Raw genomic sequence first — 57671 nt, forward strand, 5'->3', positions numbered from 1 at the left:
GATGGAACAGTTGGGACGCTGCGACCTGATCGCCCCACAGTCGTTGGGCCGCCGTTTTGACCTGCGGCTGAAGCAGGCGCATGGCGACCCGCTGATCCTGCGCGTGGCGCCAAGATTGCAGTCGGGCGATTACCCGTTCCTGCGGGATGCGGTGCTGGCGGGATTGGGCGTCGCGTTGCTTCCCAGATACGCGGTGTGGGCGCAATTGCGCGACCAGGAGCTGTGCGAGGTGATGCCGGCGTTCGAACCCGAGGGCGTCGGCGACGCCATCTATCTGCTGACCGCGCCCAACCGCTTTCCGTCCATGGCCACACGCGTGCTGGCCGACTTCATCCGCGAGCACATCGAGCGGCATGTGCAGGACTGGGAAAGGGCGGCTGCGGCCGCGTCGTGACGGGAGGGCTCGCCGCCTACGGCGCCCGCTCCATGCCTTGGATGGCGGCCATCAGGTCGTCGGCGTGGACCATCAGGCTGCGCACGCGGCGCAGCAAGGGATACTGGTTCAGCACGGCGCTCCAGCGCGGCGATTCCAGAAGCTCGCGCCACACGGGCTCCAGCAGTTGGGGGGCCGGCGATTGGCCGTCGGTCATGCGCCCGGCGAAGTCCAGGCTGGCCGGCGCCGACAATAATTGCATGCGACCCGCGGCGCCCAGCAGGCGCGGCCGGGCGTCCGCGGGCGCATCCGAAAAGTACAGGACGCTGCGGTCAAGAGCAGCCTCGTCCGTGTCCAGCGCGCGCAGCGATGCGCCTCGCAGCCGCAACGGCCCCTGCCGGCTCTTGAACGTATGGACGGTGTGAGGGTCGGCGTTTGCAAGAAGGCGCAGGCCGCGGATCAGGCGCGGCAGGTCGGTGTTGGCGGCATCGGTGGACGCCTTGGCCTCCACCAGAAGGCGAACGTCCCAGTCGTTCCCGGTGTCCGCGTCGTGCGGCCGATGCAGCAGGGCCACGTCCCATTCGGTCTTGGCGCGTTCCGTCTCGCCCGGTATGGACGCGGGCACGCGCAATGAGGCTGCCACGCGCCAGGAATCGCCGGTGGCATGGGCAAGGCGTTGGGCCAGCGCCGTCATGGCCTGTTCGGCCAGGGCTTCGACCGCGACGCCGCGGCGATGCGAGCGCAGGCCCTGCGCGGCGGCTTCGGGCGTGCCGGGCCGCGGACCTTGCTTGTCCCATAGCGTCTGATAACGCTGCACCAGCGGATCAGCGGCCAGCTCGTCCAGACGGCGCAAGTGCGCAAGGGCCTGCTCGTCCAGCAGCTTGGCGAGGCCCGCGGCAATAGCGGGATCCTGCGCCTGTTCCGGCGTGGCGAGGATGCGCGCGGCGTCGTCCGCCAGTGTGGTCCATGCGCCGGACGCCGCAGCTCCATACAGTTGCGCCAGCGCTTCGCGCAGTGCGCCCACAGGCATGTTGCGGAGCTTGCCGGGATGGGCCATCGCGTCGACGGCGGTGCGAACCGCGCGTCTATCCCTGTCTGCGTGCGCATAAAGCGATGCGTGTTCGCGCACGCGGGGCGCGCGGTGCCGAAGCACCATGGCTTGAAACACCGGATCGCCGCGCGAGTCGCGCATCGCTTCGCGGATCAGTTGCGCGAGCGCCTTGCAAAAGCGCCATTGCAAGGCGGGTTCAGGCGGCGTGCCGCCCGCAAGAGCCTGCCGGGCTTCTTCGATGATGATCGCGAGCGCGGTGGAAGGATCGGATTCCTCCAGCCCCAGCGTCCACGCCGGCAACGGCGGCACGCGAAAACGCCGTGCAACAGCGTGCAGGATTTGGTCCAGCAGGGCGGGCGTCGGCGAAGGTGGCATGAAGGATCCGCGGCATGATGGGCCTCGCTACCAGGGGACGACCGACAGGGCGACCGAGACGACGACGACCAGGACAACGAGCGTGAGGATGTGATTCGTACGCATATTTTCTCCTTAAAGCCACGCTTCGACAGTACATGCTGATGTGGCCGCAGTCTGAAACTGAAGTTTTAAATGCTCATCGGATGGTTTCGGCGCAGCGCGCGCGTTGCAAAAGCACGCCAATCGCTTTGCAGGCCGCGCCGGGCTTCGCGGTATAACAAAAACAGGCGGCGCGAAGCCCTTGCGCCGCGCCGTTTCGGGAGCTGACATGCGCGACATCGTCCAATTGCGTCCGGAAGGCCTGTTCTGTCCGGCAGGCGGCTTTCACATCGATCCCTGGCGGCCGGTGGACGTCGCCGTGCTTACCCATGGCCATGGCGACCACGCGCGCGCGGGCATGGGCCGCTACCACACCAGCGCGGAAGGGCTGCCCATCCTGCAATGGCGCCTGGGACACCAGGACTACCGCGTCCACGATTACGGACAGACCTTCACGCTAGGCGATGCGCGCGTGTCCCTGCATCCCGCCGGGCACGTGCTGGGTTCCGCCCAGGTCCGCATCGAGGCCGAGGGCCAGGTCTGGGTCGTATCCGGCGACTACAAGCGCCAGCCGGATCCCACGTGCAGCCCGTTCGAGGTCGTGCCGTGCGACACGTTCATCACCGAGGCCACCTTCGGCCTGCCGATCTACCGCTGGCCCAGCGCCGCGGACGTCGCGCGCGACATCGTGGCGTGGCGCGACCATTGCGCCGCGCGCGGCGAGGCCGCCATTCTCTATTGCTACGCGCTGGGCAAGGCGCAGCGCGTATTGGCGGAATTGATGCCATTCGCGGACTGCCCCGTCTATCTGCATGGCGCCATCGCCGCGGGCGTGGACGTGTACCGCAAGGCCGGCGTTCCGATGGCGGACACCCGCCTGGTGATCGACGCGGACGGTGCGCCGGCGGCCTCGGGCACGGGGTTTGCTGGGGAGCTTGTTCTGGCTCCGCCGTCCGCGGCCGGCAGCCCGTGGCTGCGGCGGTTCCGCAAGGCGCAGCACGGCTTCGCCTCCGGCTGGATGCGGCTGCGCGGCAACCGGCGGCGGCGCAACATGGACCGTGGTTTCGTGGTGTCGGACCACGCGGACTGGCCCGATCTGCTGCGCACCATCCAGGAGACCGGGGCGCGCCGCGTGATCGCAACGCACGGCGATACCGACGCGCTGGTGCGGACGCTGAATGAATCCGGCATTGCCGCCGAAACGCTGGTGACGCAGTACGGAGAAGACGACTAGGCGTGTTCGCGGCGCCTTTCAGTTAATGGGTCGAAGGGAGACGGACGCAGGCATGAAGCGATTCGCGGCGTTGTATCAGGAACTGGACCGCAGCACCGCCACCTTGGACAAGCGCGCGGCGCTGGTGGCGTACTTCCGCGATGCGCCGCCGCGGGATGCGGCCTGGGCGCTGTACCTGCTGGCAGGTGGCAAGATCACCAGCGCGCGTCGCAAGATCGCAGGCGTGGGCGAACTGCGCGCGTGGGCGGCCGTCGCCTCGGATACCGCGCCCTGGTTGCTGGACGCCTGCTACGACCAGGTGGGCGACCTGGCCGAGACCCTTGCCCTGCTGGTCCCCGATCCCGCCATGGCCGCACCCGAGCGCGGACTGGCGGACTGGATCGAAGAAGTCCTGGTGCCCGTCGCCAACCGCGACGAAGCCGAGCGTCGTGAAGTCATCGTGTCGGCATGGCTGGGCCTGCCTTACGCAGAACGCCTGGTCTTCAACAAGTTGCTGACGGGCGCCCTGCGAGTCGGTGTATCGCAGCGCATGGTGCAGCAGGCCCTGGCGGAGATGTCGGGCGTTCCCATTGCGCGCATCGCGCAGCGCATGCTGGGTGCGTGGGCGCCCAGTCCGGCGTTCCTGCGCGATCTGCTCAGCGCCGAGGAACTGCCCGGAGACCGCCAGCAGCCCTATCCCTTTTTCCTCGCGTCGCCGCTGGAGGGCGATCCGGCCTTGCTGGGCCCCATCGACGATTGGCTGGTCGAATGGAAGTGGGACGGCATCCGGGCCCAGCTGATACGGCGGCACGGAGACGTCGCGTTGTGGTCGCGTGGGGAAGAGCGCCTGGACGGACGGTTTCCGGAAGTGGAGGCTGCGGCGGCTGCGTTGAACGTGGATTGCGTGCTGGACGGCGAGCTGCTGGCGTGGCAGGACGACAACGACGATCCGATGCCGTTCGCCGCGTTGCAGACCCGTATCCAGCGGCTCAAGCCGGGGCCCAAGTGGCTGGCCGAAGCGCCGGTGCGGATGTTGGCGTACGACTTGCTGGAACTCGACGGCGCCGATTTGCGGGATTTGCCGCAGTCCGAGCGCCGCGCGCGGCTGGAAGCCTTGCTGCGCGCGCATCCGGACCCGCGGCTGCGGCTGTCGCCCACCGTCGCTCCGGGTAGTTGGGAAGCAGCCCATGCGCTGCGCGCGGAATCGCGCGAACGCGGGGTCGAGGGCTTCATGCTCAAACGCGGCAGCGCGCCCTACCAAAGCGGCCGAAGACGCGGCGATTGGTGGAAGTGGAAGATCGATCCGCTGACCATCGACGCCGTGTTGCTGTATGCGCAGTCCGGACACGGCCGTCGCAGCACGCTCTACACCGACTACACGTTCGGCCTGTGGGAAGGCGAAGCGCTGGTGCCCATCGCCAAAGCCTATTCGGGCCTGGACGACAAGGAAATCCTGGAGCTTGACCGCTGGCTGCGCGCGCACACGCGAGAGCGCTTCGGGCCGGTGCGCTCGGTCGAGCCGGTGCAGGTCTTCGAATTGGGCTTTGAAGGCGTCAACCTGTCCAAGCGCCACAAGTCGGGAGTCGCGGTGCGCTTTCCGCGCATTCTGCGTTGGCGGCACGACAAGCCCGCCGACCAGGCCGACCAGCTGGACACGCTGAAGGCGCTGGCCCGATGAGCGCCGCGGCGCGCGGATGGGACGCGCCGCTTGCGGCGTGGTTTGCGGCCCGCGGCTGGAAGCCCGCGCCGTTCCAGCGCGAGACGTGGCGGCGCTACCTGGATGGCGATTCAGGCTTGCTGCACACGCCGACGGGCAGCGGCAAGACGCTGGCCGCGTTCGGCGGCCCGCTGCTGGAAGCGCTGGCGGACGACACGTCTGCACGGCCCGTGACCGGCGAAGGCCCGCGCGTGCTGTGGGTGACGCCGCTGAGGGCGCTGGCCGCCGACACCGCGCGGGCGCTGGGCCAGACGGCGAGCGACCTGGAGTTGCCGTGGACGGTCGCGCTGCGCACGGGCGATGCCAGCGCACGAGACAAGCGGCTGGCCCGTCAGGGCAAGGCGCATGTGCTGGTGATCACGCCGGAGTCCCTGGCCCTCTTGCTGTCGTATGCCGACGCGTCACTGCGTTTTTGCGCGCTGCGCTGCGTCGTGGTGGACGAGTGGCACGAACTGCTGGGCAACAAGCGCGGGGTGCTGCTGCAGCTTTGCCTTGCCCGATTGCGGCGCTTGTCGCCCGACGCGCGAACGTGGGGCCTGTCCGCCACGTTGGGAAACCTGGAGGAGGCGCGCGCCGTGCTGCTACCCCACGCGCCCGGCAGTCCGATGGTTGCGGGCGCGAAACCGCGCAAGATCCAGATCTCCACATTGCTGCCGGAACGCAGCCGATCCTTGCCATGGGCCGGTCACCTGGGCCTGTCGCAACTGGAGCGCGTCTTCAAGCGGCTCTTCGACGTGCGCGCCACGCTGCTGTTCACGAACACGCGTGCGCAGGCGGAGCTGTGGCATCGCGCGCTGGAATCGATCTGGCCCGAGGACCCCGGCACGCTGGGGCTGCATCATGGATCGCTAGACCCCAGGCTGCGCGCCACGGTCGAGCAGGGTCTGCGCGATGGGACCGTGCGCTGCGTGGTGGCCACGTCCAGCCTGGACCTTGGCGTGGATTTCCCCGCCGTGGACCAGGTCCTGCAGATTGGCAGCCCCAAGGGCGTGGCGCGCCTGTTGCAGCGCGCAGGCCGCGCCAGGCATCGGCCGGGAGAGTCCGGCAACGTCATCTGCGTGCCGGCGCAAGCGCTGGAGCTGATCGAGTATGCCGCGGCCCGACAGGCCATCGCACGGGGCGAGATCGAGTCCCGGCAGCCACCGATCGGCAGCCTGGACGTGCTGGCCCAGCACGCGGTGACGCTGGCGCTGGGTGGCGGCTTCGACGCCGGCGAGCTGTTCCGCGAGGTGCAGGGCACGCACGCCTATGCCGCGCTGGATGCCGCGACGTGGCAGGCCGTGCTGGATTTCATCGTGCAAGGCGGACGCGCGCTGGCCAAGTACCCCGATTATCACCGCGTGGTGCGCGACGATGACGGCTGCTACCGCGTGCATGATCGCCGCATTGCGTTCCGTCATCGCCTGTCCATCGGCACCATTACCGCCGACGGCGCCGTGGCCGTGAAGTATCTGCGGGGCGGCAGCCTGGGTTCGGTGGAAGAGGGGTTTCTTGCGCGGCTGCGGCGGGGCGACCGCTTCCAGTTCGCCGGTCGCACGCTTGAACTTGTGCGACTGGAAGGCATGGTCGCCTACGTGCGTCGGGCCAAGGGGGGCGACGGCCCCGTCGCGACCTGGCTGGGCGGGCGCATGCCCTTGTCCACGCAGCTGGCGAGCGAGGTCGAGAGCCTGTATGCGCATCCGGGCGCCCATCCCGAAATGCGCGCGGTCGAGCCGTTGCTGCGCATCCAGGAGCAGGCCAGCGCGCTGCCTGACCGAGGGCGCCTGCTGGCCGAGCGCATCGGCACGCGACGCGGAATGCATCTGTTCCTGTTTCCCTTTGCGGGGCGCGCCGTCCACGAGGGCATCGCCGCGATGGTCGCGCTGCGCTGGGGGCGGCTGCATGCCAACACCTTTTCCTTCACCGTCAACGACTACGGCCTGATGCTCACGCTGGCGGAACCGGCGGCGCTGGACGAGGCGCTGCTGCGCCAGCTTCTCAGCCCGGACAACATGGCCGAGGACCTGCGAGACGGTGTCAATCTGGGTGAAATGGCGCGCCGGCAGTTCCGTGAAATCGCGCGCGTCGCCGGCCTGCTGACGCCGTCGCTGCCGGGCCAGGCGGCGCGTTCATTGCGTCAGGTGCAGGCATCCAGCGGACTGCTCTACGACGTGCTGCGCCGCTACGATCCTGACCATCTGCTGCTGGCGCAAGCCGAACGCGAGGTCTTCGAATTGCAGCTTGAGGCGCCGCGCCTGATGGCGGCGCTGCAGGATTGCCAGGGCCGTGAGCTTGCGTTGCGCGAACCGCGGGCGCTGACGCCGCTGTCGTTTCCGCTGTGGACGGAAAGCCTGCGCGGTCAGCTCAGCACCGAGACCTGGCAGGCGCGCGTGAGGCGAGCCGCCGAACAACTGGAGAAGCGCTATGCCCGTGTCGCCTGATCAAGGGCTGGCCATGGAGCTGGCGGGCGAGCAAGTGGTCCTGCTGGGCGGGCGCGCGCTGCATTGGCCTGCGCGCGCCCGGCTGATCATTGCGGATCTGCACCTGGGGAAAAGCCACGTCTTCCGTCAGGCGGGCATCGCGGTGCCGCGCGGCGCCACGCTGGATGACCTGCGCCGGCTGTCGGATCTGCTGGTGGCGACAGATGCGCGGGAGCTTGTGGTGGTGGGCGACGTGCTCCACGGCCCCTCAACGCAGGCAGCATGGCGCGATGCCTGGATCGCGTGGCGTAGCGACCATGCAGCATTGGACGTTGCCGTGCTGGCCGGCAATCACGATCGGGCCCTGGACGGCGCGGCGCTGGGCGTGCGTCAGTTGGGAGAGGCTTGGGGAGACGGCCCGTTTCTGTTCCGCCATCTGCCTCATGCGGACCCGGACGGCCGCCATGTCATCGCCGGCCACGTGCATCCGAAGACGCGCGTGCCCGGCGTGCCGCGCAGCTGGCCGGCGTTCTGGCTCAGGCCGGAGATCACCGTACTGCCTGCGTTCTCGGACTTCACGGGCGGACACGCCGTTCGGGTGGAGCAGGGCGCAGTGCTGGTGGCGTGCGTCGAAGGTGATGCGATACCGCTGGGGGCTGCAGTCATCCGATGAACACGCGCATGGATTGACGGTCCGTCGCGCGACGTGGTGTCGCACGTCCGTCAAGACGACCTGTTCGTTGAGGGACGGTCGCCTTTCCGCCATTGCGCGTGATAGGCCACGAGCCGGCTCAGCGCGTGTTCGGCGCTGGCTCGGCGGATCGAATTGCGGTCACCGGTGAAGCGCATCGTTTCCGAATACACCGTGGGCGATGCATCGGCCGGCCCCGATTTGAATACCCACGCATAGCATTGCGTCCCGGCGGGGATCTCGTCGTCGGTGTCATCGGTGACGCCGGTGTTCGAGATCGAGACGTTGGCCGCGCTATTGCGCGCGGCGCCCAGCGCCATTTCCCGGGCGACTGCCTCGCTGGTGAGATTGTGGCGCTGCAGCGTGCGCGACGTGACGCCCAGGCACTGCTGCTTTGAACGCGGCGAATAGGTGACGAACGCACAATCCAGCAGCGCGCCCGCGCCCGGAATGTCGGCCAGCGTGGCGGCGATCAGCCCGGCGGTGCACGACTCGGCCGTGACGAGCACGAGCGTGTGTTCGTGCATGTACGCCGCGACCCTTTCGATGGCATTCATTCCCGCCCCTCCCGGCTGAATCTCGGGGTGCGACAGCAAGTCGCGTGCCGGTCGCGTGCCCCTATTTCTCCGGGGGGCGATGCGCGACAGCCACGCCGACGGACCCGCAAGGCAGCCGGTACTTGCCGCCGCCCAGCCAGGTGACGGGTTCGCCGTTAGGCAATGTGCATACGTAGATGGGAACCGAGGAAGTCGGGCTGCGTTTGGCGATCAAACGCCGTTCTACGCGGCATGTTGAACGATCGGGGAGTTTCACGATTACATCTGACAGCCTGGATCCCGAAGCCATGTTGATCTCCTGAATGTCGTGTGTCGTTGTGCCGGATGCGGCGCATAACGCCTGTGGCGCGTTTGTGACCGCACAGGGTTCCATTCTTATCACCCGCACGCGTGCAGGCCTATCCGCCATTCAGCGAGTGGGCCTTCGGGACTAGACACTCGCGAAACAGCCCGGCACAGCACTTGCTGCCCGTACAAAGCGGGCCGCGACGGGCGCGAACGAACATTCCGTCGCCGGACTCGCAAGATCCACAATTCGCAACGGGAGATATGAGATGAACAGAGATCCGAGGAACACGTCTGGAAATCGCGGCGATCGGGAACCTTGGCACGACCCCGCGCCCTCCTTCGGATACCAGGGCGAAGGCACCCGCCAGGGCGGCACGCGCGAAAGCCGTGAACCGGTTCGCAGCCGCAGCGCGGACCCCGGCCAGAGCAGTTACGGGGGCTTTTCGAACGAAGATCCTTCGTACCAGCGGCAGCAGGTGTACGGCGACCAGGATCGCCGATACGGCGATCAGGACCGGGGCTACGGCAACCGCGATCGCGAATACGGCCGCCAGGAACGCGGACAAGGTGGCAACCAGGACAGGGGCTACGGCAATCAGGCCCGCGGATACGGCAGCAGGGAACAGGGCTACGACGGTCCCACGTCATTCGGCGACGACGAGGGCGGCTATTACGGCGACCGTCCCGCGTGGCGCGAAGAGTCGATGTCCTTCGAGACCGCTGAGCGGGGCGGCTACAACCGCGGCTTGACCGCATGGCGCGATCGCGGATCGCGTCGCACCGATCCCAAGGGCTACATCCGTTCGGACGACCGGGTGCGTGAGAACGTTTGCGAATCGCTGGCGCACAGCGGCCTGGACGTCAGCGATGTGTCGGTGGCGGTGGTCGACGGACGGGTAGTGCTGGAAGGCACTGTCCCCAATCGCCGTATCAAGCATTACGTGGAGGACTGCACCGTGGAATGCGCTGGCGTCCAGGACGTCGATAACCGAATCCGCGTTGCAGGGTTCCAGGGAACGGATGCCACGACCACGGGCCCCGCAGGCGGCGTCAAGGAATAAGCCTTTTCGCGAACGCATTTGCCGTATACGGCCCTGAATTCAAGGAGCAAGACCATGACCAAGCAAAAGGACAACAAGGACCAGGACGCGCAAGACCGCAGCCAGGACGATACGCCTCGTGAAACCCAGGCCAGCCACGGCGATACCCAGAACCGGACGAAGAAAGAGGGCCACGTCACGCAGATCGGCACGGGCCAGGACCAGCAAAGCCAGCGCAACCGCGGGCAGGGCGCGCGTTCCAAGCCTTGATGTCATCTCCCTTTCTCGCCGGGGGCTGATCCATGACGCTGGACACGTTGTGGGACCTGCTGCAGTGGCCGGCCATGGTGGCGTCGCTGGGCGCGGCCTGGCTGGTCGCGTCCCGCAGCGCCCGCCGCCGCAACGCGGGATTCTGGGTATTCCTGTCAAGCAATGTGCTGTGGGTAGGATGGGGCCTGCATGATGACGCCTGGGCGCTTATTGCACTGCAACTTGGCCTGGCCGCCATGAACGTGCGCGGCGTCCTGAAAAATGATGCCTAGGGGCTGCTTGCGCGGGTCCAAAGGCCTATACTTTTTTGATCCCGCACGCTCCGGCGCACGAAGCAGGGCGTCTGCCGCCTTCTCCCCGCGCGGCGTACACCGGACAAGCACGCGCCCCGGGTCATGGCCCCTACGCCAGGAGGCAAATTTCTTCCATGTCGCGCCCAACCAGATAGACGGCTTGCTTTAGACGCTGTTTGTGGATGCATCGCCTACAGGGAGATGTGTGATGAACAAACTGTCCAGCAGCATTTTGGAAAATCTGCGGGCATCGGCAAGAGGCCAGGTGCTGACGTCCGGCGATGCGGGCTACGACGATGCCCGGAAAATATGGAACGCGATGGTCGACCGTCGACCCGAAGTCATCGTCAGATGCGCGGGCGCCGCCGACGTGCGCAAGGCCGTGGATATCGCTCGCGAAAACCACATGATGGTGTCGGTGCGTGGTGGGGGCCACAACATTGCGGGCACGGCCGTCTGCGATGGCGGCATGATGATCGACGTGTCGCCGATGAAGTCGGTGCGCATCGATCCCGGGCGCGCCCGCGCCTATGTCGAACCCGGCGCGACCCTGGCCGACTTCGACCACGAAGCCCAGGCTTTCGGCCTGGCGGTTCCGCTGGGTATCAATTCCACGACCGGCGTGGCCGGCCTGACATTGGGAGGAGGCTTCGGGTGGCTCAGCCGCAGGTTTGGCCTGACCGTGGACAATCTCGTGTCGGCGGATGTGGTCACGGCCGACGGCCAATTGCTGCGCGCCAGCGATGCCGAAAACTCTGACCTTTTCTGGGCCATTCGGGGCGGGGGCGGAAACTTCGGCGTGGTGACGATGTTCGAGTTCCAGTTGCATCCGGTGGGACCCGAAGTCTATGGAGGACTGGTGGTGGTGCCGCTTGAGCAGGGCAAGGAGGCGCTGGCGAACTACCGCGCCGCGTTGCGCACCATGCCTGAGGAACTGACCGTATGGGCGGTGCTGCGGCAGGCGCCTCCGCTGCCGTTCCTGCCGGAATCCACGCACGGCAAACCGATAGTCGCCTTTGCCGCCTGCTATACCGGCGACGTCAAGAAAGGGCCCGAGGCGGTTGAGGTGGTGCGCAAGTTCGGCGAGCCTTACGGCGAGCACCTTGGGCCCATGCCTTATGCGGCCTGGCAGCAGGCTTTCGATCCTTTGCTGACACCCGGCGCGCGCAACTACTGGAAATCGCACAATCTGGGCGAGCTTCAGGACGGGCTGATCGATGCCGTCGTCGCGGCCGTGCAGGGCGTACCGTCGCCGCAGTGCGAGATCTTCTTCGGCCATATTGCCGGCGCGGCCATGCGCGTTCCGGTTTCCTCAATGGCCTATCCACATCGGTCCGCGCAGTTCGCCATGAACGTGCATGGTCGCTGGGACAGCCCGCAAGACGATGAGCGCTGCATCGCCTGGACGCGCGACATCTTCAAGGCCACCGAGCCGTATTCGCAGGGCGGCGTCTACGTGAACTTTCTGACCCAGGAGGAAACCGAGCGGGTGGGCGCGGCCTACGGAGAAAACTTCGACCGGCTGGTGCAGGTGAAGACCCGGTACGACCCGAAGAACCTGTTCCGGCATAACCAGAACATCCGGCCGGCAGGGCCTTGAAGACGGCGACGCGTCAGTCAGTCGGGCTGGCGCGGCGTCGCGCCCGGCCCGATTGCTTGCACCGCCGGGATCGGGGAATGCGGCGTGTCGCCGGCGGGCGGCGCGACTCGGGCGCCCGCCTTGCACTCACCCTGAAAAATCACTCCAGCTTGATATTCGCCTTGCGCGCCACGTCTCGCCACCGTTGCAGGTCTTCCTTCAGCTCCGCAGTGAATTGCGCCGGCGTGTCCAGCACCGGCTCGACGCCGCGCGTGACCAGGGCCTGGCGGGCCTCTGGCGCGCCCATGCCGCGTTTCAGCGCTTCGTAAAGGCGATTGGCCAGTGCCGGGTCCAGCTTGGGCGGCGCCAGTACGCCGAACCACGTGGTGGTCTGGAAGCCCGGCACGCCGGCTTCCTGCACGGCGGGGATGTCGCGCGCCATGTCCGAGCGCGCCGGGCCCGTGACGGCAAGCGCGTGCAGCTGGCCGCTCTGGATCAGTGGCAGGGACGACGGCAGCGTGTCGAAATAGGCGTCGACGCGGCCGCCGATCAGGTCGGTGATGACCTGGCTGCTGCCCTTGTAGGGGATGTGCTGGAAGTTCGTCACGCCTGACGACTGCACGAAGAGTTCGGCGGCCATGTGCGTGATGTTGCCGGTTCCGGCCGAGCCATATGGCACGGGCGTGCGGCTGGCCTTGGCGTATTTCAGGAAATCGTCCAGCGTCCTGGTGGGCAGTTTGGGATTGACCACCAGCACCAGCGGCGTGTAGCCCACCTGCGTGATCGGCGTGAAGTCGCGCAGCGGGTCATAGGGCAGTTTGGGCGACAGGGCGGGGCTGATGGATTGCGAGGCCGTGACGCCCAGCAGCAGGGTATAGCCGTCGGCGGGGGCGCGGGCGACTTCGGCGGCGGCGATGGTGCCATTGGCGCCCGCCTTGTTGTCCACGACGACACTGGTCTTCAGCGCCTCGCCCAGGCGCTGCGCAACCTGGCGGGCCACGAAATCGGCGCCGCCGCCCGGCGGGAAGCCGACGATCAGCCGGATGGGCCGATCGGGATAATCCGCGGCGGAGGCGGTGGCGGCGGCGAACAGCAAGCCGGCGAAGGCGGCCTTCAACAGGCCCGGCACAATATTGAGCTTCAGCATCTGCAGTCTCCTCGTTTCTTGTGGGGCGGTCTGTCGCGCCCGCTTTCTTTCCGGCGTGCAACGCGCTTTATACGCGTCTCAAGCCTGCTTGCGCACGGGCGCCCAGGCAAAATCTCCTGGCCGGTCGGCGGATACGGCGCCGCTGTCGATCAGCGCGTCGCATTCGGCGGGCGTCAGTCCCGCCGCCAGCAGCACGTCCCGCGTGTGTTCGCCCAGGTCCGGCGGCGGCAGCGTCGCGACGCCGTCGTCCGCGGCGTTCAAGCGCGGAAACTCCGGCACGTCGAAGGCAATATCGCGGTAGCGGACGCTGCGCAGCTTGCCCGGCTGGCGCGCCTGTTCCGCGTCCAGCACGCGCTCCAGCGGCAGCACTTCAGTGCTTCCCACGCCGGCCATGCGCAGCCGCGCCGTGGCGTCGTCGAACGTATGGGCGCCGATGGCGGCCTTGACGATGTCCTCCACGCGCTCCCGGGCCTTTTTCCGGTCTTTCAGCGCGTAGAGCGACGCGTCGGCGGTTTCCGGCAGGTCCAGCGCCTGGCAGAACTTCAGCCAGTGTGCGTCGGTCAGCATCAGCAGGTACATCCAGCGTTCGTCGGAGGTCAGGTAGGCGCCATAGCCCGGCATGCTGAATTCGCCATGCGGTTCGCGCTCCGGACGACCCAGCAGCTGGGTCTTGAGCTGCACGCCGACCAGGTCGCGCGAGGCGACGTGCAGCCCGGTCTCGTACAGGCCGATCTCGATATGGCCGCCGTCATCCTTGGAGTCGGGCTGCAGCATGCGGGCAAGGATGCCGATCACCGCATACGCGCCCGCGAACTGGTCGTGGTACGACGGCCCCAGCCGGCTGGGACGGCCATTGATGCGGTTGGCTTCCATGACGCCGGTGGAGGCTTCAGCCACGGGATTGGAAGCCAGGTCGTCGGCCTGCGGTCCCTCGGCGTAGCCTCGGATGTGGCAGTAGATCAGCCGGGGATTGATGGCCTGGCATTCGGCCTTGGTCAGCTTGAGCTTGCGCGCCGCTTTGGGCGCCAGGTTGTGCACGAATGCATCGGCCGTCTCCAGCATCTTGAGGAACGCGGCGTGGCCGTCCGGGTGGGCGAGGTCGATGCACGCGCTCTTCTTGCCATGGCTGTACGCGATGAAGGTGCCGCTGGGCCCGCCCCGGACCAGGCTGCGGGTGGGGTCGCCGCGAGGCGGTTCCACCTTGATCACCTCGGCGCCCAGTTGCGCAAGGATATGAGAGGCAAACGGCGCGGCAAGCATGGTGCCCAATTCAATGACGCGGCGGCCCGCGAGGGGTGGGGAGTGCATGGTGTCTCCTGGCGTTGGTCTTGAAAGAATGCATTATATATGCGTAGACTTTGCGCAATTCAACCTTTTTTGCTAGGGAAAGCCCGTATTTTGCGGCGGCGTCAAAAATATAGAATGCATTCTTAGTCGCTCAGCAGACGGCGGCGATCGAAGAGAACAACCAGGAGACATCTCGTGCACAGAAGGACATTTCTTTCCGGTTGTGCGGCGGCAGCCTCGATTTCGCTTCCAGGCTGGGCGCGCGCGCAGTCCGTTTCCCCGGGCATCGATACGGCCAGCAAGACGGTCACGGTCGGCGCCTTCACGCCCATCACGGGGCCGGTGCCGTTCTATGCGATTCTTTCCCGCGCCGCCGACGCCTGCTTCAAATGGATCAACGAGACCGACGCGCTGAACGGCTGGAAGGTCAAGCTCGTCACCTATGACGACGGCTACGAGCCGGCCCGCAGCGTGGCCGTGACGCGCCGCCTGGTGGAGGAAAACAAGATCTTTGCGCTGGCTGCGCCGGTGGGCACCGCGCAGTCGGTGGCGGTGATTCCCTACGCCAAGGAAGTGGGCCTGCCGATGATCGGCCCGATCGGCGGCGCGACGGCCCTGTTTGCCGAACGGCTGGTATTTCCGCTGCTGCCGGACTACGGCTGGTCCGCGGCGTCCAACCTGGAATACGCCTTCACGGGCCTGAACGCGAGCCGGGTCGCGCTGCTGTGGGAAAACGACGAGCTGGGACGTTCGGCCAAGCGCGGCTTCGACATGCTGATGGCGGCCAACCAGAAACAGGCGGCCGAGTCGATCCCGTTCGAGGTGCGCAGCACCGACTTCACGCCCCACGTGCGCCGGATTGCAAACGCAAAAGCGGACGTGGTGATCCTGTTCGGGTCCAACGCCAACCTGGCCGCGGCGCTCAAGACCGCCGATCGGCTGGGTTACCAGGGCAAATGGATGGCGCCGTTCTTCACCGCCGATCCCACCACCTACAAGCTGGCCGGCCCGCTGCTGGACGGCGCTTATTTTTCCTCGTGGCTGATGCCTGTCGACGCGGACGACGCGAACATCAAGGCGTATCGGGAAACCGTGGCCAAGCTGTATCCCAACGATCCGATCGGCGTCTTCGGTTTGAACGGCTGGAGCAATGCGGCGCTGTTCGCCAAGGGCTTCCAGATGCTGCTGGCCAGTGGCAAGCCGCTGACGCGCGCAAACCTGGTGGACGTGATGGAGACCATGACCAACCAGACCGTGGGCGGCGCGCGGCAGGTCACATTCAAGCCCGGCGACCACCGTGGCGCGCGCCAGGAAGGGATCATCCAGGCGGTGTCCGGCGGCAGCTTCAAGCTGGTGCGGGACTTCAAGCCCTATCCGGCCGACGTGTTCGACGCAAAACTGGCCTAGGGCCTGTACCTACTGAAGGAGTTCTCGCGTGAGCAATGCATACGATGATTGGGTCGGCCGCGAAGAGGCGCATACGCAGCGCATCGATGCGGCGGTCGTCCAGGCCATGGCGGCGACGCTGGACCTGGAGCGCGCGCCCGTTGCGGGCGACCCACTGCCGCCCGGGTGGCAATGGCTGTTCTTCAACCCGGCCGCGCGCCGCAGCGGGCTGGGCGACGATGGCCATCCGCGGCGCGGCGGCTTCCTGCCGCCCATCGAACTGCCGCGCCGCATGTGGGCGGGCAGCCGGATCAGCTACCTGGCGGACCTGCCGATCGGCGCCGAGGCCACGCGTCGCAGCCGCATCGTGAAGGTCGAAAACAAGATGGGCAAGCGCGGGTCGCTGTGGTTCGTGACGGTGGAGCACACCACGGCCTGCGAGGGCGAGCCCTGCATCGTCGAGGAGCAGGACATCGTCTACCGCGAGGCCCCGCCGCCGGGCGCGGCCGCCGCGGCGCCGGAGCAATACGAAGGCCAGGCCCGCTGGAGCCGTGCCGTCCAGCCCGACACGACCCTGCTGTTCCGCTATTCGGCGCTGACGTTCAACGGCCACCGGATCCACTACGACCAGGCGTATGCACGCAACGAAGAGGGGTATCCGGACCTGGTCGTGCACGGCCCGCTGACCGCGACGCTGTTGCAGCAGCTTGCGCTGGAATACGGCGAAGGGCGGCCGCTTGCGTCCTTCGCGTTCCGCGGCGTCAGCCCGCTGTTCGTGACGCGCGCCTTCCGCATCGAAGGCCACACGCAGGAAGACGGAACGCTCGCCCTGTGGGCGCGCGGCCCCGACGGAGAACTGGCGATGTCCGCCACCGCGGCGCTGCGCTGAACGCGACGCCGCCCCTAGAAAAACTATCAGGAGACAAGAAAAGATGGCACAGCATTTGAGCGGTCCCGCGAATCTTGAGGGCCAGGTTGCGTTGATCACGGGGGGCGCGGGCGCCATGGGCCAGGCCATTGCCAAAGCCTTCCGCCAGGCGGGCGCGCGCGTGATCGCGACGGACCGTGTCGAGTCGCAGGACCTGGGCGGCGGCATCGATTACCGCCGCTACGACGTGACCTCGCGCGCCGAGACCGACCAGGTCATCGACGCGGTGCTGGCCGAATACGGCAAGGTGGACATCCTGGTGCTGTGCGCGGGCATCATCGCTCGCACCCCGCTGGGCGACAGCACGGACGACGAGTGGGACGCGGTGATGTCGGTGAACGTGCGCGGCGTGGTCAACCCGGCGCGCAAGCTGTTTCCGCTGATGTGCAAGCAGGGCTTCGGCAAGATCCTGGCTGCCGGATCGATCGCGGCGAAGAACGGCGGCGTGGCTTCGGGCCCGGCCTACGTGGCGTCCAAGGCCGCCGTGCACGGCATGATGCGCTGGATCGCCAAGGCCGGCGCGCCGCACGGGGTATACGCCAACACGCTTGCCCCGGGACCGGTCGAGACCGCGATGTGGGCCAGCGTCACCAGCGGTGGCGCGCCGTCGGCCAACGGCACCGTGCCGCTGGGCCGCTACGGCAACGCCGACGATATCGCGCAGGCGGCGCTGTTCCTGTGCTCGCCGGCCTCGAACTGGATCACGGGCACGTCGCTGGACATCAGCGGCGGCATGTGGATGGACTAGGCGGCAACGCAAAGGGAGCCACCATGACAGCAGACAACGCACCCGTGATCGGCTTTATCGGCCTGGGCGTGATGGGCGGACCGATGTGCCGCAACGTCGGGGTCAAGCACGCCGGCCAGGTCATCGCCTTCGACATGAACGAGCAGGCCTATGCCTTGCTTGAAGGCACCGGCGCACAGCGCGCCACCTCCGTGGCCGACGTGGCCCAGCGCGCCGACGTGGTTTTCCTGTCGCTGCCCGGCGGGCCGCAGGTGGAACAGGTTTGCCTGGGCGCAGAAGGACTGTCGGCGGGATCGCGCCGCCCCGCCGTGATCGTGGACCTGAGCACCACGACCGTGGCCTCGGCCCGCGCCACCGCGAAAGCGCTGGCCAATCGCGGCATCGCCTTTGCCGACGCGCCGGTGGCGCGCACCCGCGAGGCGGCGCAGCGCGGCGAACTGAGCATCATGGTGGGCGCGGACGAGGCGCTGTATGCGCGCATCGAGCCGCTGCTGCGCTACATGGGCTCGGACGTGACGCGTTGCGGCGAGGTGGGCTGCGGCCAGGTCGTCAAGCTGATCAACAACGCGCTGGTGTTCGAGAACACCGTGGCGCTGGCCGAGATGATGGTGCTGGGCGAACGGGCGGGCGTGCAGCCGGCGGTGTTGCTGGACGCCGTATCCAAGGGCTCCGGCGACAGCTTCGTGCTGCGCAACCACGGCCGCAAGGCCATGCTGCCGCGCGAATTCCCGGAAAAGTCCTTTCCGCCGGAATACGCGCTCAAGGACCTGAGCTATGTGCTGGAGCTTGCCTCGCAAACCGGCCTGGCGGCGCACGTCACGCAGCTGGCGCAGCGCTACTACACCGCCACGGCCCGCGGCGGCTGGGGCGGCCGCTACTTCCCGTCGGTGATCGAAATCATCGACCGCGGCGACGGCCCAGCCGAGGCGACCGGGCAATCGGGGCAGGCCCATGGATGACTTCGTCGGCCTGGTCTGGGCGGGTGTCGTCAGCGGCTGCCTGTACGCCATGGGCGCGATCGGCATCGTGCTGATCTACAAGAGCTCGAACGTCGTGAACTTCGCGCATGGCAACCTGGCGGGCCTGGCGGCGTTCCTGGTGTTCGGCTTCACGGCGGGCCTCTTCGCCAACCTTGCGTGGGGCGCGGCGGTGGTCATCACGCTGGTCATCATGGTGGCGGTGATGGCGGTCAGCTACTTCCTGATCGCGCCGCTGGTCTTCAAGTCGGACCTGACCAGCACCATCGCCACGCTGGGCGTCGGCCTGATCGCGCAAGGCGCAACGCAGCTGCTCTTCGGTTCCAACGTGGTGTCGCTGGACTTGCCGCTGCCCAAGTGGCGTGGCCAGTTCGGGCCTATTCACGTCACGTCCTACGATCTGGCGGTGCTGGGAGCGACGGCGCTGGCGATCGGGCTGCTGTACCTGCTGATCGAGCGCACGCGCATCGGCATCGCGTTTCGCGCAGTGTCGGCCAATCCGTACGCCAGCCGCGTGTGCGGGCTGAACCTGCGCCGGGTCCATCTTTTTTCGTGGGTGACGGCGGGCGTGCTCGGCCTGATCGCGTCATTGCTGATCGTGCCCACCACGTTCCTGTCGTCCACCAGCGTGTCGTCCTTCATGCTCCAGGCGTTCGCCGCGGCGGTGGTGGGGGGCTTCAACAGCCTGCCGGGGGCGGTGCTGGGCGGGATTCTCATCGGCGCGATCATGAACCTGCTGTCGTTCTACGTGTCCGCCGAGTTCAACAACACCTATCTGCTGCTGACGATTCTGCTGGTGCTCAACGTCTTCCCGAAGGGTGTTCTGGCCATCCGGGGAGGCGCCCGTGTCTAGCGTGATCATGTCACCTTCCGAACGCCTTGCGGAATCCAAGGCGGTTGCGCAGCCGGCGCAGCCGCGGCGCTGGATGGCGTGCGCGGGCGTCGCCGGCGTTCTGGCGTTGGCCTTGCTGCCCCTGGCGGCCGGCGGCTACTGGACCTATACGCTGGGTCTGTGCTTTGCCAACGCCATCGCCATCATTTCGGTCAGCTTCCTGGTGCGCTACGGCGGCGAGGTCTCGATCGGCCATGGCGTATTCGTCGCGGCAGGCGCCTACACCGTGGCGCTGATGGAAAAGTACCTGGGCGTGTCGCTGCTGGCCAGCCTGCCGGCGGCCGCGCTGGCGGGCGCCATGCTGGGACTCGTGTTCGCCTATCCGTCGCGCTACCTGTCCGGCATCTACCTGGCCGTGGCCACGATGGCGCTGGCCCTGGCGTTGCCCGAAGTGCTGCTGCATTTTTCGTCGGTGTCCGGCGGCTATGAAGGCCTGTACGTGAAGCTGGATGCGCTGCCCGGCCTGGCCAAGGAGACCCAGCGGTATTACCTGCCGTTGGCGGGCCTCGTTGCGGTCGCTCTGTTGCTGCGGCACTTCCGCCGGTCGCGCCAGGCGATGGCGCTGCTGCTGATCCGCACGTCGCCGCATGCGGCCGAGTCCTTCGGCATTCGCAGAAGCTGGGCGCGCCTGTCGTGCATGGCGCTCAGCGGATCCATCGCGGCCATCGCGGGCGCCTTGCTGTCGTTCAGTTCGTCGACGGTGTCGCCCAACAGCTTCACGCTGTGGACGTCCATCTTCCTGCTGGTGGGCTCGGTGGTCAGCCTGTATTCGATGTCGATCCTGGGCAGCCTGCTGGGCGGACTTTTCCTGACGCTGATGCCCTTGCTGCTGGCGGGCGCGGGCGACTGGGTGCCCATTCTGTACGGATCGGCGCTGCTGGCGGTGGTGCTGGGCGTGAACGCGCTGCCCGCCAAGGTGCGCGCCAGGCTGCACGGAGGCAATCCATGAACGCGCAAGCCACGCTGGAACGCGATCCGCTGGTGGTGCAGGACCTGTCGCTGTCGTTCGGCGGCATCCAGGTGCTGCAGAGTATCGGCCTGCACCTGAAGGCGGGCGAAATCACGGGCCTGATCGGTCCGAACGGCGCGGGCAAGACTAGCTTCTTCAATTGTCTGACGGGGCTGTATTCCCCGCAGCAGGGCAGCATCCGGTTGGGAGCCCAGGGCCTGGAAGGCGTGCCGCCTCCCGGCCGCGCGGCGCTCGGATTCTCGCGCAGCTTCCAGCACGTGGCCCTGTGCCCCGAACTGACCATCGCCGAGAACGTGATGATCGGCCTGGACCGGCAATCGTCGGCCGGATGGCTGGATGCCTTCCTGCCGCTGCTCCGCGGCAAGGCCGAACGCGCGCGCAACCGCGAACGCGCCCTGGCCGCGCTGGAACGGTTGGGAGTGTTGCAGGTGGCCGATGAATACCCCGCGCAGCTTCCGCCCGGCGTCCTGCGTCTGGCGGAGATCTCGCGGGCGATCGTCGGCGATCCCCGAGTTCTGCTGCTGGACGAGCCCGCCGCGGGCCTGAATTCGGTTGAAACTGGCGACCTGTCCAGCGCCTTGAAGCGCCTGCGCGCGCCGGGCCTGGTGCTGGTGGTCGTCGAGCACGACATGGACTTGATCATGGACGTGTGCGACACCATCCACGTGCTGAACGTGGGCAGGCTCCTGGCCTCGGGCAACCCGGGACAGGTGCGCGGCAATCCCGACGTCGTGCGGGTCTACCTGGGAGACGAGGATGAGTGAAGCCTCGGCATTGCTGACGGTGGAAGGGCTGACGGTGCGCTATGGCGCGGGTCCGGTCGTGCATGGCATCGGGCTGTCCGTGGGCGCGGCGTCGGTCGTCGCGCTGCTGGGCGCCAACGGGGCGGGCAAGTCCAGCACGCTGCGCGCGATCGCCGGCCTGGAGCCCGCCAAGGGCCGGATCTGCCTGGACGGACAGGACATCACCGGCCTGACCGCGGCGCAGCGCTTTCGCCGGGGCATCGTGTACGTGCCGGAGGGACGGGCCATCGTGACCGACCTGACCGTCGGCGAAAACCTGGTCCTGGGTTCGTACTTCGTCGATGCGCGCACGCGGGCCCGGCGCGAAGAGATGGTCATGGAATTCTTCCCCGAGATCGCGGGGCGGCGCAACGCGCCAGCGGGCCTTCTCAGCGGCGGTGAACAGCAGATGCTGGCGATCGGCCGCGGCCTGATGTCCGGTCCGCGCCTGCTGCTGCTGGACGAACCGTCGCTCGGCCTCGCGCCGCTGCTGGTGGCGCGCGTGTACGAACGGCTGGCGGCGATCCAGCGCGAACAGAAGCTGGCGGCGCTGCTGGTCGAGCAGAGCTTTCACGTGGCGGCCAAGCTGGCGGTTCGAGCCTGGGTGCTGCGACATGGCCACATTGTGGGCGAACTGGACGAACAGGCGCTGCGCAGCCGGGAAGGGCGGCAGCGCGCCATCGACGCCTACCTGGGCGCGCGCGGTCAGGCGCAACCCCACGCGACTCACGCATAGCAAAGGAAACGCGCATGGAACACCTGAAGCTGCAAGGCGAGGTCCTGGCCACGGGACTCGAATTCCCGGAAGGCCCGGTCGCGATGCCGGACGGCAGCGTGCTGGTCGTGGAGATCGCCGCGGGGCGCCTGACGCGCGTCCTGCCCAATGGCGAACTGAGCAAGGTCGCCGACCTGGGCGGCGGACCCAACGGCGCAGCGCTGGGGCCTGATGGGCTCATCTATGTGTGCAACAACGGCGGCTTCAGCTGGCGCACCGATGATGGCTTCACACGCCCGACCGGGCCGGCCGTGGGCTACGCGGGCGGCAGCATCCAGCGGGTGGATCTGTCGACCGGCGCCGTCCAGACGCTCTACACGCATTGCGACGGCGTGCCCCTGCACGGCCCGAACGACATCGTCTTCGATACGCATGGCGGATTCTGGTTCACCGATTTCGGCAAGACCTTCGAAGACAGGATCCTGCGCGGCGCGGTGTATTACGCGCGCGCCGACGGCAGCTTCATCCGCCGCGCCGCCCATCCGGTGCTGACGCCCAACGGCGTCGGCCTGTCGCCGGACGGCAGCGTGCTTTACGTGACCGAGACCGAGACCAGCCGGCTGTGGTCGTATCCCGTCCTGGACAAGGGCGGCGAGGCCGGCCACCTGGGTACGGAGCCGTGGCCTTCGCCCAACGGCGGACGGCTGGTGCATGGCCTGCCGGGCTTTCAACGTTTTGATTCGTTGGCGCTGGAAGAGAACGGCAACATCTGCATCGCTACGCTAGTGCGCGGCGGCATCAGCGTGTTTTCGCCGGGCGGGGAACTGTTGGAATTCCACGAGGCGCCCGAAGGCTATTGCACCAACATCTGCTTTGGCAGCCCGGACCGCCGCAGCGCCTACATCACCCTGTCGGGGCGCGGGCAGCTGTTCGCCGCGCGCTGGCCTCGCGCCGGCCTGGCGCTCAATGGCTGACCGCCATGACCAATCAAACAAAGGACGCATCGATGAAGCCCGTGACTGATTCCGGCCGGCGAGCGGCCATGGCGGCAATGCTGGGGGCGGCGGCGCTGTGCCTGCTGCCGCAGGCCGGTGCAGCACAAGCCTGGCCCGAGAAGCCCATCCGCATCATCGTGCCGTACGCGGCGGGGCAGGGCGCCGACCTGCTGGCGCGGCTGGTGTCGCAGGAACTGGGCAAGCGGCTGAACCAGCCTATCGTCATCGAAAACCGGGCGGGCGCGGGCGGCAACATCGGTTCCGCGGCGGCGGCGCGCGCCGCGGGCGACGGCTACACCTTTCTGTTCGGCACCAACGCCACGAACGCGGCAAACGAATTTCTCTATTCCACCCCCGGTTACGACGCCGCGGCGGATTTCTCGGGCGTAGCCATGATCGGCCTCTTGCCGATGGTCATCTGCACGTCCGACACCGACCTGCCGGCCAACAGCGTGCCGGCGCTGATCGAACGCGCCCGCGCCAAGCCCAATGCATTGAACGTGGGCCTGCCCAGCACGACGGCGCAAGTGGTCTTTGCCGAATTCGTGAAGTCCGCGCAGGCGCCGCTGTTCGCGGTCAAGTACAAGGCGTCCGGCCAATCCCTGACGGACACGATGGGCGGACAGATCCCGCTGGTGATCGATACGGTCACCGCCGCGCGGCCCTACATCACCAGCGGCAAGCTGCGAGCGGTGGGCATCACTTCGCTCAAGGCCAGCGACATGCTCCCCGGCGTGAAGTCCGTGGCGGAGCAGGGCGTTCCGGGTTTTGACGTGGTGGCCTGGGACGCGCTGTTCGCGCCGCGCGGCACGCCGCCCAGGATCGTGCATGAAATGAGCGAACACATCCGGCAAGTGCTGGAACAGCCCGAGACGCGCCGCAAGATGCTGGATATCGGCGTCGAACCGCTGGTGATGCAACCCGCGCAGCTGGATGCCTTCGTCAAGGACGAACGCCAGAAGTGGGGCGCCATCATCAAGGCGGCTGGAATCCGTATCGAATAGTCAGGCAGCCGCGCCAGAACGCGCGCTTTTTTTTCGGTTCTTAAAGAATGCATTCTGCATTCACTCTGAAAGTCGAGGAGCAACAAAGTGAGCAACGTCATGAGTCTTCCCCAAGCCGATGTCGGAAACGCGCCCGCCGAAGGCCGCATCACGGACGAGGCCGTCGCCGCCGCCCGCGCGATGATCGGGCTGCATCTGCGTCCCGAAGGCCCGTATCTGCAGGACGCCACGGCGGATACCCTGCGCAACTGGTGCAACGGCATCGGCGATCTCAACCCGCTGTACCGCGACCCCGGCTACGCCGCGGGCACGCGCTACGGCACGCTCCTGGGCCACCCCATGTTCCCGATGGCGTTCGGCTGGCTGGGCCGCACCCGCTGGGGCCTGCCGGGCGTGCACGGTTTCTACGCCGGCAACGACTGGGAACTGTTCCGCCACGTGCGTCCCGGCGACCGCATCACCGCGATCGAGCGCGTGGTGGGCGTGGAGGAAAAGGAAAGCAAGTTCTCGGGCCGCCTGGTGCTGCAGTACGTGGAAGCCAGCTACTACAACCAGCGCGGCGAACTGATCGCCCGGGCGCTGGGCACCTGCACCCGCCACGAGCGCAAGGCCGCGCGCGACACCGGCAAATACAAGGAAATCGTCCAGCACGAATACACCGACGAGGAGCGCGACCGCATCGACCAGATGGTGCTGGACGAGCCGAAGAACGTCCGGGGCGCCAACGTGCGCTACTGGGAAGACGTGCAGGAAGGCGAGGAACTGCCGACGATCGCTCGCGGCCCGCTGTCGCTGATGGACACGATGGGCTTCCTGGTGGGCTGCGGCCGCGGCCACACCCACGGCGTGGTGCTGCAGGCGGCAGTGAAACACCCGGGCCACTTCTTCCGCAATCCGGAAGCGGGCGGCGGCGTGGAATACACGGGCATTGGCCATCACCGCGAATCGGTGGCCAAGGAAGTCGGCGTGCCGGGCACCTACGACTACGGCCCGCAGCGCTCGTCGTGGATGTGCTCGCTGGTGACCAACTGGATGGGCGACGCCGGCGTGATCAAGCGCGTGCGCACGGAAATGCGCCGCTTCAACATCATGGGCGACACGACGTTCTGCAAGGGCAAGGTGGTGCGCAAGTACGTGAAGGACAACACGGGACTCGTCGACATCGAACTGGCGGCCGAGAACCAGCGCGGCGAGCTGACCACCCCGGGCATCGCCACGGTGGCGCTGCCGTCGCGCGACGTGCGGCTGCCGGCCTTCCTGGACGGATCGGGCGTCGATCTTGAACTGCCCGTGACCCGCTGATCCGGCCCGCGGCCGCAACCCATCGAGACAGCCCTATGCAGTCCAACGAAACGCCACAAGCCGGCGCGCTGCCGTTATCCGGATGCCGCGTGCTGGAGCGGTCGAACACGGTGGCGGCCGCCTATGCCGGACGGATGCTTGCCGCCCTGGGCGCGCAGGTCGTGATGCTGGAGCCGCCCGGCGGTTCGCGGCTGCGGCAGGCGCCACCCCTGACCGCCGACGGCGAGAGCGCGCTGTTCGCGTATCTAGCCGTCGGCAAGCGCAGCCTGGAGGCGGACCTGTCGTCGCCGCCCGGCCGCGCGTTGCTGGAACGGGAACTGGCGCGCGCCGACATCCTGATCGACGACACGCCGGTGATCGATCGTGAAGCGCTGGGCCTGGCGCCGCAGGACATCGGCCGGCGCTTTCCGGACCTGGTCCATGTGAGCGTCCTGCCGTTCGGCGCCGCCGGCCCCAAAGCCGGCTGGGACGGCGAGGAAGTCAACCTGCTGCATGCGGGCGGGGAAGGCTTTCTTTTACCCAACGGCCTGTCGAACGAGTTGTTCCCCGACCGACCGCCCCTGAAGATCTACGGCCACTTCGGCGGCTACCAGGGCGGGGCGATGGCCGCCTTCTGCGCGCTGTCGGCGTGGTGGGCCGTGCCCACGGGCGGCGGGCAGTATGTAGACGTGTCGGTGCAGGACGCCGTCCTGTCGGTAGGGGCGTTCGCCTTGCAGCGGCTGGGCGATGGGTCCCTGGAGCACCGCACCAGCCGGCGCTTCCGCTATGGCGGCGTGTTCGAAGCGCAGGACGGCTTCATCGAACTGCTGACGCTGGAAGACCGGCAATGGGCGTCGCTGGTGCAACTGCTGGGCAGCCCCGCTTGGGCGGCGGATCCCGGCCTGCGCGATCCGCTCGAGCGCAGCCGTCGCGGCGATGAGCTCAATGGCCACATCCGCGAGTGGATGGCGCGCCATCCCGTCGAGGACATCGTGCGGCGCGCGCAGGAACTGGGCGTGCCGGCCGCCAAGTACCGCATGCCGGCCGAAGTGGTGAATGGCGAACAGGAAGCGGCGCGCGGCCTGTTCGCGCCGGCCGAGCTGGCCAGCGGCCGCGAGGCCGGCATCCTGGTCGCGCCGTTTCAATTCCGTTGTACGCCCTTGCCAAGGAAGGGGCGCGTCCCGCCCTTGGGCGAGATGGCGCAGGAGGCATCCGCATGACGCAGTCCGAATCACCCATCGGGAAACAGACCCCCGCCCTGCGGGCGCCCCTTGCCGGCGTGCGCATCGCCGACTTCACGATCCACGCGGCGGGCCCGTTCTGCACGCACCTGCTGTCGCAGCTTGGCGCCGAGTGCATCAAGATCGAAAGCCGGACGCGGCCGGACGCCTTCCGCAAGCCGCACGCCGTCTACGGGCGCATGTCCGCCGCGACGTTCGACCAGGTATCTGCGAACAAGCTGTCCGTGCGCCTCAACCTGAAGCAGCCTGAGGCGGTGGCCTTGGCCAAGCGGATTGTCGCGCTGTCGGACGTGGCGGCCGAGAGCTTCCGCCCCGGCGTCATGACGCGGCTGGGGCTAAGCTTTGACGACCTCTGCAAGATAAAAGCCGATCTCGTGCTGCTGTCCCTGTCGTCCTGCGGACAGAGCGGGCCCGATTCCCACTTTGCCGGGTATGCACCACTCTTCGGCGCCTGGGGCGGCCTGGGATGGATGAGCGGGTACAGCGACGGGCCGCCCGTCGAAATGCGCCATGTGATGGACCACGCCGCCGGTGCGCACGCCGCCCTGGCCACCGTGGCGGCGCTGCACCAGCGCAGGCGCACGGGCCACGCGCAGCACGTGGACCTGGCCGCGCGCGAAGTCGCGTCAGCCATGATCGGCGACGCACTGGTCCTGGCCAGCCTGGGCATCGAGCCGCAGCGTCCGGGCAACGCGGACCTGGCGATGTCCCCGCATGGCGTCTATCCCACGGCCCAGCCCGACCGCTGGCTGACCCTTGCCGTCAGGACGGACGCGCAATGGCAGGCGCTGGTCGGCGTTTTGGGCAAGGAGGGCGCAGACGCCCGCTACGCTAGCGCCGGCGCGCGCCTGGCGCACCGCGCGGAAGTGGACCAACTGATTACGCAATGGCTGGCGTCCTGCGACGCGGAGTCCGTCGCCGAACGACTGCAGCAGGCCGGCGTGCCGGCGCACGTGTCATGGACCATGCAGGACATCGCATCGGACACGCATCTGCAGGCGCGCGGCGCCGTGACGCCCGTCGAGGCGCCCGGTATTCCCGCGCGTCTGGCGGTGGGCGCGCCGGCACGGTTCAGCAGGACGGACCAGATCGGCATCCGGCGCTTGACGCCCGCATTGGGGCAGGATGAGGATTACGTGTTCGGCGAACTGCTGGGGCTGGACTCGGCGCAGCGCGCGGACCTGGAAGCGCGCGAAGTGATCCTGTAACCATGCCGGCCCGCAGCCATCGAAACACCCACCAAACCCGACAACCTTGAGGATTTCCCGATGAAAGACGCCATCTACCTGGTGCTGGACATGGAGAACGACCTGGTCCATGCCGACGGACCCAACGGCCGCGCGGCCTATGGCGAGCAAGTGCGCGCCCGCGGCATCCTGGAAAACACGCGCCGCGCCGTGGACAAGGCGCGCGCCGCGGGCCTGCACATCGGCTTCGTGCGCGTGGGGTTTTCGCCGGACTACCGCGAATGCCCGCCCAATTCGCCCATCTTCTCGGGCGCGCGCAAGAACGGCGTCTTCAAGCTGGGCGAATGGGGCACCGAAGTGCATCCCGACCTGGGCCGCGAGCCGCAGGATTTCGACATCGTCAAGCACCGCGTCAGCCCGTTCTACAGCACCAGCCTTGAAGCCATCCTGCGCGCGAACGGCATCAAGCGGATCTACTGCTCGGGCATTTCCACCAACGCGGTGGTGCAAGCCACCGTCCGCGAAGGACACGACCGCGACTACGAGATGATCGTGCTGGACGACTGCTGCTGCGGCCTGACCACGGAAGAACATGACAACGCGATCAAGAGCCTGCAACGCTTTTGCCGGATCACCAATTCCAACGATGTCGTCTTCGAGTGAGCCCGCCGTGAACCGACCCGCCCGCAGCCTGCTGTTCGTTCCCGGGGATCGTCCCGAACGCTACGACCGCGCGCTTGCCAGCGGCGCGCACGAGGTCATCGTGGACCTGGAAGACGCCGTGGCCCCGGGCGCCAAGGAACAGGCTCGGGCCCATGTTGCGGCCTGGCTGGCCGGGGGCGGCCGGGCCTGCGTGCGCATCAATCCCGCCGACACGCCCTGGCACCAGGACGACATCGCGGCGCTGCGCAAGCTGCCGCACGCCGCAGTCATGCTACCCAAGGCCGACGAGGTTTCGCTGGCGATGGTGGTCCAGGCGTTGCCCGGTCGGCGGATCATCGCGCTGCTGGAGTCCGTGGCGGGGTATATGGACCTGCAGGCGATCGCGTGCCTGCCGGGCGTGGAACGCATTGCCTTCGGCAGCGTGGACTTCGCCATGGACAGCGGCATTGCCGACGAGGGCGACGCGATGACGGCCATACGCACGGCGATCGTGCTGGCGTCGCGCCATGCGGGTCTCGCCGCGCCCGTCGACGGCGTCAGCCTGGAGTTCACCGATCCGGACCGGATGCGGGCCGACGCCCGCCGCTCCCGCCAGCTTGGGTTCGGCGGCAAGTTATGCATCCATCCACGCCAGGTGGCAGAGGTCAACGCCGCCTGGCTGCCGACCGAAACCGAACTTGCCTGGGCGCAGCGGGTGCTGGCTGCGTTCGAGGCCAGCGGCGGCGCAGCCACCGCCGTGGACGGCAAGATGATCGACAAGCCGGTGGTCGAACAGGCGCGGCGCATCGCTGCGGATTCGGTGGGTGCGGCCATGGCTTAACGGTTAGAATCGGGCCCACAGGGGCTTTGCGGCCTGCAAGCAGCTTTATCCGGTTCGTCCGGGCCACTCAGGCTTAATCGATGGAATACCGAACAAAAGAGGAACAGGTCGCTGACTATCTGCGCGAGCGCATCATCTCGGGCGTATTTCCCCGTGGCTCGCGCCTGAAGCAGGCCGAAATCGCCGAACAGTTGCGGCTGAGCATCACGCCAGTGCGCGAAGCGCTGAAGCTGCTGGAAGCCGAAGGCTATATCAGCGGCGATTCCTACCGCGGCGCGCGCGTCGTGCCTTTCGACGCCGGCGCGTCGGCCGAAATCCTGCAATTGCGCCTGTTGCTGGAATCGCAGCTCGTCCGCGCCGCGATCGAACGCATCACCACCCAGGACATCGCCGAACTGCGCATCCTGGCCGACGACTTCGCCAAGTCCTTTGAAAGCGGCGACCGCGCCACCGCGCGGGGCATCAACTACCGCTTCCACCGCCAGCTCTACGACATCGCCCAACTGCCGCAAACCCTGCATTTCGTGCAGATCCTGTGGGCGCGCTATCCCTTCGACCTGATCAACTCGGCGTCCGGCCGCGGCGAGCACGCCGTGCGCGAGCACGAGGAAATCCTGCAGGCCTTCGCCTCGGGCGACGCGTCCGCGGCCATGCTGGCCATGCGCAAGCACATCGAATCCGGCTGGACCGTGCTGAAGTCGCTGAGCGAATCCGCGCAGTCGGAGTAACGGCGCCTGCCGGCCGTCATGACCACATCCAAACGATCTTCCCGAACGCCGCCCGTCGCCGTCGAAACGCCGCCGCAGGCCATGCTGGCGCGCATCCAGAGCCTCTTGCCGTCGATGGGCGCGGCGTCGCAGCGCATCGGGGAATTCGTCATTCGCCATCCGGCCGAGGTGGTGCACATGTCGGTCAGCGAGGTTGCGGAGCGCACGCAGAGCAGCGAAGGCAGCGTGGTGGGCTTTTGCAAGCTGCTAGGCGCCACGGGCTTTCAGCAACTGAAGATCGCGCTGGCGCAGCAGATCGTGCAGCCCGTGCAGTACATCCACGAAGACCTGGATGCCCGGGACACGCCTGCCGAGGTCGTCAGCAAGATTTTCCACAGCAACATCCAGACCCTGCAGGAAACCGAATCGGTGCTGGACATCGCCGCGCTGACGGCCGCGGTGGAACTGATCCGCGGGGCCCGGCGCGTCGAGATCTACGGCATCGGCAGCTCGGCGGTCATCGCCCATGACGCCCATTACCGCATGCTGCGCATCGGGCTGCATGCCACGGCGGTCACGGATTCGCACGTGCAGGCCATCAGCGCGTCGCTGACCGGCCCGGACGTCGCGGTGCTGACCATCTCGCATTCGGGCAGCACGCATGAAACGGTGCTGGCGACGCGGCTGGCCAAAGAGGCCGGCGCGCGCACGATCTGCATCACCAACTTCGGCAAGTCGCCGATCCAGGAACATGCAGACGTCGTGCTGCACACCATGTCGCGCGAGACGCGCTTTCGCACCGAGGCGATGACCAGCCGCCTTGCGCAGCTGGCCATCATCGACACGCTCATCGCCTGCCTGGCGCTGTCTGATTACGACAAGGCCGTGTCGACCCTGCGCAGCACGTTCGACGTCCTGTCGAACAAGCGCTACTGATCCGTCGCGGCGCGTGCCGGCAGCGCATGGCGCCGTGGCGGCGCAGCCAGCATCAGGCCTGCCACGTTCGCTGCGTCCGCCTCGGGCGTGTCGCCCACCAGCAAATATCCCATCCCCAGCGACACGGCCCCCTTCGCATCGGTGCGCGCGTTGTCGCCAATGACCGTGACGTCTTCAGGCGGCACGTTCAATCTGCGAAGTCCTTCTTCGAACAGCATTGGCGCCGGCTTGCCCAGAATGATCGGGCGCACGCCGGGCGCGCAAGCCTGCACGGCTTGTAGCAGCGCGCCGGTTTCGGGCACCAGCAGGCCCTGCGGACCGGGATGGGTGAAGTCGCCGTTGCTCACCATCAGGACGGCGCCGCGCGCCAGTTCGATGGACAGCGTTTGCAGCGTGGCATAGGAAAACGCCAGATCGCGCGCCAGCAGCACGATGTCGGCCTCGCGGGACACCAGCGCGAGGCCCAGTCGCGCGGCGCATTCCCGCAGGACGTCGGATCCGCACAGCAGCAGACGGGCATGCGGATGCTTGCGCGCGATATGCCGCAAGGCCTGTTCCCCCGCAAGCACCAGCGCATCCGCCTGAATGGACAGGCCCAGCGCCTGCAGCCGCGGCGCCAGGCGCGCCGCCGTGTCGGTGGAATTGTTCGAGACGACGACGTACCGGCCAGACCAGCGGGCCAGCAATTGCGGGGCGCCGGGAAGCACTTCGTGGCCGCTCACCAGCGTGCCGTCCAGATCCAGGATCAGGCCGCGCGAGCGCGAGGCCCAGGGCGGTTCCTTCGCCGAAACGTCGGGGCAAGAGAGCAGGGCGGCGCTTTCAATACGATTCATGGCAAGCCAGGAAAGCCCGGACAAGGGCGTGGTTGAGACGGTGCGCGGAAGCCCGGATAGGGCGTCCGAGTCGTGCGCATTTTATCTGAACAAAACTCAAAAAACATAAAAACAAAAATGAGCGTTTTTCATTTGTCTGTCATGTGCGGTGCCTACTCTGCGTGCCTGAACCTTCCCAGTCCAGGAGTCCGCCATGACGTATTTCGCACCAGGCCGCGCCCTTGCCGCGGCCATTGCCCTAAGCCTGACCCTAGCCGCCTGTGGCGGCGACGACGATTCGGACGACGGCGCGCCTGCGCCTCCCGAGGTCGAACAGCCCGGCCCAACGCCTCCCGCCCCGCAACTGCGCTGCGCGCCTTGAACGTCCCCGTCCAATCCTTCGCACGAGTAGCCTCATGACCAAGCCCAACACTCCGCAATACCCCGACGCCGACCTGGCCCAACCGGGACGCCGGCAGTTCATCCGCGCCTCGGCCAAGACCGCCGGCGCGTTGTCCGCGATGGCGTTCCTGCCCGCGTCGATCCAGCGCGCCCTGGCGGTGCCCGCCGCGGTCGAGACCGGCACGATCCAGGACATCAAGCACATCGTCATCCTCATGCAGGAAAACCGCAGCTTCGATCACTACTTCGGCACGATGCGCGGCGTGCGCGGCTTCGGAGACCGCTTCCCGATTCCGCTGGCCAACGGCAAATCGGTGTTCTTCCAGCCCGATCCCAATGGCGGCCAGGACATCCAGCCGTTCCGGCGCGATTCGCGTATCGGCAAGGCACTGATCGGCTCGGGCACCCCCCATAATTTTCCTGACCAGCAGGCGGCCTGGAACCAGGGAAAGATGGACCGCTGGATTCAGTTCAAGAACCAGGCGACGATGGGCTTCTACATGCGCGACGACATTCCCTTCCAGTTCGCGCTGGCCGATGCCTTCACCGTTTGCGACGGCTATCACTGTTCCATCCTGACCGGCACGGATCCCAACCGCATCGTGTTCTGGTCGGGATCGAACTTCAATCCGGAATTGCGCAAGATGGGCATCAATTGCACCGACGCCGATTCCGAACCCGTGAACTCGCGCTGCTGGCCCAGCCCGTCCAACTGGGTGGCGGGCCGCGCGCAGGAACCGGACGGCTCGGGCCAGTTCGACACCGTGGCCGGCGCCTACAACTATCAGTACAAGAACACGCCCTTCAAGTGGGACACGCTGCCGGACCTGCTGCAGCGCGCCGGCGTCAGCTGGCACATCTACCAGAACATGAACAACAACTGGACGGGCGCCATGCACGGCTGCCTGGCATTCCAGAGTTTCCGTACCGCGCAGCCGGGTTCGCCCATCTATGAACATGGCCTGACGGGCGGCCCCGAAAAGACCGACGGCGCCGTCAACTTCCTTGCCCAGCTGAAGCAGGACGTGACGAACGGGACGTTGCCCCAGGTGTCATGGGTGCTGCCCACGCAGGACCTGGCCGAGCATCCCGGCAGCAGCCAGGGCGTGGCGGGCGCGGCCGACTTCATTTCCGACGTGCTGGACGCGTTGACCTCCAACCCCGAAGTCTGGAGCAAGACCGCCGTCTTCGTGACGTTCGACGAAAACGATGGCTTTTTCGACCATCTGGCCATGCCGTCGGTGCCGTCGTTTGACGCCAACGGCGTCCTGATGGGCAAATCCACGGTGCCGCTGGAAGGCCTGTACTTCGATGCCTCGGTGGGCAACTACCTGAAGGCCGAGGACACCACCACCGGCAAGACCCGTCCGTGGGGCCTGAGCTCCCGCGTGCCGATGTACGTGGTGTCGCCGTGGAGCAAGGGCGGCTGGGTCAATTCTCAGGTGTTCGACCACACCTCGGTGGGGCGATTCCTGGAGCAGCGCTTCGGCATCACGGTCGACGCCATCAGCCCGTGGCATCGCGCGGTGTGCGGCGACCTTACCTCGTGCTTCGACTTCGTCAGCCCCAACGACGCCAGCGTGCCCAAGCTGCCGGACACCAGCAACTTTGCGGCGATCAACGCGGCGCAGAACCTGCTGCCCACCACCTCCATCACCCAGGCGCCCGCCACGCCGCAGCCCCTGTTCCAGGAGCCCGGCACGCGCCTCTCCCGCGCGCTGCCGTACGAGCTGCACACCAGCGCTCGCATCGGACAGAACGGCGCCGTCGAACTGCTGTTCAGCAACACCGGCAATGTGGGCGCGGTCTTCCACGTCTACGACAAGCGCCGGCTGGACCTCATTCCCCGCCGCTACACCGTGGAAGCAGGCAAGACCCTCTCCGACACCTGGGACGGCGGCGACTATGACCTGTGGGTCTACAGCAGCAATGGCTTCGTGCGCGCGTTCTCGGGCAACACGCAGCGCGGCGTGCCGATGGAGGTGCAGGTCTGCTATGAACCCGCCGGCAGCGCGCTGTATGTAAAAGTGGCCAACCACGGTGCGGCGAGCATGCAGGTCTCGATGCAGGCCAACGCCTACCGGTCAGACGGCCCGTGGGTACTGGCGGTGGAACCGGGCGCCGTGGCCGAGCACCATTGGTCCATCGCGGAAAACAGCAACTGGTACGACTTCACCGTCGCGGCGGACGGCTTCGAGCGGCGCTTCGCCGGTCGCATGGAGAACGGCAAGCACGGCGTCAGCGATCCGGCCATGGCGTTGCATCTTTGAAGAATGGGCAGGGAGCGGGGCGCGGATGCTGCGCGCCCCGCGGCGGCGTGATTACAAATTGCGGTTGAGTTTCAGGCTGGCCGCGGATAAGGGATTGGTTGGCCGCAGCCGCCATTCGAAGGGGCCTGGGGACGCCATGGGGCAGGCGACGATGGCGCGAGCCGCGCCGAGGTCAATTTCGATCTGAACCAATTCAGAAGCCGAACTTGACCTGATTCGGCTTTCCTCGGTTAAGGTGTCGCCTGATCGCGGCCTGGCAGCATTGCGCAGGAATTCCGCTTCCCCTCTCGACGTCCCTTCATGGTTGCATCCACTCTGGTCGGCATGCTGTGTGCACACCTGTTGTGCTTTTCAGGCATGTTTTTGCTTATCAGCCGTCGCCTGCCTGGCAACAGGATGGGGATGGATTTCTTCGCCGTCGGCAATCTGCTGCTGGCGTTGGCCTACATCCTGCAACTGGTTGAAGGAGGCCCCGCCTGGAGCCTGATGAGCGTCGTCAACCACATCCTCACGCTGGCCGCCCCAATCGCCTACTGGCTTGGCGCGATGCGATTCTTTGGGCGTCAGGTGCCGTTGTGGCGTCCGTTGATGGCGTTTGCCGTGGTCTATGGCATTGCGCAACTGCTGGTGCAGTGGAACGCCGGGCCCGCCGCGCGCTACGCCATGCTTGCTGCGATGGCAACCCTGCTTTTCTTTGCGATGACCCTGACCGTCATCTACGGTGTGCGCACCTTTGCAAAAGACCTGCACGGCGAAATGATTTTTTTCGCGTTGCTGATCAGCGGGATATGCGTCCTCAATGCGCTGAAGTTCATGAAAATCGTGGAGGGCGGCCTGGATGCGCTGCACATGGACAGCCGCTTTCAAATGATCTTCTACATCTACATGTCAACGCTGGCCACCATCGTGCCGCCGTCGATTGTCTGGCTGGTGCTGCGGCGGCTGACGGACAGCCTGCGCAATATGGCGGCCCGTGATCCCATGACAGATCTGCTCAATCGCAGAGGGCTGACGGATGCGATGCAGCTGCATTTCAATAACCGGCATGCCGCGCCTGCCTACCTGCTGCTGCTGGACGTCGACCATTTCAAGCTGATCAATGACACCTACGGGCACCAGGCCGGCGACGAGGTCTTGTGCCGCATTGCAGACTTGCTGCGCGCAACGGTGCGCCGTGGCGACTTGACGGGTCGTATTGGCGGAGAAGAGTTTGTGGCTGTCTTCCTGGAAACGGACGGCGACGGTGTCATGGGCCTGGCAGAGCGGCTGCGTGCCAGCGTTGAAAGCCAGGCGATCAAAGTGGCCGGTGCGGGTGATTTGCTGCGTTGCACGGTCACCATTGGAATTTCCCCGCCATTCCACGGCGCGCATGCGCTGGATGACGCGCTTCGGCAAGCCGATACCGCGCTGTACCGAGGAAAGGCGGAGGGACGCAATCGGATTGAAGTGGCCCAGATACCTCGGAGTATTTCCGCTGGCGCTACGAAGCCAGCGCTGGCAAATCTGTAGAGCTGGATCAAAGCCCCGACGCAACCTGAGCGCCGCCCGCCCTGGCGTATTCCACGATCGCAATGTCGCGAAACGCTTGAATCAGCGCCAGCCGCGACGACCCCCGCGGCCAGATCAGGCCGAAGCGGCGCGGCTCGCACGGCGCCGGAAGCGGCAACACCGCCAGCCCCAGGCGCTCGATCGCGTGGTTGGTCGCCAACGGCAGGATCGCCACGCCCAGGTCGCGGCTGACCATCACCGCAATGGCCTCGATCGCATTGAGCTCGAAGCGGTCCCGCGGCGTGATGCCGACCCGCTTCAGGTAGTCGTCCACGTGGCGGCCGCCCCAATCGTTGCGCTGATAGCGAATGAATGGCTCGCTGGCGAGCAGGGCATGCGGATCGCGCCCCGCCAGCCGCGGCGCCACCGCCAGCACATAGGGCTCTTCGCGCAGCAGTTGCCAGCCCAGGCTCTTGGCCAGCGGATACGGGGCTTCCAGCGCGATGGCCGCGTCCAGTTCGCCGGCTTCCACCGCCGGATAGAAACGCGCCGAATGGCCGGGCGTGAGCGCCACGTTCACCAGCGGATGGCGCGCCACAAGGTGTTCCAGGATGGCCGGCACCATGGAATTGAGCGCCGTGTTGCCCGCGCCGAGCCGCAATTCACCCATCACCTCGCCGGAACGCGCCAGGTAGCGGATCTGTTCCAGGCTGGCCAGCACGTCCTGGACGGGCGCCAGCAATTCGGCCGCCTTGGCGGTGAGGTGCACGGTGCGGCCGGCGCGCGCCACCAGCGGCGCGCCCAGTTCCTGCTCGAGCGCACGGATCTGCTGCGCCACCGCGCCATGCGTAACACCGAGCCGGCGCGCGGCCTCGGCCATGGAGCCGTGGCGGGCCACGGCGACAAGCGTTTGAAGGAAATCGGTGTTCATGATGATAGATATTCTATCGTTTGATCGTAACCCAGCTCGCCCAACCCAGCTTGCCCCCGCGCCACAATCCGGCCAGGAGACAACCATGAAAAGCAAGCTATTCGTCCCGGCGTCACGCCCGGAACTGTTCGATAAGGCCATGGCCAGCGCCGCCGACGCGATTTCCTTCGACCTCGAGGACGCCGTCGCGCCGGAACGCAAGGCCGAGGCGCGCGCCATCCTGGCCGATTGGCTTGGCAAGCAGGCAGGCGCCGCGCATGCCAAGAAAATTATCGTCCGCATCAATGCCTCCGATACCCCCTATTACGCCGACGACCTGGCCGTGCTGGGCGGCGTGCCGTTTGACATTCTGAACGTGCCGAAGACGCAGGACGCCGCGTCGGTGCAGGACGCCGTGACGCGCGCCAGCGCCGCCGGGTTCCAGGGCAGCTTCCTCGTCAATATCGAGACCCCGCAGGCGCTGGCCCGCGCCGCCGAACTGGCCGCCGCGCATGAGCGCGTCTGCGGCCTGCAACTGGGCCTGGCCGATCTGTTCGAGCCGCTGGGCATCGCCCGCTATGCGCCCGAAACGCTGCGCCCGATCATGCTGGCGGTTCGCCTGGCTGCCGGCGCTTCCGGCAAGTTCGCGCTCGATGCCGCCTATGCCCGCGTGAAAGACGCGGACGGTTTTCGGGCCGAGGCGCGCCTGGCCCGCTCGCTGGGTTTCCTGGGCAAGTCGTGCATCCACCCCAGCCAGATCGCCATCGCCAACGAGGAATTCGGCTTCTCGGCCGACGAGATCGAGCAGGCCCGTCGCATCGTCGAGGCCAGCCGGGAACACGCGGGCATGGGCGCTTTCCTGCTTGACGGCCGCATGATCGACGCGCCCTTCGTGCGCCGCGCCGAGGACGTGCTGCTGGCCGCCGGACACGCCTGAATCCCTTCCCGAATCCGCAAGACTGAGTGACTCGCACGATGCAACACCCTGCCGAATCTTCCCTGCCGCTGTCCGGCGTCAAAGTGCTGGACCTGAGCGCCTACATCGCCGGCCCCTACGGCTGCGCGCTGCTGGGCGACATGGGCGCCGAAGTGATCAAGATCGAGCCGCCCGAAGGCGACAATCTGCGCAAGTATCCGTCGACACTGGCCAGCGAAAGCCGCGCCTTCCTGGGCATCAACCGCAACAAGCGCGGGCTTTGCCTGAACCTGAAGGACGAGGCCGGCTACGAAGTGCTGACGCGTCTGGTGCGCGAGGCCGACGTGCTGGTCCACAACTTCCGCCCGGGCGTGCCCGAACGGCTGCGCATCGATTTCGCCACGCTGGCTGCGATCAACCCGCGCCTGGTGTATTGCGCCATGACGGGCTACGGCGCGGCCGGCCCGATGGCGGGGCATGCCGGCTATGACCAGGTGCTGCAGTCCATGACGGGCATGTGCGCCTCGCAGGGCAAGGCCGACGGCCCGCCCGAGATCCTCTATGGATCGGTAGTCGATTACTACGGCGCCGCGCTGATTTCCAACAGCGTCGCCGCGGCGCTGTATCAGCGCGAGAAAACCGGCCGCGGCCAGGCCATCGAAGTGTCGCTGCTTGGCAGCGCGCTGGCGATGCAGTCGGCGCGCCTGGTGTGGGCCGAGGGCGAGCCGCGCCACATCGAACGCGACATGCGTTCGGGCGGCATCACCGGGATACACCCCACGCGCGAAGGCCATCTCTACATCTCGGCCAACACGCCGCACTTCTGGCGTTCGCTGTGCGGCCATTTGGGCCTTGCCGAATTGGCCGAACACCCCGACTACGATACCGTCAAGAAACGCGCGGCCCAGGCTGACGTGCTGATCCCGCGGGTGCGCGAAGCGCTGGCGCAGCGCGGCGCCGCCGAATGGGCCGAGCTGTTCGGCCAGAGCGTGCCCTGCGCCGTGGTAAATCGCGTCGAAGACATGTTCGACCATGCGCAGGTGCAGGCCATGGGCTTCATGCAGCCCCTGTCCAACCCGGCGGCCGGTAACTATGTTGGCCTGGCCCAATGGGCGCATTTCGCTCCGGACGGCACGGTGCACGACACCGCAGCCCCGGCCCGCATCGGCGCACCGACGCTGGGTGAACACAGCCGGGAAATCCTGGCTGGCCTGGGCTATGGCGAGCAGGACATCGACGCCCTGATGGGCCGGGAGGCGGTGCGCTGAACGCACCGTCGCGATAAAGAAAGACGCCGGCGGCCCAGCCGCCGGCCTGAAGAACAAAGCGCGCCATACAAGACGCGGCGCGAGGAGACATGGCGATGAGCCAGCAGCGATACCACCAGCGGCCCGCCGGGTCGAACTGGGGCGATTTCGGCGACGACGACCAGCTCGGCACGCTGAACCATCTTGACGCGCCTACCCGCCTGGCCGCGATCGCCGAGGTGCGCGAAGGCATTTCGTTTTCGCTCAGTCTGCCTTTGACCGTGCCGCGCGCGCCGGTGCTGAACCCGCGCCGCAAGGGCCCCGTGATCCGCCCGGCCGAAAAGAACGGCGTGCCTGTCTACCGTTATCCGCTGGCCACCGACGTGCCCGGCGCGACCGACGTGATCAGCGACGACAGCGTCACGATCTCGCCGCAATACTCCACGCAATGGGACGCCCTTGGCCACGTCGGCTCGCTCTACGACGCCCAGGGCAACGGCGAGGCGCGGCCCACCGGCTACAACGGCTTCACCGTGAGCAAGCCCGCCACTGAAGGCTTCACTGGCACCCGCGACCTGTCGATCGCGCCCATGGCGCGCCACGGCATCCAGGGCCGCGGCGTGATGGTGGACCTGCGCGCGCACTTCGGCGACGAACAGCGCAAGATCAGCCTGGCCGATCTGCAACGCGTGATGCAGGCCGACGGCGTGACCGTGCGGCCCGGCGACGTGCTGTGCCTGCATACCGGCCTGGCCGACCTGGCCTTGACGCTGCCCGATGACGAACAGCACCGGCTCAAGACCAGCTGCTGCGTGCTTGACGGCGACGATCCCGAGCTGCTGGCGTGGATCAAGAGCAGCCGCATCGCAGCCATCGCTGCCGACAATCACGCGGTCGAACTGCGCAACCACAGCCTGTCCGCCGAGCGCGGCCCGCTGCTTCCTTTGCACGAACAGTGCCTATTCAAGCTGGGCTTGCCGCTGGGCGAGCTCTGGCACCTGACCCCGCTGGCGCATTGGCTGCGCCAGCGCGGCCGGCACGCCTTCTTCCTGACCGCGGCGCCCATGTATGTGCCCGGTCTGGTCGGCGCGCCGGTCAACCCCATCGCGACCGTCTGATTGCCCCGGCCCGTCCGGCCGGAATATCAGCGGTCGCGCGATGCACGACTATTCCAATTATTTTTTTGTACCCCCTGCACGGGAGAAGTGAGAAGACATGAAAAACAAAGCAACCCTGATCCGCGCCGCGCTCATCGCCGGCTTCGGGCTGAGCTTCGCCGGCGCATCCGTCGCGGCCGACTATCCGTCGCAAGCCATCACCGTGGTCGTGCCGTACTCGGCCGGCGGCGGCGCGGACAACGCCGCGCGCATCATCGCCCAGGGCATGGGTGAAGTGCTGGGCCAGAGCGTGGTCATCGAAAACAAGGGCGGCGCAAGCGGCTCGATCGGCGCCGCCTTCGTGGCCCGCGCCAAGGCCGATGGCTACACCGTGCTGTACGACGCCTCGGCATTCTCGATCAACCCGGTGCTGCGCAAGCTGCCCTACGACGCGAAGAAGGATTTCATCCCCGTGTCGCAGGCCGTCAGCGTGCCCAACATCCTGGTGGCCGCGCCCGGCTCGGCCTTCAACACGCTGCCCGACTTCATCAAGGCCGCGCAGGCCAGCCCCAACCGCTACACCTACGCGTCCTACGGCCCGGGCAGCCTGGCCCAGATGGCGGGCGAACTGCTGAAGAAAGACGCGAAGATCGAAGCCGTGCACGTGCCCTACAAGGGCGGCGCCCCGGCCATCGTGGACGTCATGGGCGGCCAGGTCGACGTCTACTTCGCCAACGCGGCATCCAGCCTGAACTACGTCACGACCGGCAAGCTCAAGGCCCTGGCCGTGTCGTCGGCCAAGCGCATGCCCGAACTGCCCAACGTGCCCACCGTGGCCGAAGCGGGCATGTCCGACTTCGACGTGGTCGAATGGAACGGCTTCTTCCTGCCGGCTGGCACCCCGCCCGAGGTGGTCGCCAAGCTGCAGGACGTGATCCAGAAGACCCTGCAGCGCCCGGAAACCCGCGAGAAGCTGGGCAAGCTGGGCCTCACGCCCGTGGGCAGCAGCTCGGCCGACTTCACCAAGTTCGTCAGCGACGAGCAGACGCGCTGGGATGCCGTGGTCAAGTCCAACAACATCAATGTGAACTGATCGCGGATCACCTGATGGCCAGAACGCCGGTGTGCAGATGCGCGCCGGCGTTTTGCGTTTATGCTCGCCAAACTCACCACAGCAGGAGACACCATGAGCCGTAAGGACGATTTTGACAAAGGATTGGCCAACCGCCGCGCCGTTTTGGGGGACGCCTGGGTCGAGCGCTCGCTGTCGCGCGCCACCGGCTTTACCGCCGAATACCAGAACATGATCACGCGCTACGCCTGGCACGACATCTGGAGCCGAGACGGCCTGCCGCGCAAGTCGCGCCGCATGATGGTGCTGGCCGTCACGCTGTCGCTGGCGCGCTGGGAGGAATTCGAGCTGCACGTGCGCGCCGCCCTTACAGCCACCGACGACTCGCGCCTGACGCCCGAAGAGCTGAAGGAAGTGCTGCTGCAGAACGCGATCTACGCCGGCGTCCCCGCGGCGAATACCGCCTTCAACCTTGCCCAGGCGATTCTGCGCGAGGTTGCGGGGGAGATCGGCTATGACCTGACTGCGGCGGATCCGCGCCAAGCGGATTTGTTCGGCGGCGAGCCTGGCTGATTGGGGCGGTGGGGTAGTGGGAACACAGGCATACTTCATCCGAATCCAAACTGTTTTGAAGGTTGCTATGTACACACTGCGCACATCACGTCCTGACGATGGCCCCGCTCTCGTTGACCTTTGGAGGCGCTCCGTGGACGCCACGCATCACTTCCTCAGTGCCGAAGATCGAAAGGCCATTGATGCCGAAGTGTGTGGCTTTCTGCCCCATGCGCCATTGACTGTTGCAGTCGACGAAAATGACAAACCCCATGGCTTCATGCTGATCGATGGCACACATATGGAGGCGCTCTTCATCGATCCCGATGTCCGTGGAAACGGTATCGGTCGCCAGTTGTTGCAGCATGGACTGTCGTTGCATGGGGCATTGACCACGGACGTCAACATGCAGAATTCTCAGGCTGTCGGCTTTTATAAACGGATGGGATTCGTCGAAATCGGACGTTCCGAGGTGGATTCACAGGGGCGCCCTTATCCCCTGATTCATCTGCGTTACGCCGGATAGCTTGAAAGCAGGCCGCCGCAAGTACAGCCGACCAAAGCGGATACCCTCAGGACCGGATTTTGCCGCGCATCGCTTGGGTCAACGCTTCGCGGCTCTGGTCGCCATGAATGTTGGCATGACGTTCTCAACCACGAAACGTGGGTGAGGTTGCCAGTCCTCGTGAAAACCCGTCAGTACGAAACCGGCGTCAAGTTGCCCGCCAATCTGGTCTGCAAGCGTATGCCCGAACACCAGTGCTTCACCACGCTCCTGTTTTGCAACCAGGTCCGCCGCGGTCAAATGCGCGATGTCCGAATAGGGAAGCCGCCGGTTGGGACGCACCAGGCCCTGGGCGCTTAGCGCTTCGTCGCGATCAGCCACGAAAACCACGGGATTCCAGAAGCTGGACAACAGTTGTCCTTGCGTTGCCAGGACGCGTGCGCACTCTCGCCAGACCGGGCGCACGTCGGGTATGTACAGATTGGAAATCGGGTGGAAGACCAAGTCAAAGCTGGCGTCGTCGAAGATGGAGAGGTCTCGCATGTCTCCCTGGACACAGCGCAGTTCAAGACCGTCTCGCGCAGCGACTTTTCGGTCCTGGTCCAACTGGCCCTCTGAAAAATCGAAAACTGTGACGTCTGCCCCCGCCGCCGCCAGTATGGGGGCCTGCTGACCTCCGCCGGCGGCCAGACAAAGGATGCGCAGGCCACGTACATCATCCAGCCAGCCGGAGGGCAGCGGGCCGGGCGTCAGTCGGGCGCTCCAGGCGCCCGCACGAGCTGCCCTGATTTCTTCTGGGCTCACCGGCGCGGACCATGCGCAGCCTTGCGCGGCCTGAAGGTTCCAAGCAGCCTGGTTGTGGGTGACTACGTCGATGGCTCCAGTCATATCGTCCTTTGGTAATGGCAAAGCGCGAAGGATAATGGGTTCCTGCTGAACTTTTCACCGGAGCCCTCGTGGGTGACAGAAATACTTCGCTGGTTGATACGGAGACCTCTCGCGAGGTTGCCCCGAAATTGGCGCTTGCGCTCTATGAGCGCCTTGTCGACGGCGGAGTCATCCGTCCCGAGCTGCGTGATGACTTGTCGCTGGGCGGGTTGGCGTTTCCGTTACGCGATGACTTTCGAGGCCTGGATGACCTTGAAGGTTGGGGTTATCCGGAGCGAACGATCGATGAACACAGTCCCGAATTTACACGTATCACGGCCCTTGAAATCGTCGTGACGGGCTACCGGTGGCAAGTTGGCTCAACGGGTCGACCCGAACTGACGGCTCAGTCCGACACCAACGGTTTGTTCATGAATTTTGACGGGGGCTTCAGCGTGAATTGCCCGAGCTGCAAACTCGCTGTCGAGCTTGGAGCAGACGGCAGCCAAGATTTGTATGAGGCCCTCGATGCTTGGTGCCTGGCTCCGGACCTTACTTTGCTGCGGTGCAGGTCATGCAATGCGACCGCGCCACTGTCGGCATGGCGATCTGAAAATCACGAATTCGCAGCAGGCCATCTCGGGATGACGCTGTGGGGCGAGCATCTTCTGGGTCTGGTAGAGCGACCCGCCAGCGCATCGTCAAAGCGCTTGCAGGATCTGTTTGCCGGAACCCGTGGCATTGATCCTGTCGTCGTGTTCTGCCATATCTAAGCGCCATCAGCGTACGGCGCGTTGCCCAGCAGCACAGTTCACTTGTGCAACGCGCAGGCCACCACTTTCACCACCGTTCCGTCAGGCAGCTGGTACGCTCCATCGCCTAGCCATGCGACTTGGTGCCCATCCGGAAGGCAGCAGTAGTAATGGGAGCCGTCCTCGTCGCCGGGTAGCGTTTGGCAACGCCGTTGGATGCGATAAGTGTTTCCGTCGCTGGCAACCGCGATCAATTCCAGGGCTCGCTTGGTGTAGTCCGTCATGGCTATCTCCTACAGCATGCGCATTACCTGTTTTTATTGGCGCACTAATCCAGCTGCCGGTCAATGGGCAGGCAAGGCCGGCCAAAACGCACCGGTAGGGGCGCAGGCTCTTCACTGGATACACGGATACAGATTTTCCTTTCGGCCCCGGCGTTAACCGAGGCCGAAAGACTTACGCGCTGGTCGACGGCGGCGTTCGGACGACGGTTCCGTTGGGGAGTTGGTATTGGCCATAGCCCAACCAGCCAACCGTTTGCCCGTCAGGCAGGCAGCAATAGAAAAAGGCGCTGTCGCCCTTGTCTCCGGGCAGACTTCGTGCCCGGCGTTCGATTCGATATGTAGTGCCATCGTCCGCGAATGCGGTTACAGCGATGGGGCGCTTGGGGTGATTTGCCGGCATTGTGTTTCTCCTATTTTTTTTTACTAGGATGAGCCTGCAAGTTTGGTCCCCGACGTCCTGATGTGTAAATCGGCCGGATGGCCACAACCGCACCGCAGTGCGGTAGCAATCCGTGGCGCGCGCACGGTGAGCTTGGCTTAGAAACGGGCGCGCATACGAAAACGCCGGCAATGTATCGGGTGACGCCATAAGGCGACACGGCGTTCAATGCCGTCACCCCGAGCGGTCGTGCATGCCGTGGCTGTCGTTCACGCCTCCGATTCTTGCCGGATGGCGCCCCTTGCTGGTTCCTCCCGGGCTTCGTCTTGGATGCTGCTTCTTCCTATCCCAAAGCGCTGCGCCACGATCCCCGTGGTTGCGATCACGGCCGCAAGCGCCGATGTGTAGGCCACTTCAGTGCGGTATGTGCCTTCCGCAATCATCGTTGCCAAGGCGGCGATGATGAGCGCGATGACGCCGTAGGTAAGCCATGGGAAAAGCCACATCTTGAATTTCAGCTCCACTCCTTGCGCTTGCAGGCGGTAGCGCATGCGCAGCTGAGAGCAGGCAATGGCCAAGTAGACAAAGAGCGCGATTGTGCCGGTGGCCTGCATGAGCACGTCATAAAGATCCATGGTCGACGTAGCCGTCATCCAGACGGCCGCAAACGAAAAAATGCTGGATACCAGTACACCCACGTATGGCGCGCCAGTGCGCCGGCCGGTCATCTGCATGATGCGGTGCGCATCGCCGCGTTTTGATAAGGAGTACAACATTCTGGAGGCGGTATAGAGGGCGGAATTGAAGCAACTGCATACCGACGTCAGCACCACGAAATTGACGATGATTTGGGAATGGGGAATGCCGAGCACTTTCAATGCAGTGTTGTAGCTTCCGTGCGTGGGGTGCGTCAGCAGGGGGTCGTTATAGGGCACCAGACAGATGACGATGAAGATGGAACCGATATAGAACAGGCAGATGCGCCAGACCACGGACTTGATCGTCTTGATGATTGCGCTGGTAGGGTTGGCGGACTCAGCGGCCGCGACGGTCACGATTTCTGCGCCGATGAAGGCGAACATGACCCCTAGCAAGGCGACGACCACGGATTTGATGCCGTTGGGCATGAACCCGTGAGCCGTCAATTGCGACATGCCATTTGCCTGACCCCATGGCCACAGATGCATGAGCGCCAGGCTGCCGACTACAAGGAAAATGACGATCGCGCAAACCTTGATGAGGGCGAACCAGAACTCGAATTCGCCGTAGCTGCGAACGTTCATGAGGTTGATGCCTATCAGCGACAGCGTGACGATCAAGGCATAACCCCACGCCGGCACGAACGGGAACCAATTGTGCAGGATCTGTCCGGCCACGAAGGCCTCCCAGCCCATGAGCAATGTCCAGAAGTACCAGTAAAGCCATCCGATGGTAAAGCCGGCCCAGCGGCCAATCGCGCGATCGGCGTACGTGGAGAATGAGCCCGTGTCGGGCTGAGCAACGGCCATCTCGCCCAGCATGCGCATGACCAGAACGACGAGCAGGCCGCCGCCAATGTAGGCCAGGATCACCGCCGGCCCGGCCAGTGAAATCTGTTTTCCGGACCCCACGAAGAGGGCGGCGCCGATGACCCCGGCTATGGACATCATGGTCAGGTGGCGAGACTTTAATCCACCTTTGAGGTTCGTGTGCGGTGTGCTCGCCAACTGTTTTTCTCCATTCTGCCGCCCAGTGCGGTCGGGAAACTTCCTTGTGATTGCAGTTTCGACTGCAACGCCGTTATGGTCGGCTAAAACGGTCCTGCTATGACCGTGATTTGGTCTGATTGAAGTACGGTGGAACCGGGTTGGCCGGGCACGGGTCAGGCGGATAGGCAGTCGCCGGCTCGTCTGGATTGCGGGGTGATCGCAGACCGCGAATCCGCAGACAGTAAGCATCGACAATTGCCGACGCGCCAAGACCCGAATTTCGGCAAACACAGGCCCGGTCCGAGGGCGACAGCGCGCACACTTGGAGGCGCTCGACGGCGCCGCCGGATTCGGGCATCCTTGCCGGTTGTATCCGCGCATTTCCCGCCCCATGATCGACCTGCCGCACCGACTACGCTCCCTGCGCCGCCAGCAGTCCTTGTCTTTGGAACAGCTGGCGCAGCGCACGGGATTGACCAAAAGCTACCTCTCGAAGCTTGAGCGGGGCCTTAGTGAACCCTCCATTTCGACGGTGCTGCGCCTGGCCGAGGGCTATGGCGTGGGCGTGTCGCAGCTCGTGGGATCGGACGATCCCGCGCAGGATGAAGTAGTCAGCGTCGTCCGGGTGGCCGACCGCGAAGCCCTGCAGCGCCGGGGGCCGGCCAGCGACTACCATTACGAATCGCTGGCCGGGCGGCGCAAGGTCAAGGCCATGGAGCCGTTCGTGGTGCGCCCGCCCCGCGAATTCCCGGATGCCACCGCCGTGTTCCCGCACCCAGGCGAAGAATTCCTGCTGGTGCTCAGGGCGCCATCGAGGTGCACGTCGGCGAACGCCAGTTCCGCCTGGAGACCGGCGACTCCGTCTATTTCGACTCCGAACTCCCGCACCGCATGCGCACGGTCAGCCGCGCCATGGCCGAGGTGCTGGTGGTGGCGGCGCGCTGACGACTCGCAACCCGCACCCCCTCCAATTCGATACAGGAACAACCATGAAGAACGATCAATCGCGGCTCGTCCGCATCGACGCCGGTCCGATGAAAAACCCCGTGCCCGGCAAGCCGCGCCGTCCGATTTCTGGCGATGCGGCGTTTCGCACGGTGACTGCGTTTGAAGGCAATGCGGGCAAGGCCGAGGCCGGCGTGTGGGAAAGCACCGCCGGTTCCTTCCAGTCCAACACCACCGGGTACATCGAATTCGGCTACATCGTCGAAGGGTCGGCTCGCCTGGTGGACCCGGATGGCACCGTGCACGAGCTCACGGTGGGCGAGGCTTTCGTCATGCCCGAGGGCTACACGGGCCGCTGGGAAGTGGACCAGTTCGTCAAGAAGATCTATTTCATCACCCGGATGGCCTAACGGCCGGGTTGCGGGGCGGGCCGCTGCGGATACGCGGACGTGCCGAAGGTATTGCCCATGCGGTTGCTGGTGGTGGCCGGCGTGGTCAGGCCCATCTGGTTGGGCGGACCCTGCGTGATGGCTTCGGACTCAAGCACCGCGGGCGGCCGGGGCGCGGCCGTGGGCGCCATCTTCTGATTCAGGCAGTCGTAGGACAGGGCCCGATACCCGTTCACCTCGGTCTCGATGCACGCGCCGTCCGGCGCGGAGGGTTGGCGGGCCGTGGCAGCAGGCGGGGTGACGGGTTCGGCCTCGGCGGCCGATGTTGGCGCGGCCGCCAGCGCGGCGACCCACAGCAGGCAGGCGCGGCCAGCGGATAGACACACGTTGCGCATGCGCGTTCCTTGAATTGGGCCCGGCGCGGGACTGCCGGATCGATCCCGAAAGTATAGGGTGGCGTTCCGCCGCGCAGGTGACGATTGCATGGCGGCGGCGAACGGCGTTCACCTGGCGTGTCACGAATGCGTCATTCGGCGCCACTAGCATGGCGGCTTTTGTCGGGGCTGCCGCCCGTTGCCACTGCCATGCCAGGCGATTTCCATATGCGTGCGCGTTCATGATCGCCGTCTTTCCGGGGTTCGGCGCAGCGTTGCGCGCCTGCCTGGCTCTGGGGTTCTGCACGCTGGCGGCGCCGGCAGGCGCGGAACCGCCGGTCCGGCCGATTGCGTTCGCGATCGCGGCGCAGCCTTTGGCGCAGGCGCTTGCCGAATACAGCCTTGCAAGCGGCCTGACGGTGCTGGTGGACAGCGTGCTGACGGAGGGGCGGCAGGCGCCGGCGGTAGTGGGAAACTACAGCCCGGACGAGGCGCTGCGAAAGCTGCTGGCGGGTTCCGCCCTGGCCATACGCTATGCCAGCGCGCAGTCATTTACGCTGGTGGCCGAAACAGCCCGGGCGGGTGGCCGGCACGCTTCGCAGGGCAGGCGCCTGCGCGACACGCAATATGCTGCGGTGCTTCAGGACGCGGTAAAGCGTGCGTTGTGTGCCGCAGCGGCTACCCGACCGGGGAATTACCGGGCGCTGATGCAGCTATGGTTCGACAAGGCGTGGCACGTCAGCCGGGTGAGCTGGGTGGCGAGGACGGGATCTTCCGCGTTGGACGGCCAATTGGAAGCGGCGCTGCGGGGCGTGGCCGTGGGGCCGATGCCTGTGGGCATGGCGCAACCAGTCACTGTGTTGCTCGAGCCCGCAAGCGCGGGGGACTGCGCAGGTCAGCCGGGAGCCCCACGTGCGCGATAGCAAGCCGGATGGCTCATTGCTTTCGATATTCCTTGAGCGCTACAACGACTTTCGCGGCCAGCTCAAGCGGCGGCTGGGCTCCGAGGATCTGGCGCACGACGCCATGCAGGAAACCTATCTGAAGGTGAGCGACCTGCCTCCCAGTTCTTCGATCCAGCAGCCGGCGGCGTATCTGTTCCGCGTGGCGCTGAACATCGCCGAAGACCAGCGGCGCAGGGACTCCCGTTTGCTGACGGGGGTGGAAATCAGTGAGCTCATCAATATGACGGACGAGGCGGCCGACCCCGCGCGCATTGCGCAGGGCCGCAGCCAGATCGACGCATTTCGCCGCGCGCTGCGTGGATTGCCCGAGCGTACGCAGCAGATGCTGCTGGCGGCCCGCGTGCACGAGTTGCCGCATGCGGAGATCGCGCGCCGCTATGGGGTGTCCGAACGCATCGTGTCCAAGGAACTCAAACGCGCGCTGGACCACTGTGCGCGGGTGCTGCAAGCGTCGGAAGGCGTCGAGCCCTCTCAACGCGCGCCCGCGCGACATGCACCGAATCAGGACGAAGGACCATGGCGCTGACGATGATCATGCCCGGAAAAAAACAAGACAAGGACGCGCTTTCGCGCGAGGCCCGCGCGTGGCTCCTGGCGCTGACGTCCGGCCGCGCGACGGAAGCCGACGCGGCGGCATTCCGCAGCTGGCTGGCCGCCAACCCGGCGCACGAGACCGCCTTTGCTGACCAGAAGCGCCTGTGGCAGGGATTGGGACCGGCGTTGCAAGAGGAGCAGGCGGCAAGTGCCAGCCGGCGCGCCCGCAGCCCGGCGCGCCACGGCAGGCGCGCGTTCCTGGGTGGCGCGTTGGCGGCATCGGCGGCCTACCTGGCGTTTCGTCCGCCGCTGGGCCTGTGGCCCGCCGTGGACGAGTTGGGCGCGGACTATCGGACCGCGGCGGGCGAGCAGCGCCGGCTGGCCTTGGGGGGCGCGCTGGAAGTGGAGATGAACACGCAGACACGCATCAATGTCGCCGCCGCGCCTGATGGAGCCTCCATCATCGAGCTTGCCGATGGCGAAGCCGAAATCCGCAGCGGGGCGGTGGCGGCGCAAGTGGTGGCTGGCAAAGGGCGGATCACGGCGAGGGACGCCGTGTTCAACCTGCGCTATATCGGCGGCGAGGCGCGTCTCTGCTGCCTGTCGGGGACGGCGCGTCTGGTGCATGCGCAGGGCGTCTTCGACGTGGGGCCCGACCGCGAACTGCGTTATGACGATACTCGGGTGCAGCCGCCGGTCAAGGTGAATCCGGACGTCGTGACGGCCTGGCGGCAGGGCTGGCTGGTGTTTGACCAGCAGCCGCTGGCGCAGGTGGTCGACGAGCTGAACCGCTACCGACGCGGCCGCCTGGTGCTGATGAACGACCAGTTGGGCAAGCGCCTGGTGCAGGCGCGGTTTTCGCTGGCGCAGGTGGCGGATGCCGAGGGCTTGATCCGCGATGCCTACGGCGCGCGCGTGACCCATCTTCCGGCAGGCGTCGTGCTGCTGTCCTGACCGCGAAGCACCACGCGGGGTTGATGAATTATTTGTGACAGTGTTCCGGTCGGCATTTTTCCATCCGTCTGTCTTGTTCTAAGTGGCGAACACACGCGATTGGAACAAGGAAAGGCGATCATGCAGGCACGGATGTCGGAGACGGTCGGAAACGGGAACATGGCGCGCAAGGCGCGGCGCGGGCGCATGAGCTGGCGGCCGACGCCGCTGTCGCAGGCCGTGACGGCCCTGCTGATCGCGGGCAGCGCCACCAGCGCCACGCAGGCGCAGTCCCGGGCTTTCAGTCCGGGCTGGTTCTCCGACAAGAACGCGGTGCAGTCCACCGCGCAACGCAGCGGACGCCTGCCCAATGGCGGGCTCGCGGGCGTGGGCGACAGCGCCCGGCAACAGCAACAGGCGCGCCAGACCCTCCAGAAATCGCTGGACAACCTGAACCGCACGGCGGCGGCGGTGGCCGCGCAACAGGCGGCCCAGGCGGCGGCGCGCGCTGCCGCCGCGGCGGGCAACGGCGGCGGTGTGCCGGACGGGCTGACCGAAGGCGGGTTGTGGGCGGCCGAGGGCGCCCTGGCCAAATGGGAAGGCGCAAAGGCCGCCAAGGCCAGCGTCGAGAACGGCCGGCAGGTCGTCACCATCGAGCAGACGCAGTCGCGCGCGATCCTGAACTGGGACACCTTCAACGTGGGCCGCAACACCACGGTGCAATTCAAGCAGGGGGCGGACGACGCCGTGCTGAACCGCGTGGTGGGCGCATCGGCCAAACCAAGCCAGATCCACGGCGCCATCAAGGCGGACGGCACCGTGCTGGTGGTGAACCAGAACGGCGTGATCTTCACCGGCACCAGCCAGGTCAACGTGCGCAACCTCGTGGCGGCGGCGGCCGACATCGGCGACCAGCAGTTTCGCGACAAGGGCCTGTACGCGGACAACGGCGCGGCGCCCACGTTCAAAGATACGCTGGGCGGCATCGAGGTCCAGGCCGGCGCTGTCATCCAGACCGCGCCGTCCAAGACGTCCACCTCGGGCGGCGGCTATGTGCTGCTGCTGGGCAAGGAAACCGCCAACGCGGGCACGATTGACACGCCGGGCGGACAAGCGCTGCTGGCGGCCGGCGACAGCTTCGTGATCAAGCGGGGGCAAGGCACGTCCGGCAATCTGGCGTCCACCACCAAGGGCAACGAGGTCACGCCCGCGGGCGCGCTGGGCCGCGTCCAGAACACGGGCCTGATCCAGGCGTCCATGGGAGACGTGACGCTGACGGGTGGGAACGTGGTGCAGGCCGGGGTGGTGTTGTCCAGCACGTCCGTGGATACGCGCGGCACGGTGCACCTGAACGCGGCGGGCGAGGGCGCGACCGTCGTCCTGGCCGACGGAAGCACGACGACCATTCTGCTGGACCGCAGCGGAGCCCTTGCGCTGGACAGCCAGCGCGACGGCCTGCGCGTGCCCGTGGGGCCGCAGACGAAGTCTCCGGTCGTGGCGGCCGGCACCGACCGGCGCGAGCTGTCCCGGGTCGAGATCAGCAGCACCGGCACCGTGGACTTCGCGTCCGGTTCCATCACCCTGGCCACCGGCGGCCAGATCGCCGTCCAGGCCGCGCAGCGTAGCCTGTTGCGCGACGGCGCGATCCTGGACGTGGCGGGCGCGGTGGGCGTGCCGGTCGCGATGGAAAACAACAACGTCAAGATCAATGTGCAGGGCAGCGAACAGCGCGATGCCCCGATCAACCGGGACAGCGGGAAACTGAACAACAGCGACGTCTGGGTGGATGCGCGCGATCTGGTCCTGGTGCCGGCGGGCACCAACGGCTACGCCACTGACCGCTGGTACACGGCCGGCGGCCTGCTGGAAGTCAGCGGCTACCTGGGCACGCAGGGGCACGCCATCAACGAATGGATGGCGGTGGGCGGCAATGTGGAGTTCACCGGCGGCGACGTCGTGACGCGTGCCGGTTCGCAGATCAACGTGTCGGGCGGCACGCTGGACGTGCAGGACGGCATGATCCGGCAAACGTGGCTGCGTGGCGCGGACGGCCGCCTGTACCAGGTGTCGCGCGCGCCGGGCGACCTGGCCTACACCGGCTTGTACAAGGGCTACGAGGCGCAAAGCGAGCGCTGGGGCCACACGCGCTATTTCTATAACCCGCTGATCGCGCCGCAGGAAAGGTTCGAAACCGGCTATACCGTCGGGCGCGACGCGGGCAGGCTGGTCATCGGCACCAAGAGCGCGGTGCTGGAAGGCGAGCTGGTCGGACAGACTTTCCAGGGTGACCGCCAGAGCTCGGCCCCGCAGGCGGGCCTGGATGGATATCAACAATCGCAACGCGCCGCGGCGCGCGGCGCGCAGCTTGTCGTGGGCGTCTATCGCCCCAACTACGTCAAGGCCACCGGCGCGCTGCAATACGGCTTGGGGCGGAACGAAAATACGGTCGATCAAGTCGTGCTGTCCGACCGTGCGGCGGCAATCGCCGCCGGGCTGGACCTGAATACCGCGCTGCCCGAGGACCGCGCGGGCATCCTTCATCTGGATACGGCCAGGCTCAATGGCTTCGGACTGGGCGCCATCAGGATCGCCGCCAACGAGATCGCGGTGCAGTCCGACCTGGCCGTGTCGCCGGGAGGCGAAATCACGCTGTTCGCCGGCAAGGTGTCGGTGGATGCGACGCTGACTGCGCGTGGGGGCTACATTCGCCTGGGCAATGCGCTGGCGCAGACCTCGTCCTCTGGAACGGCCGACACGTTCTCCGGCGCGGTGGGTGCGGAGGATGCGCTGGCGCTGAGCGCGCGCGCGCGGCTGAATGTGGCGGGGCTGGGGTCGAATCTGGCGATGTCACCGGACCTGACCGGCGGCATGCCCTATCTGAACGGCGGAACGGTGTCCCTGCGCAGCAGCGCGGATATCCTGCTGGACGCCGGCAGCGTCATCGACGTGAGTTCGGGGGCATTGCTCGGCGCGACCGGCAAGCTGAAGGGCGGCAAGGGCGGCAACACCACGGTGGAGTCGATCGACAGCGGCACGGAGGCCGGCGGGCGCCTGGTCCTGGGCTCGACGTTGCGCGCTTATGGCGTGGAAGGCGGGGGCACCCTGGCTGTCACGGCGAGCAGGGTCGTGATTGGAGAACCGCAAGCCGGCGTTGACGCGGACACGCTGGTGCTGCAGGCCCCGCTTTTCCAACAGGGCTACTCGCGCTATGAGGTGACCGGCCGCCATGGCCTGGAAGTGGCGCAGGATACACGCGTCGACGTGTTGATGCCGGTGTACCGCCCCATCTCCGGCGCGGCCCGCCTGCCGGGCGACACCGATCCTTCGGCCGTCCTGGAAACCTGGCTCCCGCCCGTTTATCCGCATGACCCCGTGGCCGGAACGATCACGCAACGCCGCGGCGCCAGCCTGTCTTTGCAGAGCGGCCGCAGCCTGGGGCTGGTAAGCGTCGATACCGATCCGGATCTGGTCATCGGCCGTGGCGCGCAAATCAATGTAGACCCCGGACAAACCATCCAGTTGCGCGGCGCGGGCCAGATGACGGTACTGGGCGCCCTGAGGGCGGCGGGCGGCAAGATCGATATCCGCCAGCTTCGCATGGGCGACCTCGATGTGGCCGAAGACGGCGACATCGCCGACGGCGAGGTGCATGACCGGTCGATCTGGATCGGCGAGCAGGCGGTGCTGGACGTGGCCGGACGGGCGGAAACCGGCGTGGATACGCGGGGCCGCCGCTACGGCGTGGCGGATGCGGGCGGTGTGATCGTCATCGGTGGCGAGATCGATCATGACCGCGCAACGGCGACCTCGTCCGATGCGTACGTCATCGTGCGTCCCGGCGCGGTGCTGGATGCGTCGGGCGCGGGCGCGATCGTGGATGTGAACGGCGTGGGGCCGGTGGAATTGAACCGCGACGGCGGCCGCATTTCGCTCAGCTCCTATAACGGCCTGCACCTGGACGGAACGTTCATTGCGCGCGCAGGCGGCGCGAATGCCTCCGGTGGCACACTGGACATTGCGCTGGAGACGCCGCTGTACCGCACCTGGGGCGAGGGCGTGGCCGGCGTGGGTGTGCAGGTGCCGCGCGAGCTGGTGCTGGCGGCGGGCGAAGGCAATGCGCTGGACGCGGGTCTTGCACCGGGCGAAGCCGCAGAAGGCCTCCAATATGGGCAGACGCGCCTGGACGCTGCGCGCTTGCTGGCCGGCGGCGGCTTCGATCATCTAGGCCTGCTGTCCAACGGCCTGATGTCTTTCGATGGCGACGTCAACGTCGCGGTGGGCCAGAGCCTGCGCCTGTATGCCGGCGCATACTCACTGGCGCCGAAGGCCGACGCGCAGACCCGCGTGAACCTGGCGGCGTCGTACGTGCGCTTGTCCGGCCCCGGGAAGTATTTCAGCACCAATGGTGTGATCAGGCCGCGCGTGATGTTCGCCGATGCGCCCGACGTGGGCGAGGGCACGTTCACCGTGCGCGCGGGCAACCTGCTGGAAGTCGGCAACAGCCTGTCTTTTGGCACACAGGGCAGCATCAACCGCAGCGTGGGCGGCGCGTTGACGCTGCAGCGATCGGGCTTTGACCGTGTCGTGCTGGACAGTGGCGGCGATCTGCGATTCCTGCGCCACAACGATGAAGAGCCGCGCACACGCCTCTGGACCCGGGGCGACCTGGACCTGATCGCCGCGCAGATCTACCCGGGCACGGGCACCGAGGCCGAGGTGCTGGCCGGCTACACGCGCAACCCGGTATCGGGCATCAATGTGTTCGACCCGGACCGCGTGTTGCGTATCGGCCGGCACGAGGGCGCGGCGCTGGCTACGCCTTATTCCGCGTTTGGCACGCTGCGCATGGCGGCCGCCAACGTGGAGCAGGGGGGCGTATTGCGCGCGCCGCTGGGGGCGATCGAACTGGGCGACATGAGCGCACCCCGAGGCACGCAGCGCCTGGTGCTGCTGCCCGGCAGCGTCACGTCGGTCAGCGGCGCCGGCCTGGTCATGCCGTATGGCGGCACGACCGATGGCGTGTCGTACAAGTTCAATGGCGCGGAGGTATCCCTGGTGGGCGTCGGGGGGGGCACGGCCGTAGGCTCGGGCGCCTATCTGCGCACCGGCATCACGTTCGGGTTCCGCGATGTGGACGCGCTGCCGGGGTCCGTGCTGGACCTGTCCGGCGGTGGCGAGCTGACGGGCGCGGGCTTTGTCTCCGGCCGCGGGGGCTCGACCGACGCGCGCTTTGCGCCACTGGTTCGCATGAATCCCAATGGCGGCTTCACCCTGCCTGGCCTGGCCAGCAATCCGGTCTACGCGATCGTGCCGGGGGTACAGCCGGGCTACGCGCCGGTGGGCGGCGAGGCGGGCGCGTCCGCGCCGGGCGTCGGGCAGAGAATCACGCTGGGCGCGGGCATACCGGGCCTGCCTGCGGGCACCTATACGCTGATGCCGTCCACCTATGCCTTGCTGCCGGGCGCGTTCCGCCTCGAGCTCAATGGCGGGGCGGCGGCGGGCGCCGCCGTGGCGCCGATGAAAATGCGCAACCAGTCGTGGGCGGCCAGCGGGACGCTGTCCACGACTGGCACAAGCGTGGCGGACAGCCTGGCGAGGTCGGTCATCCTGACCCCGGCCAATGTCCTGCGCACGTACTCGCAATACAACGAGATGAGTTACGCCGGCTTTGTGCGCGCGGATGCCGTGACGCGCGGCGTGCCGCGCGCCATGCTGCCCGCCGATGCGCGCACCCTGCGCCTCGCGATACACCAGGGCTCCGAGGACGGGCAGGCGCTCAGCTTCCAGGGCCTGGCCAACTTCAAGGCGGCGCAGGGCGGCTTCGGCGGCGCCGCTACGCTCAATGGCGGCAGCTCCCTGGTCGAGATCCTGGCGGCGGGACAGGCTCCCACCGCCGGCTTTACCGGCGCTTCCGTGGCGGCGGACGCGCTGACGGCGCTGGGCGCCAGCCGCCTGGTGATCGGGGCCTTGCCGGTGGTGTATTACGGGCAGGGGGGACGGTTCTATACATTCCAGGGCGCCGGGAACGAAACGGTGCTGCGCGCTGGCGCGCAACTGGCGGCGCCAGAAGTGCTGATCTCGTCGCGAAATATCCAGATCGAGGCGGGCGCCGGCATTTCCACCTTGGGTCGCGGTGCGCCGTCGGTGGACTCGGCCAGCGGCTATGCCTTCCAGCCTGGCCAGGCCGCGCTGCTGGCCGTGTCGAACGGCCGCCTGGACGTGCTGGCGCCGGATGCGCAGGCGACGGGTGGCATCCGTATCGGCACCTGCGCGGCGCAGCCGTGCGCAGGCGTGACGCGCCTGTATTCCGAAGGCACGATCGCCGCCGCCACCAATGGCACGTTCGATCTGGGCGAACAGGTGCGTTACGGCACCCGCAACCTGACACTGGCTGTCGGCGCGGTCAACGTGGGCACGGCGGGCGCGTTGGCGCAGGCAGCCGCAAGCGGGCTGTTGCCCAGCGGGTTGACGCTGAACCAGGACATCCTGGGCCGCCTGCTGCGTGGCGATACCAGCGTTGGCGCGCCCGCGCTGGAAGTCCTGACCCTGACCGCGCGCGATGCCATGAATTTCTACGGCACGGTCGCGCTGGACACCCGGGATCCGGTCACCGGCAAGTACAGCCTGGCCACACTGGCGCTGGGCACGCCCGCGATCTACGGTTACGGCGAGGCCGGCGACGAGGCCAGCATCCGCACGCAGAATCTGATCTGGAGCGGGGCGACGCAGGCGCCTGGCGCGGTGGTCGCGGGCGGCGCCGGCTCGGGCAAGGGCACACTGCGCGTGGATGCCGAACGCATTGTGTTCGGCTACAGCCAGGGCGCCCAGCCCAATGGCGGCGACGACAATGGCCGCCTTGCCTTGGGCTTCGCCAATGTGAACCTGAACGCCTCCGAGCGCATCACGTCGAATCACCGCGGCAGCCTGGCCGTGTACCAGTCGCAGAGCGCATACGTTACCGGCAGCGGCTACACGTATGCCGGCGGCAACCTGAACCTGAACACGCCCTTGCTGACCGGCGAGGCCGGTTCCATCAACCGCATTACGGCCGGCGGCGAGTTGCGCGTGTCGGCCGCCGCCGGCGCGCCGGCGGCGGCTGTGCAGGATCTGGGTGCGGAATTGAGCCTGACCGGGTCGAACGTGCGGATCGACGGCAGGATTGCGTTGCCCAGCGGCAAGCTCACGCTTAGCGGCCGCGATGGCGTGGTGCTGACGGGCGCGTCGGTCATCGACGTGGCGGGCCGCGCCGTCGCATTCAACGATGTGACGCGCTATAGCTGGGGCGGCGATGTCATCGTGGAAAGCACCCTGGGCAACATCGTCCAGGAAGCCGGTTCGCTGATCGATCTTTCCGCGCAGGAAAACAACGCGGGACAACTGCGGGCCGACGCGCTGTCGGCGTCGGCGGGCCTGGTGGATCTGCAGGGCCGCATTGTCGGCACGGCCACCGGCCGCTACGACGCGGGCGGCACCCTGGTGCCGTACCGCGCGGGCAGCATCGACGTCCGTGCGCAGAATCTGGGAGCCCCCGGCGCGCTGAGCGCGGATTTCGACGCCTTGAACCAGCGGTTGAACGACGGCAACGTGACGGGCGCGCGCCGCTTCCAGATCAAGCAAGGCAGCCTGACCATGGGCAATACGCTGCGTGCCAACGATATCGATCTGTCGATCGATGGCGGCGCTCTGACCGTGGCCGG

52 protein-coding genes and 1 pseudogene (2 of these 53 only partly in view) are annotated in these 57671 nt (G+C 66.8%); 43 read left to right on the top strand and 10 right to left on the bottom strand.

All coding sequences use genetic code 11. The annotated features are described in order from the left end of the window. Positions 1–394 carry the end of a LysR family transcriptional regulator gene (locus tag RT614_RS22090; RefSeq protein ID WP_313624282.1) on the top strand. 551 nt of this gene lie to the left of the window's left edge, so only the last 394 of its 945 coding nucleotides appear in the window; the start codon falls outside the window, past its left edge; its stop codon occupies positions 392–394. Positions 395–410: 16 nt separating this feature from the next. Here the strand turns inward: RT614_RS22090 and RT614_RS22095 are convergent, their stop codons facing one another. Further along, a complete protein-coding gene (locus tag RT614_RS22095) occupies positions 411–1799 on the bottom strand; it encodes a 3-deoxy-D-arabino-heptulosonate 7-phosphate synthase (protein WP_313624283.1) in 1389 nt (462 codons plus the stop codon). A 310-nt stretch (positions 1800–2109) separates the two neighbouring features. On the opposite strand from RT614_RS22095, the gene RT614_RS22100 reads away from it, so the two are divergent. The 4 genes from RT614_RS22100 to pdeM are packed head-to-tail and all read left to right on the top strand — an operon-like array spanning position 2110 to position 7882. Then, a complete protein-coding gene (locus RT614_RS22100) occupies positions 2110–3114 on the top strand; it encodes a ligase-associated DNA damage response exonuclease (RefSeq protein ID WP_313624284.1) in 1005 nt (334 codons plus the stop codon). A gap of 52 nt (positions 3115–3166) precedes the next feature. After that, positions 3167–4771 (top strand): ATP-dependent DNA ligase, encoded by a 1605-nt coding sequence (locus RT614_RS22105; RefSeq protein WP_313624285.1) that lies wholly within the window; start codon positions 3167–3169, stop codon positions 4769–4771. Then, positions 4768–7230: a ligase-associated DNA damage response DEXH box helicase gene (locus tag RT614_RS22110; protein ID WP_313624287.1), complete on the top strand. Its 2463-nt coding sequence runs from the start codon at positions 4768–4770 to the stop codon at positions 7228–7230. Before RT614_RS22105 ends, RT614_RS22110 begins: the two co-directional genes overlap by 4 nt. After that, entirely contained in the window at positions 7214–7882 is a 669-nt protein-coding gene (pdeM, locus tag RT614_RS22115; RefSeq protein ID WP_313624288.1) for a ligase-associated DNA damage response endonuclease PdeM, read from the top strand. The genes RT614_RS22110 and pdeM overlap by 17 nt, the downstream gene beginning before the upstream one ends. Before the next feature lie 50 nt (positions 7883–7932). On the opposite strand, the gene RT614_RS22120 is transcribed toward pdeM, so the two are convergent. After that, the gene (locus RT614_RS22120) at positions 7933–8457 is read right to left on the bottom strand and encodes a CinA family protein (protein WP_313624289.1); all 525 of its coding nucleotides are present in this window, start codon (positions 8455–8457) and stop codon (positions 7933–7935) included. Positions 8458–9011: 554 nt separating this feature from the next. Between RT614_RS22120 and RT614_RS22125 the strand changes: the two genes are divergently transcribed. The 4 genes from RT614_RS22125 (at position 9012) to RT614_RS22140 (ending at position 11948) form a co-directional block, all read left to right on the top strand. Further along, positions 9012–9806 (top strand): BON domain-containing protein, encoded by a 795-nt coding sequence (locus tag RT614_RS22125; protein ID WP_313624290.1) that lies wholly within the window; start codon positions 9012–9014, stop codon positions 9804–9806. A 54-nt stretch (positions 9807–9860) separates the two neighbouring features. Continuing rightward, complete coding sequence (locus RT614_RS22130) at positions 9861–10055, top strand: hypothetical protein (protein WP_313624291.1); 195 nt, start codon at positions 9861–9863, stop codon at positions 10053–10055. Between the two features lie 32 nt (positions 10056–10087). Continuing rightward, positions 10088–10327, top strand: coding sequence for a hypothetical protein (locus RT614_RS22135; protein WP_409558506.1), 240 nt, complete (start codon positions 10088–10090; stop codon positions 10325–10327). 229 nt (positions 10328–10556) lie between these two features. Continuing rightward, the gene (locus RT614_RS22140) at positions 10557–11948 is read left to right on the top strand and encodes an FAD-binding oxidoreductase (protein ID WP_313624292.1); all 1392 of its coding nucleotides are present in this window, start codon (positions 10557–10559) and stop codon (positions 11946–11948) included. 139 nt (positions 11949–12087) lie between these two features. Here RT614_RS22140 and RT614_RS22145 read toward each other — a convergent pair whose 3' ends face one another. Together RT614_RS22145 and RT614_RS22150 are read right to left on the bottom strand one after the other, a co-directional pair. After that, entirely contained in the window at positions 12088–13074 is a 987-nt protein-coding gene (locus RT614_RS22145; protein WP_313624293.1) for a tripartite tricarboxylate transporter substrate binding protein, read from the bottom strand. A 78-nt stretch (positions 13075–13152) separates the two neighbouring features. Then, a complete protein-coding gene (locus RT614_RS22150) occupies positions 13153–14382 on the bottom strand; it encodes a CoA transferase (protein WP_313624294.1) in 1230 nt (409 codons plus the stop codon). Positions 14383–14556: 174 nt separating this feature from the next. Here RT614_RS22150 and RT614_RS22155 point away from each other — a divergent pair, with 174 nt between their 5' ends. The 17 genes from RT614_RS22155 (at position 14557) to RT614_RS22235 (ending at position 30593) form a co-directional block, all read left to right on the top strand. Beyond that, a complete protein-coding gene (locus RT614_RS22155; protein WP_313624295.1) occupies positions 14557–15768 on the top strand; it encodes an ABC transporter substrate-binding protein in 1212 nt (403 codons plus the stop codon). 28 nt (positions 15769–15796) lie between these two features. Then, positions 15797–16636, top strand: coding sequence for a MaoC family dehydratase N-terminal domain-containing protein (locus tag RT614_RS22160; protein WP_313624296.1), 840 nt, complete (start codon positions 15797–15799; stop codon positions 16634–16636). A gap of 43 nt (positions 16637–16679) precedes the next feature. Continuing rightward, positions 16680–17423 (top strand): SDR family oxidoreductase, encoded by a 744-nt coding sequence (locus RT614_RS22165; protein ID WP_313624297.1) that lies wholly within the window; start codon positions 16680–16682, stop codon positions 17421–17423. A 23-nt stretch (positions 17424–17446) separates the two neighbouring features. Next, a complete protein-coding gene (locus RT614_RS22170) occupies positions 17447–18382 on the top strand; it encodes an NAD(P)-dependent oxidoreductase (RefSeq protein WP_313624298.1) in 936 nt (311 codons plus the stop codon). Then, entirely contained in the window at positions 18375–19253 is an 879-nt protein-coding gene (locus RT614_RS22175) for a branched-chain amino acid ABC transporter permease (protein WP_313624299.1), read from the top strand. Before RT614_RS22170 ends, RT614_RS22175 begins: the two co-directional genes overlap by 8 nt. Before the next feature lie 7 nt (positions 19254–19260). Beyond that, positions 19261–20241, top strand: a complete 981-nt coding sequence (locus RT614_RS22180) for a branched-chain amino acid ABC transporter permease (protein ID WP_313624300.1) — start codon at positions 19261–19263, stop codon at positions 20239–20241. Next, positions 20238–21026, top strand: a complete 789-nt coding sequence (locus RT614_RS22185) for an ABC transporter ATP-binding protein (protein WP_313624301.1) — start codon at positions 20238–20240, stop codon at positions 21024–21026. Before RT614_RS22180 ends, RT614_RS22185 begins: the two co-directional genes overlap by 4 nt. After that, a complete protein-coding gene (locus RT614_RS22190; RefSeq protein ID WP_313624302.1) occupies positions 21019–21780 on the top strand; it encodes an ABC transporter ATP-binding protein in 762 nt (253 codons plus the stop codon). The genes RT614_RS22185 and RT614_RS22190 overlap by 8 nt, the downstream gene beginning before the upstream one ends. Positions 21781–21794: 14 nt before the next feature. Further along, positions 21795–22733 (top strand): SMP-30/gluconolactonase/LRE family protein, encoded by a 939-nt coding sequence (locus RT614_RS22195; protein ID WP_313624303.1) that lies wholly within the window; start codon positions 21795–21797, stop codon positions 22731–22733. Between the two features lie 5 nt (positions 22734–22738). After that, positions 22739–23758, top strand: a complete 1020-nt coding sequence (locus tag RT614_RS22200) for a Bug family tripartite tricarboxylate transporter substrate binding protein (protein ID WP_313624304.1) — start codon at positions 22739–22741, stop codon at positions 23756–23758. A gap of 99 nt (positions 23759–23857) precedes the next feature. After that, the gene (locus tag RT614_RS22205) at positions 23858–25060 is read left to right on the top strand and encodes a MaoC family dehydratase N-terminal domain-containing protein (protein ID WP_313624305.1); all 1203 of its coding nucleotides are present in this window, start codon (positions 23858–23860) and stop codon (positions 25058–25060) included. A gap of 35 nt (positions 25061–25095) precedes the next feature. Beyond that, on the top strand, positions 25096–26259 hold the full coding sequence (locus tag RT614_RS22210; RefSeq protein ID WP_313624306.1) for a CoA transferase: 1164 nt from the start codon (positions 25096–25098) through the stop codon (positions 26257–26259). Further along, the gene (locus tag RT614_RS22215) at positions 26256–27488 is read left to right on the top strand and encodes a CoA transferase (protein WP_313624307.1); all 1233 of its coding nucleotides are present in this window, start codon (positions 26256–26258) and stop codon (positions 27486–27488) included. Before RT614_RS22210 ends, RT614_RS22215 begins: the two co-directional genes overlap by 4 nt. Positions 27489–27548: 60 nt before the next feature. Next, positions 27549–28130, top strand: coding sequence for a cysteine hydrolase (locus RT614_RS22220; RefSeq protein WP_313624308.1), 582 nt, complete (start codon positions 27549–27551; stop codon positions 28128–28130). 7 nt (positions 28131–28137) lie between these two features. Beyond that, positions 28138–28950, top strand: coding sequence for a CoA ester lyase (locus RT614_RS22225; protein ID WP_313624309.1), 813 nt, complete (start codon positions 28138–28140; stop codon positions 28948–28950). A gap of 80 nt (positions 28951–29030) precedes the next feature. Continuing rightward, positions 29031–29678: a GntR family transcriptional regulator gene (locus RT614_RS22230; RefSeq protein WP_313624310.1), complete on the top strand. Its 648-nt coding sequence runs from the start codon at positions 29031–29033 to the stop codon at positions 29676–29678. A gap of 81 nt (positions 29679–29759) precedes the next feature. Further along, complete coding sequence (locus RT614_RS22235; protein WP_409558508.1) at positions 29760–30593, top strand: MurR/RpiR family transcriptional regulator; 834 nt, start codon at positions 29760–29762, stop codon at positions 30591–30593. Here RT614_RS22235 and RT614_RS22240 read toward each other — a convergent pair. Continuing rightward, entirely contained in the window at positions 30587–31426 is an 840-nt protein-coding gene (locus RT614_RS22240) for an HAD family hydrolase (RefSeq protein WP_313624312.1), read from the bottom strand. The two genes, RT614_RS22235 and RT614_RS22240, sit on opposite strands and share 7 nt — an antisense overlap. 193 nt (positions 31427–31619) lie before the next feature. Here RT614_RS22240 and RT614_RS22245 point away from each other — a divergent pair, with 193 nt between their 5' ends. The 3 genes from RT614_RS22245 to RT614_RS22255 all read left to right on the top strand — a co-directional run bounded on the left by RT614_RS22245 (position 31620) and on the right by RT614_RS22255 (position 35586). Then, positions 31620–31787, top strand: a complete 168-nt coding sequence (locus RT614_RS22245) for a hypothetical protein (RefSeq protein ID WP_313624313.1) — start codon at positions 31620–31622, stop codon at positions 31785–31787. Between the two features lie 34 nt (positions 31788–31821). Then, positions 31822–34077: a phosphocholine-specific phospholipase C gene (locus RT614_RS22250; protein ID WP_313624314.1), complete on the top strand. Its 2256-nt coding sequence runs from the start codon at positions 31822–31824 to the stop codon at positions 34075–34077. 300 nt (positions 34078–34377) lie between these two features. Then, entirely contained in the window at positions 34378–35586 is a 1209-nt protein-coding gene (locus RT614_RS22255; RefSeq protein WP_313624316.1) for a GGDEF domain-containing protein, read from the top strand. A 7-nt stretch (positions 35587–35593) separates the two neighbouring features. Here the strand turns inward: RT614_RS22255 and RT614_RS22260 are convergent, their stop codons facing one another. After that, positions 35594–36496 carry a LysR family transcriptional regulator gene (locus RT614_RS22260; protein WP_313624317.1) on the bottom strand — a complete coding sequence of 301 codons (903 nt, stop codon included), beginning with the start codon at positions 36494–36496 and terminating at the stop codon, positions 35594–35596. A gap of 85 nt (positions 36497–36581) precedes the next feature. Here RT614_RS22260 and RT614_RS22265 point away from each other — a divergent pair, with 85 nt between their 5' ends. The 6 genes from RT614_RS22265 (at position 36582) to RT614_RS22290 (ending at position 41885) form a co-directional block, all read left to right on the top strand. Then, positions 36582–37412 carry a CoA ester lyase gene (locus tag RT614_RS22265; RefSeq protein WP_313624318.1) on the top strand — a complete coding sequence of 277 codons (831 nt, stop codon included), beginning with the start codon at positions 36582–36584 and terminating at the stop codon, positions 37410–37412. A 38-nt stretch (positions 37413–37450) separates the two neighbouring features. Beyond that, complete coding sequence (locus RT614_RS22270) at positions 37451–38659, top strand: CoA transferase (protein WP_313624319.1); 1209 nt, start codon at positions 37451–37453, stop codon at positions 38657–38659. 95 nt (positions 38660–38754) lie between these two features. Then, entirely contained in the window at positions 38755–39756 is a 1002-nt protein-coding gene (locus RT614_RS22275; RefSeq protein WP_313624320.1) for a cyclase family protein, read from the top strand. Between the two features lie 97 nt (positions 39757–39853). Further along, a complete protein-coding gene (locus RT614_RS22280; protein WP_313624321.1) occupies positions 39854–40828 on the top strand; it encodes a tripartite tricarboxylate transporter substrate binding protein in 975 nt (324 codons plus the stop codon). A 93-nt stretch (positions 40829–40921) separates the two neighbouring features. Continuing rightward, positions 40922–41380, top strand: a complete 459-nt coding sequence (locus tag RT614_RS22285; protein WP_313624322.1) for a carboxymuconolactone decarboxylase family protein — start codon at positions 40922–40924, stop codon at positions 41378–41380. A gap of 67 nt (positions 41381–41447) precedes the next feature. Next, the gene (locus RT614_RS22290) at positions 41448–41885 is read left to right on the top strand and encodes an acetyltransferase (protein WP_313624323.1); all 438 of its coding nucleotides are present in this window, start codon (positions 41448–41450) and stop codon (positions 41883–41885) included. Positions 41886–41963: 78 nt separating this feature from the next. Here the strand turns inward: RT614_RS22290 and RT614_RS22295 are convergent, their stop codons facing one another. Next, positions 41964–42752, bottom strand: coding sequence for a class I SAM-dependent methyltransferase (locus RT614_RS22295; protein WP_313624324.1), 789 nt, complete (start codon positions 42750–42752; stop codon positions 41964–41966). A gap of 68 nt (positions 42753–42820) precedes the next feature. Between RT614_RS22295 and RT614_RS22300 the strand changes: the two genes are divergently transcribed. Then, on the top strand, positions 42821–43504 hold the full coding sequence (locus RT614_RS22300) for a hypothetical protein (RefSeq protein ID WP_313624326.1): 684 nt from the start codon (positions 42821–42823) through the stop codon (positions 43502–43504). Positions 43505–43542: 38 nt separating this feature from the next. Here RT614_RS22300 and RT614_RS22305 read toward each other — a convergent pair whose 3' ends face one another. Together RT614_RS22305 and RT614_RS22310 are read right to left on the bottom strand one after the other, a co-directional pair. After that, complete coding sequence (locus tag RT614_RS22305; RefSeq protein ID WP_313624327.1) at positions 43543–43767, bottom strand: hypothetical protein; 225 nt, start codon at positions 43765–43767, stop codon at positions 43543–43545. A 648-nt stretch (positions 43768–44415) separates the two neighbouring features. Beyond that, positions 44416–45852, bottom strand: a complete 1437-nt coding sequence (locus RT614_RS22310) for an amino acid permease (RefSeq protein WP_313624328.1) — start codon at positions 45850–45852, stop codon at positions 44416–44418. Positions 45853–46225: 373 nt separating this feature from the next. On the opposite strand from RT614_RS22310, the pseudogene RT614_RS22315 reads away from it, so the two are divergent. The 3 genes and pseudogenes from RT614_RS22315 to RT614_RS22325 form a co-directional block, all read left to right on the top strand. Beyond that, a pseudogene (locus tag RT614_RS22315) lies at positions 46226–46354 on the top strand (helix-turn-helix domain-containing protein); the annotation flags it as partial. Positions 46355–46650: 296 nt separating this feature from the next. Further along, entirely contained in the window at positions 46651–46779 is a 129-nt protein-coding gene (locus tag RT614_RS22320; protein ID WP_313624329.1) for a cupin domain-containing protein, read from the top strand. Between the two features lie 44 nt (positions 46780–46823). Beyond that, positions 46824–47189, top strand: coding sequence for a cupin domain-containing protein (locus RT614_RS22325; protein WP_313624330.1), 366 nt, complete (start codon positions 46824–46826; stop codon positions 47187–47189). Here the strand turns inward: RT614_RS22325 and RT614_RS22330 are convergent. Beyond that, complete coding sequence (locus RT614_RS22330) at positions 47186–47563, bottom strand: hypothetical protein (protein ID WP_313624331.1); 378 nt, start codon at positions 47561–47563, stop codon at positions 47186–47188. The genes RT614_RS22325 and RT614_RS22330 overlap by 4 nt on opposite strands. A 221-nt stretch (positions 47564–47784) precedes the next feature. On the opposite strand from RT614_RS22330, the gene RT614_RS22335 reads away from it, so the two are divergent. The 4 genes from RT614_RS22335 to RT614_RS22350 all read left to right on the top strand — a co-directional run. Continuing rightward, positions 47785–48465: an STN domain-containing protein gene (locus tag RT614_RS22335; protein ID WP_313624332.1), complete on the top strand. Its 681-nt coding sequence runs from the start codon at positions 47785–47787 to the stop codon at positions 48463–48465. Next, positions 48455–49033, top strand: coding sequence for an RNA polymerase sigma factor (locus tag RT614_RS22340; RefSeq protein ID WP_313624333.1), 579 nt, complete (start codon positions 48455–48457; stop codon positions 49031–49033). The genes RT614_RS22335 and RT614_RS22340 overlap by 11 nt, the downstream gene beginning before the upstream one ends. Continuing rightward, on the top strand, positions 49024–49995 hold the full coding sequence (locus tag RT614_RS22345; protein ID WP_313624334.1) for a FecR family protein: 972 nt from the start codon (positions 49024–49026) through the stop codon (positions 49993–49995). The genes RT614_RS22340 and RT614_RS22345 overlap by 10 nt, the downstream gene beginning before the upstream one ends. Before the next feature lie 120 nt (positions 49996–50115). Then, positions 50116–57671: the 5' portion of a filamentous haemagglutinin family protein gene (locus RT614_RS22350; protein ID WP_313624335.1), read on the top strand. The gene runs 5089 nt beyond the window's last position; the window shows 7556 of its 12645 coding nt (coding positions 1–7556); it begins with the start codon at positions 50116–50118; the stop codon falls past the right edge of the window.

The organism is Achromobacter sp., from assembly GCF_032102605.1.
In the GTDB taxonomy this organism is placed as follows: domain Bacteria; phylum Pseudomonadota; class Gammaproteobacteria; order Burkholderiales; family Burkholderiaceae_B; genus Achromobacter.

Coding starts and splice junctions, on each gene's coding strand:
- RT614_RS22170 (WP_313624298.1), top strand. CDS start 17,447: ATGACAGCAGACAACGCACCCGTGATCGGCTTTATCGGCCTGGGCGTG.
- RT614_RS22255 (WP_313624316.1), top strand. CDS start 34,378: ATGGTTGCATCCACTCTGGTCGGCATGCTGTGTGCACACCTGTTGTGC.
- RT614_RS22235 (WP_409558508.1), top strand. CDS start 29,760: ATGCTGGCGCGCATCCAGAGCCTCTTGCCGTCGATGGGCGCGGCGTCG.
- RT614_RS22190 (WP_313624302.1), top strand. CDS start 21,019: ATGAGTGAAGCCTCGGCATTGCTGACGGTGGAAGGGCTGACGGTGCGC.
- RT614_RS22100 (WP_313624284.1), top strand. CDS start 2,110: ATGCGCGACATCGTCCAATTGCGTCCGGAAGGCCTGTTCTGTCCGGCA.
- RT614_RS22180 (WP_313624300.1), top strand. CDS start 19,261: ATGTCACCTTCCGAACGCCTTGCGGAATCCAAGGCGGTTGCGCAGCCG.
- RT614_RS22245 (WP_313624313.1), top strand. CDS start 31,620: ATGACGTATTTCGCACCAGGCCGCGCCCTTGCCGCGGCCATTGCCCTA.
- RT614_RS22110 (WP_313624287.1), top strand. CDS start 4,768: ATGAGCGCCGCGGCGCGCGGATGGGACGCGCCGCTTGCGGCGTGGTTT.
- RT614_RS22330 (WP_313624331.1), bottom strand. CDS start 47,563: ATGCGCAACGTGTGTCTATCCGCTGGCCGCGCCTGCCTGCTGTGGGTC.
- RT614_RS22215 (WP_313624307.1), top strand. CDS start 26,256: ATGACGCAGTCCGAATCACCCATCGGGAAACAGACCCCCGCCCTGCGG.
- RT614_RS22240 (WP_313624312.1), bottom strand. CDS start 31,426: ATGAATCGTATTGAAAGCGCCGCCCTGCTCTCTTGCCCCGACGTTTCG.
- RT614_RS22200 (WP_313624304.1), top strand. CDS start 22,739: ATGACCAATCAAACAAAGGACGCATCGATGAAGCCCGTGACTGATTCC.
- RT614_RS22290 (WP_313624323.1), top strand. CDS start 41,448: ATGTACACACTGCGCACATCACGTCCTGACGATGGCCCCGCTCTCGTT.
- RT614_RS22105 (WP_313624285.1), top strand. CDS start 3,167: ATGAAGCGATTCGCGGCGTTGTATCAGGAACTGGACCGCAGCACCGCC.
- RT614_RS22130 (WP_313624291.1), top strand. CDS start 9,861: ATGACCAAGCAAAAGGACAACAAGGACCAGGACGCGCAAGACCGCAGC.
- RT614_RS22185 (WP_313624301.1), top strand. CDS start 20,238: ATGAACGCGCAAGCCACGCTGGAACGCGATCCGCTGGTGGTGCAGGAC.
- RT614_RS22220 (WP_313624308.1), top strand. CDS start 27,549: ATGAAAGACGCCATCTACCTGGTGCTGGACATGGAGAACGACCTGGTC.
- RT614_RS22265 (WP_313624318.1), top strand. CDS start 36,582: ATGAAAAGCAAGCTATTCGTCCCGGCGTCACGCCCGGAACTGTTCGAT.
- RT614_RS22175 (WP_313624299.1), top strand. CDS start 18,375: ATGGATGACTTCGTCGGCCTGGTCTGGGCGGGTGTCGTCAGCGGCTGC.
- RT614_RS22125 (WP_313624290.1), top strand. CDS start 9,012: ATGAACAGAGATCCGAGGAACACGTCTGGAAATCGCGGCGATCGGGAA.
- RT614_RS22270 (WP_313624319.1), top strand. CDS start 37,451: ATGCAACACCCTGCCGAATCTTCCCTGCCGCTGTCCGGCGTCAAAGTG.
- RT614_RS22135 (WP_409558506.1), top strand. CDS start 10,088: ATGACGCTGGACACGTTGTGGGACCTGCTGCAGTGGCCGGCCATGGTG.
- RT614_RS22325 (WP_313624330.1), top strand. CDS start 46,824: ATGAAGAACGATCAATCGCGGCTCGTCCGCATCGACGCCGGTCCGATG.
- RT614_RS22260 (WP_313624317.1), bottom strand. CDS start 36,496: ATGAACACCGATTTCCTTCAAACGCTTGTCGCCGTGGCCCGCCACGGC.
- RT614_RS22120 (WP_313624289.1), bottom strand. CDS start 8,457: ATGAATGCCATCGAAAGGGTCGCGGCGTACATGCACGAACACACGCTC.
- RT614_RS22210 (WP_313624306.1), top strand. CDS start 25,096: ATGCAGTCCAACGAAACGCCACAAGCCGGCGCGCTGCCGTTATCCGGA.
- pdeM (WP_313624288.1), top strand. CDS start 7,214: ATGCCCGTGTCGCCTGATCAAGGGCTGGCCATGGAGCTGGCGGGCGAG.
- RT614_RS22165 (WP_313624297.1), top strand. CDS start 16,680: ATGGCACAGCATTTGAGCGGTCCCGCGAATCTTGAGGGCCAGGTTGCG.
- RT614_RS22095 (WP_313624283.1), bottom strand. CDS start 1,799: ATGCCACCTTCGCCGACGCCCGCCCTGCTGGACCAAATCCTGCACGCT.
- RT614_RS22140 (WP_313624292.1), top strand. CDS start 10,557: ATGAACAAACTGTCCAGCAGCATTTTGGAAAATCTGCGGGCATCGGCA.
- RT614_RS22250 (WP_313624314.1), top strand. CDS start 31,822: ATGACCAAGCCCAACACTCCGCAATACCCCGACGCCGACCTGGCCCAA.
- RT614_RS22205 (WP_313624305.1), top strand. CDS start 23,858: ATGAGTCTTCCCCAAGCCGATGTCGGAAACGCGCCCGCCGAAGGCCGC.
- RT614_RS22145 (WP_313624293.1), bottom strand. CDS start 13,074: ATGCTGAAGCTCAATATTGTGCCGGGCCTGTTGAAGGCCGCCTTCGCC.
- RT614_RS22285 (WP_313624322.1), top strand. CDS start 40,922: ATGAGCCGTAAGGACGATTTTGACAAAGGATTGGCCAACCGCCGCGCC.
- RT614_RS22345 (WP_313624334.1), top strand. CDS start 49,024: ATGGCGCTGACGATGATCATGCCCGGAAAAAAACAAGACAAGGACGCG.
- RT614_RS22150 (WP_313624294.1), bottom strand. CDS start 14,382: ATGCACTCCCCACCCCTCGCGGGCCGCCGCGTCATTGAATTGGGCACC.
- RT614_RS22230 (WP_313624310.1), top strand. CDS start 29,031: ATGGAATACCGAACAAAAGAGGAACAGGTCGCTGACTATCTGCGCGAG.
- RT614_RS22195 (WP_313624303.1), top strand. CDS start 21,795: ATGGAACACCTGAAGCTGCAAGGCGAGGTCCTGGCCACGGGACTCGAA.
- RT614_RS22335 (WP_313624332.1), top strand. CDS start 47,785: ATGATCGCCGTCTTTCCGGGGTTCGGCGCAGCGTTGCGCGCCTGCCTG.
- RT614_RS22295 (WP_313624324.1), bottom strand. CDS start 42,752: ATGACTGGAGCCATCGACGTAGTCACCCACAACCAGGCTGCTTGGAAC.
- RT614_RS22275 (WP_313624320.1), top strand. CDS start 38,755: ATGAGCCAGCAGCGATACCACCAGCGGCCCGCCGGGTCGAACTGGGGC.
- RT614_RS22280 (WP_313624321.1), top strand. CDS start 39,854: ATGAAAAACAAAGCAACCCTGATCCGCGCCGCGCTCATCGCCGGCTTC.
- RT614_RS22305 (WP_313624327.1), bottom strand. CDS start 43,767: ATGACGGACTACACCAAGCGAGCCCTGGAATTGATCGCGGTTGCCAGC.